Source organism: Streptomyces sp. NPDC051662 (genome assembly GCF_040681655.1).
Taxonomy (GTDB): domain Bacteria; phylum Actinomycetota; class Actinomycetes; order Streptomycetales; family Streptomycetaceae; genus Streptomyces.
In genome coordinates, this window is record NZ_JBFAZD010000005.1 from 1 (window position 1) to 57067 (window position 57067).

48 protein-coding genes and 3 pseudogenes (1 of these 51 cut by a window edge) are annotated in these 57067 nt (G+C 70.6%); 30 read left to right on the forward strand and 21 right to left on the reverse strand.

The window, feature by feature from the left end; translation table 11 throughout:
• Positions 1 to 93: pseudogene (locus tag AB0M67_RS09955) on the forward strand (1,4-alpha-glucan branching protein); the annotation flags it as partial.
• A gap of 85 nt (positions 94 to 178) precedes the next feature.
• On the opposite strand, the pseudogene AB0M67_RS09960 reads toward AB0M67_RS09955, so the two are convergent.
• A pseudogene (locus AB0M67_RS09960) lies at positions 179 to 379 on the reverse strand (hypothetical protein); the annotation flags it as partial.
• 101 nt (positions 380 to 480) lie between these two features.
• Entirely contained in the window at positions 481 to 1275 is a 795-nt protein-coding gene (locus tag AB0M67_RS09965) for a hypothetical protein (RefSeq protein ID WP_365744509.1), read from the reverse strand.
• A gap of 482 nt (positions 1276 to 1757) precedes the next feature.
• Here AB0M67_RS09965 and AB0M67_RS09970 point away from each other — a divergent pair, with 482 nt between their 5' ends.
• The 3 genes from AB0M67_RS09970 to AB0M67_RS09980 all read left to right on the forward strand — a co-directional run bounded on the left by AB0M67_RS09970 (position 1758) and on the right by AB0M67_RS09980 (position 4517).
• Positions 1758 to 2909, forward strand: a complete 1152-nt coding sequence (locus tag AB0M67_RS09970; RefSeq protein ID WP_365744511.1) for a hypothetical protein — start codon at positions 1758 to 1760, stop codon at positions 2907 to 2909.
• 97 nt (positions 2910 to 3006) lie between these two features.
• A complete protein-coding gene (locus tag AB0M67_RS09975) occupies positions 3007 to 3966 on the forward strand; it encodes a YafY family protein (RefSeq protein ID WP_365744513.1) in 960 nt (319 codons plus the stop codon).
• Positions 3967 to 4301: 335 nt separating this feature from the next.
• The gene (locus AB0M67_RS09980) at positions 4302 to 4517 is read left to right on the forward strand and encodes an I78 family peptidase inhibitor (RefSeq protein WP_365744515.1); all 216 of its coding nucleotides are present in this window, start codon (positions 4302 to 4304) and stop codon (positions 4515 to 4517) included.
• A gap of 159 nt (positions 4518 to 4676) precedes the next feature.
• Here AB0M67_RS09980 and AB0M67_RS09985 read toward each other — a convergent pair whose 3' ends face one another.
• Positions 4677 to 5678 (reverse strand): phosphatase PAP2 family protein, encoded by a 1002-nt coding sequence (locus tag AB0M67_RS09985; protein WP_365744516.1) that lies wholly within the window; start codon positions 5676 to 5678, stop codon positions 4677 to 4679.
• Between the two features lie 424 nt (positions 5679 to 6102).
• Between AB0M67_RS09985 and AB0M67_RS09990 the strand changes: the two genes are divergently transcribed.
• Together AB0M67_RS09990 and AB0M67_RS09995 are read left to right on the forward strand one after the other, a co-directional pair.
• Complete coding sequence (locus tag AB0M67_RS09990) at positions 6103 to 7839, forward strand: MFS transporter (RefSeq protein ID WP_365744518.1); 1737 nt, start codon at positions 6103 to 6105, stop codon at positions 7837 to 7839.
• Between the two features lie 163 nt (positions 7840 to 8002).
• A complete protein-coding gene (locus AB0M67_RS09995) occupies positions 8003 to 9217 on the forward strand; it encodes an acyl-CoA dehydrogenase family protein (RefSeq protein WP_365744520.1) in 1215 nt (404 codons plus the stop codon).
• Positions 9218 to 9255: 38 nt separating this feature from the next.
• Here the strand turns inward: AB0M67_RS09995 and sepF are convergent, their stop codons facing one another.
• Complete coding sequence (sepF, locus tag AB0M67_RS10000) at positions 9256 to 9690, reverse strand: cell division protein SepF (RefSeq protein ID WP_365744521.1); 435 nt, start codon at positions 9688 to 9690, stop codon at positions 9256 to 9258.
• A gap of 238 nt (positions 9691 to 9928) precedes the next feature.
• Here sepF and AB0M67_RS10005 point away from each other — a divergent pair, with 238 nt between their 5' ends.
• The 9 genes from AB0M67_RS10005 (at position 9929) to AB0M67_RS10045 (ending at position 24277) form a co-directional block, all read left to right on the forward strand.
• On the forward strand, positions 9929 to 11119 hold the full coding sequence (locus tag AB0M67_RS10005; RefSeq protein WP_365744523.1) for a DUF5685 family protein: 1191 nt from the start codon (positions 9929 to 9931) through the stop codon (positions 11117 to 11119).
• Between the two features lie 396 nt (positions 11120 to 11515).
• Positions 11516 to 13549, forward strand: coding sequence for an FAD/NAD(P)-binding protein (locus AB0M67_RS10010; protein WP_365744525.1), 2034 nt, complete (start codon positions 11516 to 11518; stop codon positions 13547 to 13549).
• Between the two features lie 15 nt (positions 13550 to 13564).
• Entirely contained in the window at positions 13565 to 14698 is a 1134-nt protein-coding gene (locus AB0M67_RS10015) for an LLM class flavin-dependent oxidoreductase (protein ID WP_365744527.1), read from the forward strand.
• Positions 14695 to 16038 carry an NtaA/DmoA family FMN-dependent monooxygenase gene (locus AB0M67_RS10020; RefSeq protein WP_365744529.1) on the forward strand — a complete coding sequence of 448 codons (1344 nt, stop codon included), beginning with the start codon at positions 14695 to 14697 and terminating at the stop codon, positions 16036 to 16038. The genes AB0M67_RS10015 and AB0M67_RS10020 overlap by 4 nt, the downstream gene beginning before the upstream one ends.
• Positions 16035 to 16850 carry a DUF1684 domain-containing protein gene (locus AB0M67_RS10025; RefSeq protein WP_365744531.1) on the forward strand — a complete coding sequence of 272 codons (816 nt, stop codon included), beginning with the start codon at positions 16035 to 16037 and terminating at the stop codon, positions 16848 to 16850. The genes AB0M67_RS10020 and AB0M67_RS10025 overlap by 4 nt, the downstream gene beginning before the upstream one ends.
• 351 nt (positions 16851 to 17201) lie before the next feature.
• Complete coding sequence (locus tag AB0M67_RS10030; RefSeq protein WP_365744533.1) at positions 17202 to 18284, forward strand: S1 family peptidase; 1083 nt, start codon at positions 17202 to 17204, stop codon at positions 18282 to 18284.
• 348 nt (positions 18285 to 18632) lie between these two features.
• Positions 18633 to 22175: a DNA polymerase III subunit alpha gene (dnaE, locus tag AB0M67_RS10035; RefSeq protein ID WP_365744535.1), complete on the forward strand. Its 3543-nt coding sequence runs from the start codon at positions 18633 to 18635 to the stop codon at positions 22173 to 22175.
• Positions 22172 to 23152: an ImpB/MucB/SamB family protein gene (locus AB0M67_RS10040; RefSeq protein ID WP_365744537.1), complete on the forward strand. Its 981-nt coding sequence runs from the start codon at positions 22172 to 22174 to the stop codon at positions 23150 to 23152. The genes dnaE and AB0M67_RS10040 overlap by 4 nt, the downstream gene beginning before the upstream one ends.
• Before the next feature lie 189 nt (positions 23153 to 23341).
• Positions 23342 to 24277, forward strand: a complete 936-nt coding sequence (locus tag AB0M67_RS10045; RefSeq protein ID WP_365744539.1) for an alpha/beta fold hydrolase — start codon at positions 23342 to 23344, stop codon at positions 24275 to 24277.
• 162 nt (positions 24278 to 24439) lie between these two features.
• Here AB0M67_RS10045 and AB0M67_RS10050 read toward each other — a convergent pair whose 3' ends face one another.
• Positions 24440 to 25504 (reverse strand): lytic polysaccharide monooxygenase, encoded by a 1065-nt coding sequence (locus AB0M67_RS10050; RefSeq protein WP_365744541.1) that lies wholly within the window; start codon positions 25502 to 25504, stop codon positions 24440 to 24442.
• Between the two features lie 400 nt (positions 25505 to 25904).
• Here AB0M67_RS10050 and AB0M67_RS10055 point away from each other — a divergent pair, with 400 nt between their 5' ends.
• Entirely contained in the window at positions 25905 to 26765 is an 861-nt protein-coding gene (locus AB0M67_RS10055) for a putative protein N(5)-glutamine methyltransferase (protein WP_365744543.1), read from the forward strand.
• A 16-nt stretch (positions 26766 to 26781) separates the two neighbouring features.
• Here AB0M67_RS10055 and AB0M67_RS10060 read toward each other — a convergent pair whose 3' ends face one another.
• The 10 genes and pseudogenes from AB0M67_RS10060 to AB0M67_RS10105 all read right to left on the reverse strand — a co-directional run bounded on the left by AB0M67_RS10060 (position 26782) and on the right by AB0M67_RS10105 (position 38105).
• On the reverse strand, positions 26782 to 28110 hold the full coding sequence (locus AB0M67_RS10060; protein WP_365744544.1) for a pectate lyase: 1329 nt from the start codon (positions 28108 to 28110) through the stop codon (positions 26782 to 26784).
• A gap of 18 nt (positions 28111 to 28128) precedes the next feature.
• Entirely contained in the window at positions 28129 to 29466 is a 1338-nt protein-coding gene (locus AB0M67_RS10065; protein WP_365744546.1) for a sugar ABC transporter substrate-binding protein, read from the reverse strand.
• A gap of 37 nt (positions 29467 to 29503) precedes the next feature.
• A pseudogene (locus AB0M67_RS10070) lies at positions 29504 to 30424 on the reverse strand (pectinesterase family protein); the annotation flags it as partial.
• A 269-nt stretch (positions 30425 to 30693) separates the two neighbouring features.
• A complete protein-coding gene (locus tag AB0M67_RS10075) occupies positions 30694 to 31533 on the reverse strand; it encodes a PmoA family protein (protein WP_365745145.1) in 840 nt (279 codons plus the stop codon).
• A gap of 29 nt (positions 31534 to 31562) precedes the next feature.
• Positions 31563 to 32801, reverse strand: a complete 1239-nt coding sequence (locus AB0M67_RS10080) for a Gfo/Idh/MocA family oxidoreductase (RefSeq protein ID WP_365744548.1) — start codon at positions 32799 to 32801, stop codon at positions 31563 to 31565.
• Positions 32798 to 33700, reverse strand: a complete 903-nt coding sequence (locus AB0M67_RS10085; RefSeq protein ID WP_365745147.1) for a carbohydrate ABC transporter permease — start codon at positions 33698 to 33700, stop codon at positions 32798 to 32800. Before AB0M67_RS10085 ends, AB0M67_RS10080 begins: the two co-directional genes overlap by 4 nt.
• A gap of 8 nt (positions 33701 to 33708) precedes the next feature.
• On the reverse strand, positions 33709 to 34662 hold the full coding sequence (locus AB0M67_RS10090; RefSeq protein WP_365744550.1) for a sugar ABC transporter permease: 954 nt from the start codon (positions 34660 to 34662) through the stop codon (positions 33709 to 33711).
• Positions 34663 to 34798: 136 nt separating this feature from the next.
• Positions 34799 to 36553: an L-arabinonate dehydratase gene (araD, locus tag AB0M67_RS10095; protein ID WP_365744552.1), complete on the reverse strand. Its 1755-nt coding sequence runs from the start codon at positions 36551 to 36553 to the stop codon at positions 34799 to 34801.
• Positions 36550 to 37464 (reverse strand): dihydrodipicolinate synthase family protein, encoded by a 915-nt coding sequence (locus AB0M67_RS10100; protein WP_365744554.1) that lies wholly within the window; start codon positions 37462 to 37464, stop codon positions 36550 to 36552. Before AB0M67_RS10100 ends, araD begins: the two co-directional genes overlap by 4 nt.
• Positions 37461 to 38105 carry a GntR family transcriptional regulator gene (locus AB0M67_RS10105; RefSeq protein ID WP_365744556.1) on the reverse strand — a complete coding sequence of 215 codons (645 nt, stop codon included), beginning with the start codon at positions 38103 to 38105 and terminating at the stop codon, positions 37461 to 37463. The genes AB0M67_RS10100 and AB0M67_RS10105 overlap by 4 nt, the downstream gene beginning before the upstream one ends.
• Positions 38106 to 38299: 194 nt before the next feature.
• On the opposite strand from AB0M67_RS10105, the gene AB0M67_RS10110 reads away from it, so the two are divergent.
• Together AB0M67_RS10110 and cutA are read left to right on the forward strand one after the other, a co-directional pair.
• Positions 38300 to 38938 (forward strand): LysE family translocator, encoded by a 639-nt coding sequence (locus AB0M67_RS10110; protein ID WP_365744558.1) that lies wholly within the window; start codon positions 38300 to 38302, stop codon positions 38936 to 38938.
• Between the two features lie 37 nt (positions 38939 to 38975).
• Entirely contained in the window at positions 38976 to 39308 is a 333-nt protein-coding gene (cutA, locus tag AB0M67_RS10115) for a divalent-cation tolerance protein CutA (RefSeq protein WP_365744560.1), read from the forward strand.
• Between the two features lie 4 nt (positions 39309 to 39312).
• Here cutA and AB0M67_RS10120 read toward each other — a convergent pair whose 3' ends face one another.
• Positions 39313 to 39558, reverse strand: a complete 246-nt coding sequence (locus AB0M67_RS10120; RefSeq protein ID WP_365744562.1) for a hypothetical protein — start codon at positions 39556 to 39558, stop codon at positions 39313 to 39315.
• A 26-nt stretch (positions 39559 to 39584) separates the two neighbouring features.
• Between AB0M67_RS10120 and AB0M67_RS10125 the strand changes: the two genes are divergently transcribed.
• On the forward strand, positions 39585 to 40103 hold the full coding sequence (locus AB0M67_RS10125; RefSeq protein WP_365744563.1) for a hypothetical protein: 519 nt from the start codon (positions 39585 to 39587) through the stop codon (positions 40101 to 40103).
• On the opposite strand, the gene AB0M67_RS10130 is transcribed toward AB0M67_RS10125, so the two are convergent.
• On the reverse strand, positions 40085 to 40768 hold the full coding sequence (locus tag AB0M67_RS10130; RefSeq protein WP_365745149.1) for a response regulator: 684 nt from the start codon (positions 40766 to 40768) through the stop codon (positions 40085 to 40087). The genes AB0M67_RS10125 and AB0M67_RS10130 overlap by 19 nt on opposite strands.
• Before the next feature lie 151 nt (positions 40769 to 40919).
• Here AB0M67_RS10130 and AB0M67_RS10135 point away from each other — a divergent pair, with 151 nt between their 5' ends.
• The 5 genes from AB0M67_RS10135 (at position 40920) to AB0M67_RS10155 (ending at position 45751) form a co-directional block, all read left to right on the forward strand.
• On the forward strand, positions 40920 to 41903 hold the full coding sequence (locus AB0M67_RS10135) for a tripartite tricarboxylate transporter substrate binding protein (RefSeq protein WP_365744565.1): 984 nt from the start codon (positions 40920 to 40922) through the stop codon (positions 41901 to 41903).
• Positions 41903 to 42514, forward strand: a complete 612-nt coding sequence (locus tag AB0M67_RS10140; RefSeq protein WP_365744567.1) for a tripartite tricarboxylate transporter TctB family protein — start codon at positions 41903 to 41905, stop codon at positions 42512 to 42514. The genes AB0M67_RS10135 and AB0M67_RS10140 overlap by 1 nt, the downstream gene beginning before the upstream one ends.
• 3 nt (positions 42515 to 42517) lie before the next feature.
• Positions 42518 to 44041 (forward strand): tripartite tricarboxylate transporter permease, encoded by a 1524-nt coding sequence (locus tag AB0M67_RS10145; RefSeq protein WP_365744568.1) that lies wholly within the window; start codon positions 42518 to 42520, stop codon positions 44039 to 44041.
• A gap of 123 nt (positions 44042 to 44164) precedes the next feature.
• Positions 44165 to 45289: a methyltransferase domain-containing protein gene (locus AB0M67_RS10150; RefSeq protein ID WP_365744570.1), complete on the forward strand. Its 1125-nt coding sequence runs from the start codon at positions 44165 to 44167 to the stop codon at positions 45287 to 45289.
• 87 nt (positions 45290 to 45376) lie between these two features.
• On the forward strand, positions 45377 to 45751 hold the full coding sequence (locus tag AB0M67_RS10155) for a GntR family transcriptional regulator (protein WP_365744572.1): 375 nt from the start codon (positions 45377 to 45379) through the stop codon (positions 45749 to 45751).
• Between the two features lie 103 nt (positions 45752 to 45854).
• Here the strand turns inward: AB0M67_RS10155 and AB0M67_RS10160 are convergent, their stop codons facing one another.
• Positions 45855 to 46964: a DUF5925 domain-containing protein gene (locus tag AB0M67_RS10160; RefSeq protein ID WP_365744574.1), complete on the reverse strand. Its 1110-nt coding sequence runs from the start codon at positions 46962 to 46964 to the stop codon at positions 45855 to 45857.
• 385 nt (positions 46965 to 47349) lie between these two features.
• Between AB0M67_RS10160 and AB0M67_RS10165 the strand changes: the two genes are divergently transcribed.
• On the forward strand, positions 47350 to 48159 hold the full coding sequence (locus AB0M67_RS10165) for an SGNH/GDSL hydrolase family protein (protein ID WP_365744576.1): 810 nt from the start codon (positions 47350 to 47352) through the stop codon (positions 48157 to 48159).
• Positions 48160 to 48467: 308 nt separating this feature from the next.
• Entirely contained in the window at positions 48468 to 48731 is a 264-nt protein-coding gene (locus AB0M67_RS10170; RefSeq protein ID WP_365744578.1) for a hypothetical protein, read from the forward strand.
• 469 nt (positions 48732 to 49200) lie between these two features.
• Here AB0M67_RS10170 and AB0M67_RS10175 read toward each other — a convergent pair whose 3' ends face one another.
• The 3 genes from AB0M67_RS10175 to hmgA all read right to left on the reverse strand — a co-directional run bounded on the left by AB0M67_RS10175 (position 49201) and on the right by hmgA (position 52670).
• Positions 49201 to 50412, reverse strand: coding sequence for a type ISP restriction/modification enzyme (locus tag AB0M67_RS10175; RefSeq protein ID WP_365744580.1), 1212 nt, complete (start codon positions 50410 to 50412; stop codon positions 49201 to 49203).
• Positions 50413 to 50510: 98 nt separating this feature from the next.
• Positions 50511 to 51269 carry a GntR family transcriptional regulator gene (locus AB0M67_RS10180; RefSeq protein WP_365744582.1) on the reverse strand — a complete coding sequence of 253 codons (759 nt, stop codon included), beginning with the start codon at positions 51267 to 51269 and terminating at the stop codon, positions 50511 to 50513.
• A 69-nt stretch (positions 51270 to 51338) separates the two neighbouring features.
• On the reverse strand, positions 51339 to 52670 hold the full coding sequence (gene hmgA / locus AB0M67_RS10185) for a homogentisate 1,2-dioxygenase (protein WP_365744584.1): 1332 nt from the start codon (positions 52668 to 52670) through the stop codon (positions 51339 to 51341).
• A 198-nt stretch (positions 52671 to 52868) separates the two neighbouring features.
• On the opposite strand from hmgA, the gene AB0M67_RS10190 reads away from it, so the two are divergent.
• The 4 genes from AB0M67_RS10190 to AB0M67_RS10205 all read left to right on the forward strand — a co-directional run.
• Positions 52869 to 53537 carry a TetR/AcrR family transcriptional regulator gene (locus AB0M67_RS10190; protein WP_365745151.1) on the forward strand — a complete coding sequence of 223 codons (669 nt, stop codon included), beginning with the start codon at positions 52869 to 52871 and terminating at the stop codon, positions 53535 to 53537.
• A 163-nt stretch (positions 53538 to 53700) separates the two neighbouring features.
• Positions 53701 to 55194 carry a citrate:proton symporter gene (locus tag AB0M67_RS10195; protein ID WP_365744586.1) on the forward strand — a complete coding sequence of 498 codons (1494 nt, stop codon included), beginning with the start codon at positions 53701 to 53703 and terminating at the stop codon, positions 55192 to 55194.
• The gene (locus AB0M67_RS10200; RefSeq protein ID WP_365744588.1) at positions 55194 to 56528 is read left to right on the forward strand and encodes an MFS transporter; all 1335 of its coding nucleotides are present in this window, start codon (positions 55194 to 55196) and stop codon (positions 56526 to 56528) included. The genes AB0M67_RS10195 and AB0M67_RS10200 overlap by 1 nt, the downstream gene beginning before the upstream one ends.
• Positions 56529 to 56644: 116 nt before the next feature.
• Positions 56645 to 57067: the 5' end (the start) of an ABC transporter ATP-binding protein gene (locus AB0M67_RS10205; RefSeq protein ID WP_365744590.1), read on the forward strand. The gene runs 924 nt beyond the window's last position; the window shows 423 of its 1347 coding nt (coding positions 1-423); the start codon lies at positions 56645 to 56647; its stop codon lies beyond the right edge, outside the window.

The window sequence follows — 57067 nt, forward strand, 5'->3', positions numbered from 1 at the left end:
AGCTACCGCGGAGCACCGCTCCCCGGCGCCGATCACGCGCTCATCGGCACGTCGGAACACGGGGTGCTGGGCCGGCGGTGGATCTACGACGGAACTGCCGGGGATCGCGCTGCCAGGACCCGGGGTACGGCGTATGCCCGAGCCCGGAGTGGCCGCCGTACCCACCGCGCGCGGCGTGCAGCCCGGTGCCGAAGGCGGTGAAGCCGAGGTTCTCCTCATTGCTGCGGTCACCGGGCAGCGCCCTGAAGGACCGGCGGAATTCGGAGTACAGCGCGTCGTAGATCGGGGTCGTGGAGAACCCGTCGGCGACATCCTGCGCGGGGCGCATGGACGGGATATGGCTCTGGTACTGCTGGCGGGTGGGGTCGTATGAGTGCACGTACGTGCCAACGACCTCGTCGCCCCTCGGATGCGGGCTGTCCTGGGATTTCGCCGCCACCGGGTTACGGAGCGGCTGGTGGGCGGGGCGCGTGGCCCCGGTCATGTGCCGGCCAGCGGCATCGCCGCGGCGACCAGCTCGCCGTTGGCCGCGGCCTTCTCCAGGGCGTCGCGCAGCAGGTCCTCACGGGGCTGCTGGCCGATGGAGCCGACCGGCGCCGCGAAGACCAGGACGGTGTGTGACTTGTTGGCCGCGGTCCGCCACCCCTCGGTGACCTGGAGCGGCTGATGGGCCTGCCACCAGGCGATCGGGGTGCCGCCGCCGGTGCCGGGCTGGAGTACGGCGTGCAGCTGTCCCATGGCGAGCAGCACCGACCAGCCGGGCAGCGGGGCGGGCACCTGGTTCAGATCCCCGAGCGGCTGGAAGCCCTGCTCGATGAGGAGCGGCAGGAACTCGTCGGTGGTGGCGTCCGAGCCCGGCCGGACGATCGGAGCGGTCGGCTCGACGACCAGGGCGGGGTGCAGATCGCCCTCGATCAGCACCAGACCGCTGGTGACGCCCAGCACCGCCTGATTGGAGCCCGCGGCGGGCACGCCCGGCGCCCCCGGGGGCTGGGGCTCGCCGCCCGTGATCGACCGGACCGCCCCCTGGAGCTGGTCCTCGGCGACCTGGACGACCTGGGAGGGGATGCAGGTGGCGTGGGCGAAGGCGAGAACGGCGGTCTCCTCACCGACGAACAGCACGGTGCTGGTCCGCTCCTGTTCGCAGTCGCCGGGGGTCCGGCAGGACGTGCAGTCGTAGCTGCCCGGGGAGTTCTCGCCGGAGAGCAGCCGATCGGCTTCTTCGTCGCCGATCTCGGCGCGTACGTCCTCGCTGACGTCGAGCATGCGCGGCACGGGTGGCTCCTCGAACTCGGTGCGTGAGCCGGGCTGTTCCCGGCTCGTACAGAAGACAACGGGCGAGCCGTCGCCCGGGTCACGCGCGAAGGGGCACGGAATCGAACCATCCCGGGCCGGGCGCGGGTCATCGGCCGGAACGGGCCGGTATGGCCCAACGTATGCCGGGCGAGGGGAAGTTGACCCGGTACCGCCAGGGCGCGGATCGGTACATGGACAGATGGACAGGTCGACAAAACGGGAGAACACGGGAGAACGGCAAATCGATGGGATGGCCGAAACTCATTGCTCCCTTCGGCGGTCCCGGCGCGGCGGTCCGTGTGGCGTCCGGGGGGTGTCCGCGCGGCTCGCGGGCGCGCGGACGGCGCGTGAACGTATGAATCCGCTTCGAGTCGGCACCATGTGGGTCATTTCCGCATCTACCCAGTCGGCCCGAACAGGAACCGGCGGAAACCGGAAGGACCAGGGAGACCCGGCACGGCATGCACCTCTCTTTTCTGCTCCACAACACGGGAGAGGCGGCGCGCATGGCGTCGGCCCGCTTCGACCCGGCGCGGATCGCGGATCGCCACGCGGCGCTCCGCGCCGAGCCGGCCCGGTTCTCCCGCGCGGTGTCCCGGGGCCTGAAGCCCCGCGACGCGCTCTGCCGCGGCGGCGCCTTACTCGGCGGCGCGTCGACCGGACAGGACCTAGGCAGATGTGATCCGAAAGGGCAGAACCGTATGACCAGAGCCATCGGGCGGCGGGCGTCGCCCGCCGTGTGCACCGCCGACTGCATCGCCGACTCGGCGGGCGGAATCACCTTCGACATCACGGACGCCGCCCGCCCCGACGCGACGCTGGTACTGCGCCGCCGCGCCGGCCACGCCGACGGGACGCGGAGCGCCGGTGAGGACGAGGTACGGCTGCCGCTGACCGGGCCCGCCACCGCCATCGGCGCGGGGCGGACGCGGCTGCGGGCCGTGCTGCCCAGCACCGTCGAACTGGCCGAGGGCCACTGGGACATCTACGCGGGCGCCTCCGGCGACCAGCCCGTACGGCCCGGGATCAGGGACGTACGGGCGCTGATCGACCGGGTGCCGGGGGCGGGCCCGGTCGCGGCCCGTGTCCCGTACCCCACCGCGGACGGCCGGCTCGCCCTCAGGACCTGGCTCCGCGCACCGCACGCCGAGGCCGGGACGGTCCGCTGCGAGCCGGCCGGGATGTCGGTCGAGGGCGTGCTGTACGGCGCCGAGCTGGGGGAGCACGCGCGGGCCGAGGCCCGGCTGCGCGGCGGCGACCGTACGCACCGGGTGGCCGTGACCGGCCGGGGCGGGGTGTTCGCGTTCACCCTGCCGTACGGACCGCTGGCCGCGGGACCGGGCGGGCCGGGCACCCCGGGCGAGCAGCGCAGGCGCTGGGATCTGTGGCTGCTGCCCGCGCCGGACGCCGCCGGCATGCGGATCTCCCGCATCCTCGACGACATCTGGGACAAGCGGGCGATCCATGTCTATCCGGCGCACAGCGTCTCCCCGGCGCCCGGCACGTACGGCTGGCTGGCCGCCCCCGGCTACACCCATGACAACGACTTCTGTGTACGGCTGGACCCCGCGCCCGAGCCCGCGCCCGTCCCGACGCCGGCGCCGACGCGCTGACCCGAGCGGGGCCGCGAACAGCGTCGAACAGCGTGGGACCGGGAGCGGGAGTACTTGCGGACAGAAGCTGTCCGCGAGGACTGCCAGACTCACGCCCATGTTGGAGACCTCGGCACGACTGCTGCGTCTGCTCTCACTGCTCCAGGCCCACCGCGAGTGGTCGGGACCTGACCTCGCGGACCGGCTCGGCGTGACCCCGCGCACCGTACGGCGCGATGTCGACCGGCTGCGCGCACTCGGCTATCCGGTCAACGCCAGCCCCGGCACGGGCGGCGGCTACCAGCTCGGCGCCGGGGCCGAGCTGCCCCCGCTGCTGCTGGACGACGAGGAGGCCGTCGCGGTCGCCGTCGGGCTGCGCACCGCCGCCGGAAACGGCATCGAGGGCATGGGCGAGATCTCCGTACGCGCCCTGGCGAAGCTGGAGCAGGTGCTTCCCGGCCGGCTGCGGCGCCGGGTCAGCGCCCTCAACTCCTTCACCGTGCCGATGCTGAGCGGGCCGCGGGGGTCCACGGTCGACCCCGGCGTCCTCACGGAGCTGGCCAACGCCTGCCGGGACAGCGAGCGGCTGCGCTTCACCTACCGCGACCACGAGGACACCGTCACCCGCCGCACGGTCGAGCCGTATCGCCTGGTGTGCACCGAACACCGCTGGTATCTGGTCGCCTGGGACCCGGACCGCGCCGGCTGGCGTACGTTCCGCGTGGACCGGATCACCCCCACACCGCCGCACGGACCGCGCTTCACCCCGCGTACCCCGCCCGCCGAGGACCTCGCCGCGTATGTCTCCCGGGGCGTCTCCACCCGGGCCTACGCCATGGCGGCCGTGATCCGGCTGCACGCGTCCGCCGAGGAGGCGGCCGAGAACGTCTCGCCGTCCTCGGGCGTTCTGGAGCCGGTCGACGAGCACAGTTGTCTGCTGCGGACCGGGGCGGCGACCCTGGATGTGATGGTGATCCATCTGGCGCTGCTCGGCTTCGACTTCGAGGTGATCGAGCCACCGGAGCTGACCGAGCGCGTCAGGGACGTACGGGACCGGCTGTCCCGCGCCCTCGGCTGACGGGCTCGCGCCGGCGGGAAGACCCGGGTACGTGTCGGCCGGCGGCGGATTGTGCGGGGGACTCGTGAATTCCTCGACGGCCCGTCAATTGATTTCCGAGGTCGTCCTGAAAACCACTGTCGTGGGCGGTCGAATTCTGGTGGGCTATTTATGTGATCTTCGAAGTTGTGGAATTTCTAAGAAGTCGGATGTGAAGGGGCCGTAAGAGTGACGCCGTTCGCATCCGGAGCGTGTCGGAACCTGTGACACAAGTGTGACGCGGAGGGCCGAGAAGCATACGGGCGAGGTATCCGTTCGGCTTCCTTCGGCTGTCCCCGGCGCCTACGGTGAGTGGTATGGGACCGATACCGACGCCACCCCGACAGCCCGACGACGCCCCCGACTCCTATGTCGGACTCGACTCCGAGAGCGCCGAACGGATCGCCCGCGAGCGCGGCTGGACCACGGTCAGAGCGCTGCCCCCGGGCTCGATCATCACCATGGAGTTCGTCGTGGGCAGGCTCAACTTCGAGGTGGAGGCGGGCCGGGTCATCCGCTGCTGGCACGGCTGACCGGCCGACCCGGTGGCCCGGCTGACCGACGGCCCGCCACAGGGCTTCTCACGGGCTCCTCGCGGGCTCCTGGCGCATACGAAGGCCCCGGCTGGAGCCGGGGCCTTCGTATGCGCGGGGTGGGGCTGTGCGTACCGTCCCCGCGGTCCCTGGGGGCGGTCAGCCGCCCGTCATGGGCCGCGAGTGCGGCGGTCGGCGGCTCCCGGCCGGAGTGCCCGGCGTACGTTCCGAGCGCACCGCGTGCGGCCTCGACTGGGTCAGCCGGCCCGTACCCGCGACGGTGCCGGTGTTCAGGCCCGTGCCGGTGTGGCCGCCATGACCTGCCCCGATGGGCTCGCACGACGGGTCGCCGCCCAGCGCCGAGGTCTCCGCGGGCACCGGCGCCGACCGTGGGCCCCCGGAGGCGACCGGCGTCGAAGGGGTGGTCCTGTTGCGCGCGCGCCACCGCTCGCGGACCGCGAAGATGACCAGCTCGGCCCGGCCGATCAGCGGCTCGAACAGGGGCAGCCCCAGCAGGATCAGCAGCCCGGCGGCCCAGCCGAGCAGCACATCGCTCAGCCAGTGCGTACCGAGGTAGACGGTCGTCGCGCCGACCCCCAGGGCGACCACGGCCGACATGACCGACAGATAGCGCCTGGCCCGGGGCGTGGTGGCCAGATAGGCCAGGATTCCCCAGGTCACCACGGCGTTGGCGGTGTGTCCCGAAGGAAATATATCGCCGCCGGCGAAGAGCTCGGTCGAGCCGATCTGCGTCGCGTAGTGGGGGCCGAGCCGGCCCAGACCGAGCTTCACCGCCCCGACGGTCACGTTGAGCAGCAGCAGCGCCGTGCCGAGTACCAGCAGCGGCCGGAGCGTGTGCTGCCGCCAGGAGCGCCAGCCCAGCCAGGCCGCGATCATGACGGCCGTGGGGCCGCGCTGCCCCAGCACCACGAAGTAGTCGAGAAAAGGATGCAGTTCCGGCCATTGCTGATAGGGCCGGAAGAGCATGACCTTCCAGTCGAGGATCACCAGCGAGGACGAGACGAGCACGGCAACGACGATGGCGAGATAGAACGCCAGCGTCCCGCCGAAGAGAGCCTTGCGGGTGCGGCTCATCCGCGGGATCTCTATCTTCGGCGGTTCCGGCTCCCGGTCCAGACGGGCAAAGATGTCGGTACGCACCCAATCGACGTTACAGCGAGTGAGCGAGTGAACCGGTCGATCCGGTCTCTTTGTGATGACGATGTGATGTGGAGTACGTCTCGGAGCGGGGTTTATCAGGGGCCGTTCCGGAAATCGAAGGGACCTTCGGCCCTATTAATCGGCATGCCGTTCCCGGAACTGTCTTTGTGCGGAACAGAATTAGTTCACCGTGGCGTCGCACGGAATTTCCCTGCCGCTTGTGCGCGCTCTGGGCCCCGGTCCTGGCGCGGGGGAGTGGTGTACGCCACACTCGTCGGTCGGAACGGTGAGAGATGCACCACGCGCCGCGTACGGTCACTCGCGTACGCTGGCGGCTCACTCGCCCGTCGATGCCGAGCCACTCCGAGGGACCAGTGTCCCCGTTGGCCCGCCGAGCGCGAGGGACGCATTGGGAGGTACTCAGATGTCCGGGAGCACCACGGCCGGCGCACGGCTGCGCGCGGCCGGGGCCCGCGGCGGTGCCAACCGCTGGATCGTCCTGGTCGTCCTCTGTGTGAGCCTGCTGCTGGTCGCGCTCGACGCGACCGTGCTGCATGTCGCCGTTCCGGCCGTCACCGCCGACCTCAGGCCCAGCGGTGTCGAGCTGCTCTGGATCGTGGACGCGTATCCGCTGGTCTGCGCCGCGCTGCTGATCCTCTTCGGCACGCTGGGTGACCGCATCGGAAGACGCCGGGTCCTGCTCATGGGCTATGCGCTCTTCGGAGTGGCCTCCGCCGTCGCGGCCCTCGCCGATACACCGCTCGTACTGATCGGGGCGCGCGCCCTGCTCGGTGTCGGCGGCGCGATGATCATGCCCGCGACGCTCTCGATCCTGCGTGATGTCTTTCCCGACCGGCGCGAGCGCGCCATGGCCATCGGTGTCTGGACGGCGGTCGCCGCGGTCGGTGCCGCCCTCGGCCCGGTGCTCGGCGGCTTCCTCGTCGAGCACTTCTGGTGGGGCTCGGTCTTCCTGATCAATATCCCGCTGCTGGCGCTCCTGCTGCCGCTCGGCCGGCTGGTGCTGCCCGAGTCGAAGGGCCTCGGTGACGGGCCCTGGGACGTGCTGGGCGCGCTGATGGCCGCGGCCGGGGTGCTCGGGGTGGTCTTCGGGGTGAAGCGGCTCGGCGCCGGGGAAGGGCCGCTCGGCCCCGAGACCCTCGGGCCGCTCTGTGTCGGCGCGGCTCTCCTCGTCCTCTTCGTCCGCAGACAGCGGCGCAGGGCGCATCCGCTGATCGATATGAGGATGTTCGCCAGGCCCACGTTCTCCACCTCCGTCGGCTGCATCGTCCTCGCCATGCTGGCCCTGGTCGGCCTTCAGCTGATCGCCGTCCAGTACCTCCAGCTCGTGCTGGAACTCAGCCCGCTGGAGACCGGGCTGCGGCTGCTGCCCCTCACCTTCGCCGCCATGGCGGCGGGGGTCACCGGCTCGGCGACACTGCGCCGGGTGGGGCCGCGCCGGATGGTGGCCTGGGGCTTCGTGCTGACCGCGGGCGCCGTGCTGGTGCTGACGCTGATGGGCCAGCACGACCGGCCGGGGCTGCTGGCCGCGGCGTTCGTACTGCTCGGTTTCGGGCTCCAGACCACGCTCTTCGGCGCGTACGAATCGATGCTCAGCGAGGCTCCGGCGGACCAGGCGGGCGGGGCCGCGGCCATCGGCGAGACCTCGTACCAGTTGGGCGCGGGCATGGGGATCGCCCTGCTCGGCAGCGTGATGAACGCCGTGTACGCGCCCGGGCTGTCGTCGCTGAGGGGCGTGCCCGCGGCGGCGGGTTCCGCGGCGTCCGACTCGCTCGGTGAGGCCTATCAGGTGGCGGCCAGGCTCGGCGGACCCGCGGGGGAGACGCTGCGTACCGCCGCGCGCCACTCGTTCGTGCACGGCCTGCATGTCACGCTGCTCGTCAGCGCGGGGCTGCTGCTGCTCGGCGCGCTGGCCGCGCTGCGGCTGCCGAGGGTCATGGAGTGCCCGCCGCGCGCCGCCGAGGAGCCGGGCGCCGAAGCGCGCGAGACGCGCGAGGAGACGCCGGAGACGGCCGAGACGCCCGGGTCCGGGGAGGCACGGCCGCTCCGCCCGCAGGAACGGCGCCCGCCCCGGCCGCGCAGAGCGCCATCGGCGCCACGTGAGTCCGAGGCGGCGATCCCGGCGGGCCGTCTCTCCCGTTAGAGCGTAGTGAGGCGCCGGGCCCGCGAGCCGGGCCGACAAGGGCGGGGTGCGTCTGGACGCGCGGCAGACTGAGTCGTACCGTCGTCACCGAGCCGTAACTAGCGCTGCTAGTTACGGCTTGTCCGAGTTGTCCGATGCCGTGCGAGCCGCCGGAGGCCGTCCCATGCCCGTACCTTCCGCTCCTTCCGCGTCCTCTTCGGTCAAGCCCCCGCCCTTCGACCCCGGTGACCCCCTCGGCCTCGACGATCTGCTCGAACCCGAGGACCTGGCGATCCGGGACACCGTACGGAGCTGGGCCGCCGACCGGGTCCTGCCGCATATCGCCGAGTGGTACGAGCGCGGCGAACTGCCCGTGATCCGTGAACTGGCCCGCGAACTCGGCGGACTCGGCGCGCTCGGGATGTCCCTGACCGGGTACGGCTGCGCGGGCGCCACCGCCGTCCAGTACGGACTCGCGTGTCTGGAGCTGGAAGCCGCCGACTCCGGGATCCGCTCGCTCGTCTCCGTACAGGGCTCGCTCGCCATGTACGCGATCCACCGTTTCGGCTCCGAGGAGCAGAAGCGGCGGTGGCTGCCCGGCATGGCCGCCGGCGAGATCATCGGCTGCTTCGGACTCACCGAGCCCGACCACGGCTCCGACCCGGCCGGAATGCGTACCCATGCCAAGCGGGACGGCTCCGACTGGGTGCTCAGCGGTCGCAAGATGTGGATCACCAATGGTTCGGTGGCCGGGGTCGCCGTCGTCTGGGCGCGGACCGACGAGGGCATCCGTGGATTCCTGGTCCCGGCCGGCACCCCTGGATTCTCGGCCCCGGAGATCACCCACAAGTGGTCGCTGCGGGCCTCGGTCACCAGCGAACTGGTGCTTGATGACGTACGGCTGCCCGCCGACGCCGTCCTCCCGGAGGTCACCGGACTGCGCGGCCCGCTCAGCTGTCTGAGCCACGCGCGGTACGGCATCGTCTGGGGCTCGATGGGCGCGGCGCGCGCCAGTTTCGAAGCGGCGCTTCAGTACGCCGGGACCCGGGAGCAGTTCGGTCGGCCGATCGGCGGCTTCCAGCTCACCCAGGCCAAGCTGGCGGACATGGCGCTCGAACTGCACAAGGGCATCCTGCTCGCCCACCATCTGGGGCGGCGCATGGACGCGGGCCGGCTCCGCGCCGAGCAGATCAGCTTCGGCAAGCTCAACAATGTGCGGGAGGCGATCGAGATCTGCCGGACCTCACGGACCATCCTCGGCGCCAACGGGATCTCGCTGGAGTATCCCGTGATGCGCCATGCGACGAACCTGGAGTCGGTGCTCACGTACGAGGGCACCGTCGAGATGCATCAGCTCGTCCTGGGCAAGGCGCTCACCGGCCTCGACGCCTTCCGGTGACCCCGTGCGGGACCGGGCGGAACCGGTGAGCGCCCTGCTCAGCTCTGATTGAAGAAGCCGTCCTTGCCGCGGCCCGCGGCCTCGCCGGTGACGATCTCGGTGTCGGCGGGGCTCAGCAGGAAGACCCGGGTGGCGACGCGGTCGATCGAGCCGCGCAGCCCGAAGATCAGTCCGGCGGCGAAGTCCACCACGCGCTTGGCGTCGGCGGGCTCCATGGCCGTGAGGTTCATGATGACCGGGGTGCCGGCCCGGAAGAGCTCGCCGATGGTCCGGGCGTCCCGGAAGCTGTCCGGGGAGACGGTGGCGATTCTGCGGTCCTGCTCGGGGGCGGCCTCGGCGACGACCCGTACGCGCGGGTCGGTCCGCCAGTTGTCGCTGTTCTCCGCACCCTCGGCGTACTCGTCGTCGTAGTAACGCTCGTCGTTGTCCTCAACGAGGCCCAGCCAGGCACTCGCCTTGCGCACCGATCCCATGGACGCCTCCTTTCACCGCGGTCACATGACGTTCCCTTATCCCTATGGTCGACCATCATGCGGATCGCGCGCCAAGGGGATAGTCGGCGCGCAGATGATTCGTGACGGTACTGGTGCAGAAGATGTGGCGGTTCGTCAAGGTTCTTCCAGCGTACAGGCCCGGAGTCGGTACAAAATATTACGTTCCGGCCAGATGGGTGACGCTGGGGACGTACGGGTGAATCGATCGCTCGGTACGATGCGTCACGCACTTGTGAACGACTCTCGGGGGACTGTCGTGTTCGGAATCGTCAGACCGTGTACGCACCGGCTCGCCGATGGGCTCAAGGCCGAGTGGATGGCCCATCTCTGCGGGCTCTGTCTGGCACTTCGCGCGGACCACGGGCAGTTCTCCCGGATCGTCACCAACTACGACGGGCTGATCGTCTCGGTTCTGACGGATGCTCAGCTCGAACGCACCGCGCTGCGGCGGCGCACGGCGGGCCCCTGTCCGCTGCGCGGTATGCGTACGGCGCCGATAGCCAGGGGCGAGGGCGCGCGGCTCGCCGCCTCCGTGTCACTGGTGCTCGCCTCGGCGAAGATCCGGGACCACGTCGCCGACGGGGACGGGCTGTTGGGGCGCCGGCCGCTGGCCGCCGCCGCGCGCCGGGTCGCCCACGGATGGGACAGAGCGGGCGCGCGCACCGGCGCGGAGCTGGGGTTCGACACGGCCGTACTGGTCGACGCCGTCGAGCGGCAGCAGGGGATCGAGGCGCTGGCCCACTCCGGCACTCCTCTGCTCACCGTCACCGAGCCGACCGAGACGGCGACCGCCGCGGCCTTCGCGTACACCGCCGTCCTGGCGGGACGGCCGGGCAACAGCGCTCCGTTGGCCGAGGCGGGACGGCTCTTCGGGCGGCTCGCGCATCTGCTGGACGCCGTGGAGGACCAGTCGGCTGACGCCGCGTCGGGTGCCTGGAACCCGCTCACCGCGACCGGTACGTCCCGTGCGGAGGCGCGGCGGCTCGCCGACGACGCGGTGCGCGGAATCCGGCCGGCGCTGCGGGACACGGAGTTCACCGACGGCAGGCTGGCGCATGTGCTGCTGGCGCACGAACTACGGGCGTCGGTCGACCGCGCTTTCGGTACGACGGCCTGCGCGCACCAAGGGCACGGCAGCCACGGCGGTCAGTTCAGCCAGGGCAGTGGCGGACTGCCGCCCGGCTTCGGGCTGCAGCCGCCGCCGAGGCCGGGCAAGCGCGGCTTCCTGGCCGGCTGCGCGGCCTTCGTCGGGCTGTGCTGCACCTGCAGATTCTGTTGTGCGGACGAGTACGAGGGCCCGTGGTCACGCAAGAAGCGTGAGGGCTGCTGCGACTGGTCCGACGGCATTGACTGTTGCTGTGACAGCTGCGACTGCTGTGACTCGTGTTCCTGCGACTGCGGAGCATGACGGACGTCCCTACGAGACGGGCGTCCATGCGAGGGGAGGGAGAAACGTGGTGCTCTGCGTGTGAAGGCACGCGGGGAAACGGCGCGCGAGCGCCGGAGGTACCGGGGGGCCGTGCAGGGCGTCAGCTCAACAGGAAGAGGACCACACGCGACCGAAGTCGATGTGGGAGCGCGTGACCAGCCACTGCTGCGAATGCATGAGCCAAGTGGAACAGGCATCCGTTTCCGCGTCAACCGAGCCGGGACGGACGGCTCACAGTACGGACAAGCTTGACAACAGGCCGTACACACCACTTAGCCTCGTACGGACAAGCGGATCGTGCTGAGGGGCTCGGTCCGCCCGCGTTTTCTGTGAAGGCACTCCCGTGTTCGATCGCTGTATCCACGGAGCCTTCGCATGCCCCTGTCCTCGGTCACCGTCCGCACCCCACCCCTGACCCCGTCCGTAGTCGTGGTCGGGGCGGGGCCGCGCGGCACGGGCTTTCTGGAGCGGATCGCCGCCAACGCGCGCTCCCTGTACGACGGTCTGCCGCTGGACATCCATCTCGTGGACCCGCATCCGCCGGGTGCCGGACGGGTCTGGCGCCGTGATCAGTCGCCGCTGCTCTGGATGAACTCCATGGCCGAGGACGTGACCATGTTCACCGATGACACGGTGGCCCTGGCCGGTCCCGTACGGCACGGACCCGCGCTGCACGAATGGGCACGGGACATCAGGGAGGGCAGGGCGCGGCTCTCCGCCGAGTCGGAGGCGGCCGAGTCGGCGCTCCCTCCGTCGAGTTCCGGGCTGCGCGCCGAGATCGCCGCCCTCACCGGCCAGACCTTCCCCAGCCGCCGGGTGCAGAGCGCCTATCTGAGCTGGGTGTACGAACAGACCGTCGCCGCGCTGCCGCCCGGTGTCACCGTCCATCGGCACCGCACGGACGCCGTGCGCGTCAGCGGTCCGCGGGGCGGACGCCAGCGGGTCTGGCTGGCGGACCGTACCGAACCGCTCCTCGCCGACCTCGTCGTGCTGACCCTCGGACATCTCGACGCCGAACCGGACGCGGAACAGGTGGAGTTGGGCCGGTTCGCGGAAGAACACGGACTGATCCATCTGCCGCCCGACTTCACCGCGGACAGCGATCTGTCCGTCCTGCCCGCCGGTGAACCCGTCCTCGTCCGGGGCCTCGGACTCGCCTTCGTCGATCTGATGGTGCTCGTCACCGAAGGGCGCGGCGGACGGTACTCGGGGAGCGCCGACCGCGACGACGGGGAGCTGGTCTACCACCCTTCGGGACGCGAACCGGTCCTGTACGTCGGATCGCGGCGCGGTGTCCCGTACCACTCCAAGATCGGCTACGGGCTGGACGGTGAACGGCCCCCGCTGCCCCGCTTCCTCGGGCCCGGGCAGATCGACGAACTGCTGAGCCGGCCGGCGCCGCCCGACTTCCGGCGCGATGTCCGGCCGCTGATCGACAAGGAACTCGGCTTCGCGCACTACCACCGCCTCTTCACCGCGCACCCCGAGCGCACCCGTGTCGACTGGACCGACTTCGAGGAGAAGTACGCCGCCGCCGACCCCGGCGGCCCCGAGCTGGACGCCCTGGTCGGCGCGGCCGTCCCCGACCCCGCCGACCGGCTCGATCTCGCCGCCCTCGACCGGCCGCTCGACGGGCTGCGCTTCCCCTCGTACGACGCGCTCCAGGACGGGCTGCGCGACTACATCCGCGCGGATCTGGCCCGCAGGCACGATCCGGCACACAGCGCGGACCTCGCCGTCTTCCTCGGGCTGCTCTCCGTCTACGGCCAGCTGATCCGCCTCGGCGATCTCGGTGATTCCGGCGGCGGCTGGCACGGCTTCTTCAGCTATCTCGCGTCCGGCCCACCGGGACCCCGGCTGCGCCGGCTGCTCGCGCTCTCGAAGGCAGGCGTCGTCCGCTTTCTGGGCGCCGGCATGTCGGTCGAGGCCGACGGGCGGCGGGGGATCTTCCGGGCGGGCAGCGCCGTCGTACCGGGGGAGTACGTCGAGGCGCGCGCGCTGGTCGAGGCGCGGCTGCCCGATCCCTCGCCCGAACGCACCCGCAGCCCGCTGCTGCGGGCGCTGTACGAGGAGGGTGCCGCCGCGATCTCGGCGGGTCTGGTCCGGGTCGACCCCGACGACGGGCGGCTGCTGGAGCGCGACGGCACCCCGCATCCCCGCCGCTTCGCGCTCGGTCCTTACACCACCGCCCGGTCCAGCGGCGCCTTCACCCGGCCGCGTACGGGCGGCCCCGCGTTCCGGCAGAACGACGCCACCGCGAGGGCCGCGCTCACCCTGCTCGCCGGCCTCGCGGGGCCCTCGGCCACACCGCCTCCGGCCACACCGCCTCCGGCCGTACCGCCCGCGGGCGCACCGTCCACGGCCGCTTCGGCTCCTCAACCGCCGGACGGGCTGCCCGTCCGAAGCTGAAAGGTAAGGCCCGCCATGTCCGCCACTCAACCTCCGTACCGGCCCCAGGACACCCCGCCGCGGAAACCACCGCACAACCCGCCGCACCGGCCGCTGTATCTCGCCGCCGAGATCGGTGGTCAGCGGTCCTACGACGCGGCGTGGTACGTCGAACTCGCCCGGCTCGCCGAGCGCGGCGCCCTCGACTTCGTCACGCTCCAGGACACCTTCGCGCGCCCCGGCCTCGACGCGCTCGCCGTGCTCTCCCGGGTCGCGCCCGCGACCGAGCGCATCGGGCTCGTGCCCACCGTCACCACCACCCACACCGAGCCGTTCCATGTCTCGGCGGCCGTGGCCACCCTGGACTGGGTGAGCCGTGGCCGGGCCGGCTGGCTGGTCGATGTGTCGACCACCCCGGCGGAGGCCCGGCTGTTCGGCCGCCGCCCGGCCGGGGCCGTACCCGCCCTCTGGCAGGAGGCGGGCGATGTGGCCGACGTGGCCGCCCGGCTCTGGGACAGCTGGGAGGACGACGCCGAGATCCGCGATACATCGACAGGGCGCTTCATCGACCGCGACAAGCTGCACTATGTCGACTTCGAGGGGGCCACGTTCACGGTCCGCGGCCCGTCCATCGTGCCGCGTCCGCCGCAGGGCCATCCCGTCACCGTGGTCGACGCGACCGAGGGGCACAGCAGGGAGACCGCCGCGCGCCACGCGGATGTCGTCCTGATCAGGGCCGACCGGCCCGACGAGGCGGCGGCGATCCGGGAGAAGCTCCGGTCACGGGCCGCCGACCACGGCCGTGCCCCCGGCACACCGCGGGTGCTGGCCGCGCTCACCATCGATCTCGGCGACGGCGAACGCCCGCTGGAACCCGGTCTGGAGAGCGCGCCGCGCACCACGGCCGGCGCCGCGGGACCGCACTACCGCGGCGGCCCCGTCGATCTCGCCGATCTGATCACCACCTGGCACGGCACCGGTGCCGTGGACGGCTTCCACCTCACCCCCACCGAGCCGCGGCGCGATCTCGAACGGCTCGTCAACGGCACGGTGGCGCTGCTCCAGCACCGCAGTCTGTTCCGCGCCTTCCATCCGGGCGGCACACTCCGCGAGCATCTCAACCTCGCGCGCCCGGCCAACCAGTACGCGCCCGCCGGGGGAACCTCATGACCACCGACACATCCCGTACCGCACCTCAGCGGATTCATCTCGCCGCGCACTTCCCCGGGGTCAACAGCACCACCGTATGGTCCGACCCCCGCTCCCGGTCCCAGATCGACTTCTCCTCCTTCGAGGCGCTGGCCCGTACGGCGGAGCGCGGGAAGTTCGACTTCTTCTTCCTGGCCGAGGGGCTGCGGCTGCGTGAACACAACGGCCTCATCCACGATCTGGACGTGGTCGGCCGCCCCGAATCCCTCACCGTGCTGAGCGCGCTGGCCGCCGTCACCGACCGGCTCGGTCTCGCCGCCACCGTGAACGCCACCTTCAACGAGCCCTACGAACTGGCCCGCAGGCTCGCCACGCTCGACCATCTCAGCGCGGGCCGTGCCGCCTGGAACGTGGTGACCTCCTCCGACGCCTTCACCGGGGAGAACTTCCGGCGCGGCGGCTATCTCGACCGCGCCGACCGCTACACCAGGGCCGCCGAGTTCGTCGCGACCGCGCGGGAGCTGTGGGACTCCTGGACCCCGCCCGCGCCCGGCGCCCCGTACGGCACACCGCGCCCGTTCGCCCACTCCGGGCGGCAGTTCGAGATCGAGGGGGAGTTCACCGTCCCGCGCTCGCCGCAGGGCCATCCCGTGGTGATCCAGGCGGGCGACTCGGAGGAGGGCCGGGAGTTCGCCGCCTCCGCCGCCGATGTCATCTTCACCCGGCACGGCACCCTGGAGGCGGGCCGCGAGTTCTACGCCGACACCAAGTCCCGGCTGGCGAAGTACGGCAGGGATCCGGACGATCTCAAGATCATGCCGGGGGTCACCTTCGTCCTCGGCGACAGCGACTCCGAGGCCCAGGAACGGGCCGCAGAGATCCGCAGGCAGCAGGTCTCCCCGCAGAACGCGATCCTCGCCCTGGAGCAGGTCTGGGGACGGGACCTGTCGGCGTACGACCCGGACGGGCCGCTGCCCGGCATCGATCCGGACCCGGACTCCGAACTGGTCCAGGGCCGGGTGCGGCACGGTGACGCGCTCGCGGTCGCGGCCAAGTGGCGGGCGCTGTCCGAGGCCAAGGGGCTCTCCATCCGGCAGACCGTCATCGAGACCACCGCGCGGCAGTCGTTCATCGGCACCCCGGAGAGCGTCGCCGAGAGTCTCGACACCTTCGTACGGACCAGGGCGGCGGACGGATTCATCCTCGTACCGCATCTGACCCCCGGCGGTCTGGACGACTTCGTGGACCGGGTCGTACCGCTCCTCCAGGAGCGCGGGGCCTTCCGTACGGAATACGAGGGCGCCACCCTGCGCTCACATCTCGGGCTTCCCGCACCCGAATGGAAGGGTTCAGCAGCATGAGCACGGATGTATCCGACGTTTCCCCCATAGCTGTTCAGGAATGGGAGAGTTGGCGCGAGCGCCGTACGGCCACGGTCTCGGCGCCGTACGGACCGCTCTCGCTCACCGGCACGCACTGGCTCGCCGACCATCCGGAAGGCCGGCTCCCGGATGTTCCCGGGGTCTGGCGCGCGGACGAGGACGGTGACGAGGTGGTGCTGACGGCGGTGGACGGAGACGGTCTGACCGCCGACGGCCGACGGCTCGGCGGTGAGATCCGGCTGACCGCCGACCGCGGCCCGTCCGAGGAGTCCCGGATCGCGGCCGGCGGGCGCAGGCTCGTCGTGCTGCGCCGCGAAGGGCTCTGGGCGGTCCGTTCCTTCGACCCGGAGTCCGCCGCGCGGCGCGCGTTCCGGGGCATCGGGACCACGCCGTACGACCCGGACTGGACGCTGCCCGGCCGCTTCCGGCCGTACGACACGAGCCGGACCGTCCGGGTCGAGAACGCCGACGGGCGGGAACGGGGCCTCGGGCTCGGCGGTGAGATCGCCTTCACCGTCGACGGTACGGAGCACACCCTCCAGGTCGCGGTCGAGCCCGACGGCTCGCTCTGGGCGGTCTTCGCCGACACCACCAGCGGGAAGGAGAGTTACCGCTTCCGCTTCCTGCGGCCCGCCGCTCCGGCGGCGGACGGGACGGTGACGGTCGACTTCAACCGTTCCCTGCTGCCGCCGTGCGCCTTCGCGGACCACTTCATCTGCCCGTTCCCGCCGCCCGGCAATACTCTCCCGATCGCTGTGCTGGCGGGTGAGCGCGACCTGATGCCGGGCTGAGACGCCGGGGGACGTCTGCGGCCCGGCGGGGGCGGAGGGAGCGGCCGGGCGCGGGGGAGACAGGGCGGATCGCGGCGGGTCGCTATGGATCGCGCCAGAGGGATGGGCGAATTCAAGACAGGACTAGTCCTCACCCGCTGATGACGCGGCGATCGCTCCGGGTGTTCGCATATGGAACCGCCCCTGTCCGGAAGCGGTCGTTCGACTGTGCGGCGTACAGAGGCTGTTGGGTACATCAGTCCTGAAGTCGACCTTGTGTGTTACTGGTCAGTTTCGGAATAGTGGGCGCCTCATCCTCCGTGTCAGGACACCCCACATGGCCTGACGCGGTCCCCCCACAGGAGGCTGACGTTGAATCATCGACGCATATCGAAGAAGCGAGTGACGCTGGCGGGAGGTGCCGTGGCCGCTCTGGTGGTCGCCGGATTCACCTTCCAGACTGCGAACGCCAGTGAGGGCACGCCCCAGTTCACGGTGAAGTCGCTGACCGCCACGGCGGCCGGAACTCTCGCGTCCACCCTGGACGACAGCCTGGGCACCGACGCGGCCGGCACGTACTACGACGCCAAGTCGAAGGCGCTCGTGGTGAATGTCGTCAACGAGCGGGCGGCCGAGACCGTGCGCCAGGCCGGTGCCAAGGCCAGACTGGTTCAGAACTCCCTGGCCGAGCTGAAGAGCGCCCGGCAGACCCTCGCGGACCGGGCGACCATCCCGGGCACGTCGTGGGCCGTCAACCCGGTGACCAACAAGGTGGTCGTCACGGCCGACCGTACGGTCACGGGCGAGTCCTGGAACAAGCTCAGCGGCGTGGTGAAGGCGCTCGGCGACAAGGCCGAACTGAAGAAGACGGCCGGGGAGTTCAAGCCCTTCGTCTCCGGCGGTGACGCCATCACGGGCGGCGGCGGGCGCTGCTCGCTCGGCTTCAACGTGGTCAAGGACGGCGCGCCGTACTTCCTGACCGCCGGGCACTGCACGGAGTCCATCCAGACCTGGTCCGACGCGCAGGGCACCGAGATCGGGACGAACGAGGGCTCCAGCTTCCCGGACAACGACTACGGCCTGGTCAAGTACACCGCCGAGGTGGAGCACCCGAGCGAGGTGAACCTCTACAACGGCAGCACGCAGGCGATCGCGCGGGCCGGTGACGCGACCGTCGGCCAGCAGGTGACCCGCAGTGGCTCCACCACCCAGGTGCACGACGGTGAGGTCACCGGGCTCGACGCCACTGTGAACTACGGCGGCGGCGACATCGTCAACGGGCTCATCCAGACCTCGGTCTGCGCCGAGCCGGGCGACAGCGGCGGCTCGCTCTTCGCGGGTGACACCGCGCTCGGGCTGACCTCGGGCGGCAGCGGTGACTGCTCCTCGGGCGGTGAGACGTTCTTCCAGCCGGTGCCGGAGGCGCTCGCCGCGTACGGTGCCGAGATCGGCTGACCGGACCCGCTGAGCCGGCCGGACCGGCTTGACAAAGGGGCCCGGTCCACCACGACCTGTGGTGGGCCGGGCCTCTCTGTGCGCTCCATCCATTACGGAGAGTGTCTTTTGCGTCGCGAACCGTCGCTCACCCATGCGCCTCGACCGGGGGGCTCCCTCAACTGCGCTGCCTGGTCGGGGAGGTGACGGGATGACGTCTGTCCGGGGCGCCGTCCCTCCCCTCGAAAATCGTTTGTGCGTTCGAATCTGGTCGCTGACCTGGGTTGATGGGGTTAGAGTAATCGAACGAGCGTACGATGAACATATCGGGCGTATGGCCAAAAAGGGGTGGAGTGATGGAGGTGCGACATGGCGGGCTTCGCCCATCTGCACGTCGCGTCCGGTTACTCCATCCGCTATGGAGCCGCCCACCCCGAACAGCTCGTCCGACGGGCGGCCGAGCGGGGTGTGACGGCGCTCGCGCTCGCGGACCGGGACACGGTCACCGGTCTTGTCCGGTTCGCACGGGCGTGCGCCGGGGCCGGTGTCCGGCCCGTCTTCGGGGTCGATCTGGCGGTGGAGGCCCTTGCGCCCCCGCCGCCGGTCCAGCGGCGCCGCACCCCGGCGCGCGGTGGTGCGCATGTCGTCGAGCCGCCGCTGCGGGTCGTTCTGCTGGCGCGGAACCGGGCGGGATGGGCGCGGCTGTGCCGTATCACGTCGGCCGCCCATGCCGGTGCCGTATCCGGTACGGCACCGGTGGTGCCGTGGGAAGCGCTGCGTGAGTACGGCGGCCCCGGCCTGACCGTGCTGCTCGGACCGCTCTCGGAGCCGGTGCGGGCCCTGGCGGCCGGGCGCGAGGACGTCGCGGTGAAACTGCTGGCGCCGTGGCAGGAGATCTTCGGTGAGGGACTCAGGCTGGAAGCTGTTGTGCATAAACGTTTCGGCACTGGGCCGGGATCGCTTCGGTCGGCTGCCAGGACCCTGGCACTGGCCGACCGCACCCACACCACCGCGGTGCTCTCCAATGCCGTCCGCTACGCCGACCCGGACCAGCACCGGCTCGCTGATGTCCTGGACGCCGCGAGGCTGCTGCGGCCGATCGACCCGCGCCGGCTGGACAGCGGGCAGCGCTGGCTGAAGGACGAAAGGGCGATGACGGTCATCGCGCGGATGATCGCCGAATGCGCCGGAGCGGATGCCGGGCGGGCCCGCCGGCTGATGGCGGACACCGCCGCCACGGCGGCCATGTGCGCGGTCGACCCCGCGGCGGACCTCGGGCTGGGCACACCGCACTTCCCGGAACCGTCGCTCTTCGGTGCCGGATCCGTAGCGGCCGGATCCGGAGCGGGCGGAGCCGTAGCGGCCGGACCCGTTGCCGCCGGACCCGTTGCCGCCGGACCCGGAGCGGCCGGACCCGGGGCGGGCGGAGCCGCACAGCTGTTGCGCCGGTGGTGCGAGACCGGCATGGCCCGACGCGGGTTGGACCGCGACCGCGCCGCGCTCGATCGGCTGGAGGAAGAGCTCGATGTGATCTCCAAGCTGGGCTACGACTCGTACTTCCTCGCCGTCGGCCAGGTCGTGGCCGATATCCGGGAGAAAGGCATCCGGGTCGCGGCCCGCGGCTCGGGCGCGGGATCGCTGGTCTGTCATGTGCTGGGCATCGCCACGGCCAACCCGCTCGACCACCGCCTGCTGTTCGAACGCTTTCTGAGCGTGCGCAGGGGATCGCTGCCCGATATCGACATCGATGTGGAGTCCGCCAGACGGCTGGAGTGCTACGACGCGATCTTCGACCGGTTCGGCAAGGAGCGGGTGGCGGTCACCGCGATGCCCGAGACCTACCGGGCCCGCCGGGCCCTGCGGGACACCGGCCTCGCCCTCGGGATCGCGCCCGCGGACATCGACCGGATCGCCAAGAGCTTCCCGCATCTGAGAGCCTCCGACATCACCGGCGCGCTCGCCGAACTTCCCGAACTGCGACAGCTGGCGGCCGAGGCGGACCGGTTCGGGCCGCTGTGGGAGCTCGCCGAGGGCCTTGACTCCCTGGTCCACGGCATGGCCATGCACCCGTGCGGGGTGGTCATCAGCGACGCCACGCTCCTGGACAGGCTGCCGGTGCAGCCCACACCCCAGGGTGACTACCCCATGGCGATGGCGGCGAAGGAGGAGATCGAGGACCTGGGCAATATCAAGCTGGACGTTCTGGGCGTACGGATGCAGTCCGCGATGGCCCACGCCGTCACCGAGATCGAACGGACCACCGGCGACCACATCGACCTGGACGATCCCCAGCAGGTGCCGCTCGACGACGTCTTCGCGTTCAAGCTCATCCAGGAGAGCCAGACCCTGGGCCTGTTCCAGCTTGAGTCGCCCGGCCAGCAGGATCTGCTGTCCCGGCTGCAGCCCCGCGACCCACAGGACGTCATCGCCGACATCAGCCTCTTCCGTCCGGGACCGGTCGCCGGTGGTATGCCCGAGCGGTATGTCGCCGCGCGCCACGGCGGCTCACCGTCCTATCCCCACCCGGATCTGGAGCCGGTACTCGCCGACACCTACGGCGTGACCATCTGGCACGAGCAGATCATCGAGACGTTGTCGGTGATGACCGGCTGCGACCGCGCGCTGGCCGAGATCGCCCGGCGGGCACTCGGCGACAAGAACCGACTGCCCAGGATCAAGGACTGGTTCGACCGGGAGGCACGCGCGCGCGGTTACGGCGCGACCGTCCGGGACGAGGTCTGGAAGACCGTCGAGGCCTTCGGCGCCTATGGCTTCTGCCGGGCCCACGCGGTCGCCTTCGCCGTACCGGCCCTGCAGAGCGCCTGGCTCAAGGCGCACTATCCGGCGTTCCTGCTGGCCGGTCTCCTCGAACACGACCCCGGTATGTGGCCCAAGCGCGTCCTCGTCTCCGACGCCCGTCGGCGCGGTGTGCCGGTGCTGTCCGTCGACATCAACCGCTCCAGGGTGAAGCACACCGTGGAGAAGGCCGACGGGGAGCGGTGGGGCGTGCGGCTCGCACTGTCCGCGGTGCACGGCATCAGCGCGGAGGAGTGTGCTCGGATCGAGGAGGGCCAGCCGTACGGATCGCTGTCGGACTTCTGGCAACGGGCCCACCCCAGCAGACCGGTAGCCGAGCGCCTCGCTGAGATCGGCGCCCTGAACGGCCTTCACGACGGCCACCTCACGCGCCGCGATCTGCTGTTGCAGATCGCCGAACTCCACCGGCAGTCCCGTACCAGGTCCGCGGGCAAAGGCCAGCTGCCCATCGACGCGAACGCCGTCGGCGGAGCGGAGCCGAGCGGTCTGCCGGAGATGACCGGACGCGAAGCCCTGAGCGCCGAGCTGAGCACCCTCGGTATCGATGTCTCCAAGCACCTGATGGAGCACCATCACCGGCTGCTGCGCGAGATCGGCGCGACCGACGCGGCGCATCTGGCCGGCCTGCGCCCCGGTCAGCAGGTCCTCGTCGCCGGCGTACGGGCTTCCACCCAGACCCCGCCGATCGCCAGCGGCAAACGCGTCATCTTCGTCACCCTGGAGGACGGCTCCGGCCTGGTCGACCTGGCGTTCTTCGAGGACTCCCACCCGGCCTGCGCGTACACCGTCTTCCACAGCGGTCTGCTGCTGGTGCGCGGCACGGTCCAGGTACGCGGCACCCGCCGCACCGTCGTCGGCACCATGGCCTGGGACCTGGACGAGATCGCCGCCGCCCGCCGTGACAACGGTCCCGAGGCCGCGCTCGCCCTCCTCGGAGCCGACCGCCCGCACCCGACCCCCGCCCAGCCGCGGCGCACCCTCGCCAACGGCACCACCGGCGCCCGCCTGCATCCGTACGCCGACCTCCAGCCTCCCGGCAGCCGCTCGGCCGATCTGAAGAAGTTCGGCCATCGCAGTCCGGGGAGCGCGGGATGACCACACGGCAGCGGCATATCGCCCACCTCTATCTGCACGCCGCGCTGACCGAGGATCAGTACGGCGATCTCCTCGAACTGATGTCCGGTATCACACCCCATGTCCAGGCCGCCCCGCCCGACGCCGTCCAGCTCGATCTGACATCGGCACTCCGGTACTTCGATCTGCCTCCCTACGACGTGGTCCAGTTGGCGAAGCTCAGACTGAAGGGCTTCTACGGCATCGACAGCAGCGCAGGACTCGCGGGCAACCGCATGCTCGCCGTCATGGCGGCCGACACTTCCGCGCCGGGGGAGACCACCTGGGTCCCCGCCGAACGGGCCGCCGACTGGCTGTACCCGCGCTCCGTCACCGCACTGCCCGGGATCGGCCGCGCCACAGCGGCGACACTCGGCAGATACGGTCTGCACACCATCGGTCAGATCGCCGACACGCCTCCGGCGACCCTCCAGCGTCTCCTCGGTGTCGACCAGGCGCGGCTGTTGACCGAACGCGCCCGCGGCCACGACCCCCGCCCGGTCACCCCCAGGGAACCGGCGGCGCACCTGACCGCCGAGCGCGTGCTCGACCGGGACTGCCTCGATCCGGCACAGCGCCATCGAGCCGTCCTGGGGCTGGCCGATCAGATCGGTCAACGCCTGCGCGGTGAAAGCCGGGTCGCCGGCCGCATCGTCCTCACGGTGCGCTACGCCGACCGCAGCTCCACCACACGCACGCGTGCGCTCCCGGAACCCACCAGCCACTCACCCGCCCTCGCCGTCGCGGCCCTGGGTCTGCTGGCGGCGCTTGGGCTGCAGCGAGCACGGGTCCGGGCCTTCGCGATCCGCGCCGACGACCTGTGGCCGGCCAACAGCGCCTACCGTCAACTCTCCCTGGATCCTCGTGACGCCCGTGCCCGCGCCGCCGAAGCCGCCGCGGACCGTGCGCGTCGCCGCTTCGGGCCGGAGGCCGTACGGCCGGCGGCTCTGGCCAACTGACCGCTTGTGCGCGGTCGCGGATGAGCGCCGACAGCACAAACCGGTGCCGCGCGTCGCACTTTTTGCCGACGCGTAACTTCCCTTCTTCACCTTACTCATGCGTAACTTCATAGCGGAAGCATCTTTGTGGTCCGGGCCACAGGGCTGACAGTCATCGCCATTTCCCTTGAGCCGCAAGGAGATCACACGATGCTGCCCTGGAAGCGCGCGCTCGGACCACTGACCGCGCTGCTGCTGGCCGTTGTATGCCTGGCCACCCCCGCCGTTGCCGCGCCCCCCACCTCCCCCACCTCCGTGTCCGGCGCCCCCACCGCCGCCGTCTCCGCCGTCTCCGCTGTTTCCGATGTCTCCGCTGCCGCCGCGTCGAGCAGCGGCTGGAACGACTACTCCTGCAAGCCCTCGGCCGCCCATCCCCGTCCCGTCGTCCTGGTCCACGGCACCCTCGGGAACGCCGTCGACAACTGGCTCGGCCTCGCCCCGTATCTGGTGAACCGCGGATACTGCGTCTTCTCGCTCGACTACGGGCAGCTCCCCGGCGTCCCGTTCTTCCACGGCCTCGGCCCCATCGACGCCTCAGCCGGGCAACTCGCCACCTATGTCGACAAGGTGCTCGCGGCCACCGGCGCCGCGAAGGTCGATATCGTCGGCCACTCCCAGGGCGGCATGATGCCGCGCTACTACCTGAAGTTCCTCGGCGGGGCGGCGAAGGTGAACGCCCTGGTCGGCCTCGCCCCCTCCAACCGCGGCAGCACACTGCTCGGGCTGACACGGCTGCTGCCGTACTTCCCCGGAGCGGGCGATCTGCTGGACGAGAAGACCCCCGGGCTCGCCGACCAGGTGGCCGGATCCCCCTTCCTCACCAAGCTCAACGCGGGCGGCGACACCGTTCCCGGGGTGCGCTACACCGTGATAGCCACCCTGTACGACGAGGTGGTCACCCCGTACCGGTCACAGTTCCTGACCGGCCCCGACGTACGCAATGTGCTGCTCCAGGATCTGTGCCCGGTCGATCTCTCCGAGCATGTGGCGATCGGGACGATCGACAGGATCGCCTTCCACGAGGTGACCAACGCGCTCGATCCCGCCCGGGCCACTCCGACCACCTGCTCGTCGGTGATCGGCTGATCCGTACACCCGTACACCCGTACACCCGTACACCCGTACACCCGTACACCCGTACACCCGTACACCCGTACACCCGTACATCCGCGATACACACACGACTGCCTTCCGCCGCCGGGGAGTTCCCGGTGGCGGAAGGCAGTGTGCGGTGCCGTACGGCGGGGGTCAGCGGCTATGACGCCCGGCCGATACGGCCTTGCGGCGAGCGGTTCCGAAGGTCACCGCGGCACCGATGGCGAGCGCCGCCGCGCCACCGATCGCGAGATATGACGTGGTGCTGTCGCCACCGGTCGCGGCGAGGGTGTCCTGACCGTCGGCGCTCTTCGCCTCGGGGGCGTTGGCCTCGGTGCCGGCCTCGGCGTCGGCGCGGGTGTCGGAGTAGACGTCGGTGCTGGTGTCCGGCTGCTTCTCCGCGGTGGCCGGGGTGTCCGGAGTGTCCGCGGTGGCCGGGGTGTCCTTCGCCGAGACCTTCGTCGCGTCGGTACCGAGGTCACCATGGCCGTTGTGCTCGACGGTGGACTTCTCCGTACCGTCCGCGATCTTCTCGTCGGTGGGCGCGGAAGCGGCCGGCGCGCCGCCGCCCGCTCCGCCGTTGTCCTGCCCGAAGACCACGTCGGAGCAGGTGTAGAAGGCCTCGGGGCTGTCCGAGCGCTGCCAGATGGAGTAGATCAGATGACGGCCCGACTTGTTCGGGACGACGCCGTCGAAGACATAGGCGCCGCTTTCCAGCTTCGGGTCGGTGACCTTGAGGAAGGGCTTCTCCTCCAGATCCGACCACGTCAGCGGCTTGCCCGGGTCATAGCTGTCCTTGGTGACATACAGCTCGAAGGAGCCGCGGTGCGGCGCGGTCGCCTTGTAGCGGAAGGTGCGGTTGCCCGGTGCCAGCTCGGACGACGGCCAGTCGCCGCGCGCCTGATCGAGTCCCTTGTACTTGTCCTTGCCCGCGCTGCACAGCTTGCCGTCCGGGATCAACTGCCGGTGGTTCCCGGCGGCGTTGGCGATATTGACCTCGTTCCAGTCGTAGAGCGCCTGCGTCCCGCCGGCCGCGACCGCCGCCTTGCACGCCGCCGACCGCGGACTCTCCGGCCCCTCGGCGAAACACGCGGCGACCCGGCTGACCGGATCGGTCATCGAACCATGGGCGGCGGCGGGCACCGCGGCGAGCCCGGCCAGCGCGAGCGGAGCGAGGCCGAGGACGACGATCCCGGTGGCCGTACGTCGAACGGTCATGAACTGGTTCTCCTTCGGAGCGGCGGCAGCGGGGAGGGGGACAGCCGGAGCGGCAGGAGACCTCCCCGTCGCCGTACCGCCCCAGCGATCAGCAAACTAGCCGCCCCGAACCGCGAAATCGGCTGCTGGGAGCCGGTGACGGCGATCCTTATGCTCGGCTTAAGGAGCGGCTAAGAGACCGCTCAGGAAGGCCGGGGGAAGCCCCCGGGAAGTCGCCCGGAAGCCCTCGGGACGGGTAGGGTGACCAGCGCAGTACGAGCTGTGGACGTATCTACCGAAGGAGGCGAGACCCATTACCGCTGTATCAGGTCGGGTGCTCCCTTCTCACGGCCACGCGGTTCCGCAGGCATAGCTGACCGCCGGGAGTGCCCATCGGCATCCCGAAAGGCTCCCCCCTCCCATGTCAGCTCCTTCTCCTTCCCCCTCTCCTTCTCCTTCTTCTTCTCCTTCCTCGTCTTCTCCTCCGCCCTCGTCCGCGGCCGAGTCCGGCATCGTCACCAGGCTCCGCGCCGCCGGCTGTGTCTTCGCCGAGGACGAGGCGCGGCTGCTCATCTCCACGGCGGCGACGCCGGACGGTCTCGCCGCCATGGTGGACCGGCGCGTCGGGGGTCTGCCGCTGGAACACGTCCTCGGCTGGGCGGAGTTCTGCGGACTGAGGATCGCCGTGGACCCCGGGGTCTTCGTACCCCGCCGCCGTACCGAATTCCTTGTGCGGCAGGCCGCTGTCGCCGCCACCGCCCTCGCCGGGCCGGGAGCCGTCGTGGTCGACCTGTGCTGCGGCTCGGGTGCGCTGGGCGCGGCGCTGGCCGGGATCCTGGGCGGGGCCGAGCTGTACGCCGCCGATATCGACCCGGCCGCGGTGCGCTGCGCCCGGCGGAATGTCGCGGCCGTCGGCGGCCGGGTGTACGAGGGCGATCTGTACGGTCCGCTGCCCGCCACTCTGCGGGGGCGGGTGGACATCCTGCTCGCCAATGTGCCGTACGTACCCACCGAGGAGGTCGGACTGCTGCCCCCTGAGGCCCGTATCCATGAGGCACGGGTGGCGCTCGACGGCGGTGCGGACGGACTCGACGTCCTGCGGCGCGTGACCGCGCGGGCGCCGGGCTGGCTGGCCCCGGGCGGGAGCCTGTTGGTCGAGACGAGCGAGCGCCAGGCGGCGCGCGCCGTCGAGACCGTCGCCGGGAGCGGGCTGATCCCACGTGTGGCGCGCTCCGACGAGCTTTACGCCACTGTCGTCGTGGGAACCATGCCCGCCCCCTAGGCCAGGTCCTGTCCGGTCAGCGGAGCTTTCCGGCGCCCGCCGCACCGTCAACCAGACGCGGGACCGCGCGCGGGTCGTCGACCCCGGTGCGGAGCGTCGGTGTCCAGCCCGCGTCCGGGCGCAGTGTCTCCTCGGGGACCTCCGCGTTGTGGACGGCGAGCAGATCGATGTGTTTTCCGTTGATGTAGTTGTCCGCGGTGGTGACCGGTGAGTCCTTCCACTTCTTCAGGATCCGCCCGGCGCTCACGCCCGTCGGCATCGTGAACGCGTTCTTCTCCGCGACCAGTTGGGATTCGAGACCGATACCGAAGGAGTATCCGTAGCCGGACCGCTGGACGATGTAGTGGTTGTTGTAGGTGTCGACCCGGCCGAAGCGCACCCGGGGCGCCCGCTCGACGAGGTTCTTGAACTGGTTGTGGTGCAGGGTGACCCGCAGCTTGCCGCGGTCGGTGGTGGCCGCGCTGTCGCTGTTGCCGATCAGCATGGTCTTGTCATGGTCGGCGAGGACGTTCCAGGAGACGGTGACCAGATCGGAGCCCCGGACGATATCCAGCTCCCCGTCGTGCTGCTGGTACAACCGGCCGTAGTGGTAGGGCTGTTCACTGTCCGGGCGGCGGCCGTCGGTGAAGGTGTTGTGATCCACCCACACATGCGTGGCGTTGTACAGCACCAGGTTGTCGTACTCGGAGTTCCAGTTGCCCAGCTCGGTGTCCGTCGGGTCCCACTGCGGGAAACAGTCGAAGGTGTCCTCGAAGGTGAGGTTGCGGATGATGACGTTGTCGACATCCTTCACCTGGAGGCTGCCGCCGAGGATACGGGCGTCCCGCCCCACGCCGACGATGGTCGTGTCGGCCGGGACGTACGCCTTGATCTGCGCGTCCTGGTTCCTGGCGGAGGCGGCGCGCAGCTCCTCCTGTTCGCCGCTGACCGGGTTCTCGCGGCCCCAGACCGCCGGATCGTACGCGGCGAGGTACCTGGCGAGGGAGTAGCCGTCCGCCGCGTAGTCGTCGCAGGTGAGAGGGGTTCCTTGGGCGTCGCTGAGCGCGTCCAGGGTCCCCTTGACCCGGATGACCGACGGGCTGCCCGCCGCGTCGGCCAGCGCCTTCCTGAACTCGGCCCAGGTGGTGACGGTGTAGACGTGTGCGGGGTCGGCGGCCCGGCCGCCGGTGGTGCCGCCCTCCGCGGCGGCCCAGCCGTCGTCCGGGGCGAGGACGGCCCGTTCGGGGGACGGCCGCGCGAGCGCCGGTGCTGCTGGTGCCGGTGCCGCCTGGGCGGCCGGGGGCAGCGCCAGCGCGCACGCCAGCCCCGTCGCCGCGATGAGTGCGTGATGTCTCCGTCTGCGCATGACTCCTCCTCCGTCGGATCAGCTCTTGGTCTGTTCGTTCCACTCCGCCTGGGCCTCGTTGAGCTCCTTGGCGACCTTGTCCGCGAACTCCTTCGCGGTCATGTCACCGAGCAGCACCTTCTGGAAGTTCGGTTCGTTGCCGCTCTTGCTGATCGTGTTCCAGTCGGGCAGGTAGTACGGCAGGTTGACGATCGTGGTCGAGCCGTCGCTGAGCGCCTTCATCGCGGCGGCGGTCGGCTCCGCCTGCTGGATCCAGGCGTCGTCGGCGGCGTCGGTGTTCGCCGGAATGGACCCCGCCGACTCGTTCCACGCGCTGTTCGACGCGTGGGAGGCGGCGAATTCGATGAGCTTCCAGGCGGCGGCCTTGTTCTCGCTGTTCTTGAACAGGCCCAGACCGTCCACCGGGTTGGAGACCTGGACGCGCGTGCCGTCCTCCTGGGCCGGGTAGGGGAGGCCCTTGAACTTCTCGTTCCCCAACGCCTTCACATGGTCCTGGTACGAGGCGAGATTGTGGGTCAGCATGCCGATGGTGCCGTTGTCCCACTGGGCGACCATCTTGATGAAGTCATTGTTGACGTCTGCGGACGGTGTCACCTTCTTGTAGAGGGCGACATACTTCTCCAGCGCCGCCACATTCCTCGGATCATTGACGGTCGTCCTGTCACCGTCCCAGAACGACGTGATGCCGGACTGTCCGTACATCGCGTCCATCGCCGGGGCGATGGAACCCGCGCCGCCCCGGATGGTGTAACCGAACTGGTCCGTCCCCGCCTTGGTGAGCTTGTCCGCCGCCGCGTAGAACGACGACCAGGTGGTGGGCGGTTCGAGCCCGGCCCGCGCGAACAGGTCCGTGCGGTACCAGAGCGTGCCGTTGTTGGTGGAGGTCGGCACCGAGTACATGGCGTCCCCCCGGCCGCCCGCCGCCTTGACGCTGTCCACCAGCGCCGGCACGAGCCTGCCCTTGAGCCCACCCGCGTCGATACGGTCGTCGAGCGGCTCCAGGACGTCCCGTATCACCAGGTTGGAGAGGTACGCGGTACCGACACCGCCGACGTCCGGCAGCCCGCCGCCCTCGATCGCCGTGTCGTACTTCGCCTGGACCTGGTCGATCGGGAGGCCGACGTACTTGACCTTGATGTCCGGGTTCTGCTTCTCGAAGTCTTTGATGATCCGAGCCCAGATCTCCCGGCGCTCACCCGTGTTGTTGTCCCAGAGGGTGATCTCCCCCTTGCCGGAGCCTTCGCCACCGCTCCCGCCGCTTCCGTCGTCACCGCACGCGGTCGCCGTCAGGGCGAGTACCGCCGTCAGGGAGACGGCCGCGACCGCCCGCCCTCTGTACGTCCTGGAGATCCTCATGGCCGGCTCTTCTCTCTCGGTGGGTTCTCTGCTGAGTTCATCGGTGGGGCGCCCAGCCATCGGCGCCCGCGAGGTAGTTCGACACCTGGTGAACGGCGGCCTCGGTGTCCGTCAGCCGCGGACGGTCGGGCGTCACGGCCGCCCCGGGGCCGTACGTCCGGTACTCGGCGAACCGCGCCTCACGCCACGGGAAGCCGCTCATGTCGGTCCACGGCGAGGACTTGATGGCCGCGGGCAGTTCGGTGTCCCGGAACAACACCTGGGCGACGGCGTCGGGCTCACCGCCCGGGTGCCAGGGCCGGCCGAGATGGAAGGTCCCCGCGGGCGCGTCGCTGAGCACCCGGCTGCCGGTGATCAGAAAGCCGTACGGGTTGCCCTTCCAGGTCGAAGCCGCCGTGATGTAGCCGTTGTTGGTCCCGGAGCCGCGGCTGAGCGCCCTGATGACGGAGCGGTCGATGACGGTGGTGGCCCGCCCGTAGATGAAGTCGACATCGCCCTCGATGTACGTGTCACGGAGATAGACCCGGCTGACCGCGGTCAGTTGGGGACTGTCCGTCATCAGGGTGTCCTGGTTGCCCTTGAAGGCGGTGTTGTCGAAGACGACGCGGTCGCCTGTCGTCTTCATCGCCAGGGCCTGCTCGTTGTTGAGCTCGTGCGCCGCCTCGTCGAAGTCGTTGACGAAGGTCAGATTGCGCGCGGTGACATCGTTCGCGGCGATCAGGACGGTGGCGCTGCCGCTCGAACCGCCGTACTCGTTCGGGGTGTTGAAGACGATCACCGTTCCGGAGCGGTCGCGTCCGGTGCCCTGGAGGACCAGATGCGGCTTCGTCGCCGGGATCCGTACCTGCTCCCGGTACGTACCGGGAGCGATCGCGATGGTGACCTCGGCGGTGTTGCCCGCGGGGACGGCGTCCACGGCGGCCTGGACGGTGGGGTGATCGGCCGGGACATGGAGGACGGCGGCCCGGTGCGGGGACGGGTGCGGGGACGGGTGGTGCGCGTACGGGTGGTCCGCGGCATGGGCAGGGGGCGCGACCAGGGCCGCGAAGAGCGCGAAAAGCGCGGTGAGTGCGGTGAGTGCGGTCAGTGCGGTCAGTGTGGCCGGACAGGCAGTGGCAACGGTCCGGAAGCGCTCGCTGCGTAGGTGCGGCGTCATTGCGGCTCTCCTCACAGGCGTATGTCCGAAGGCGGTGTGCTACGTGGTGGTGCGGGCGCGGCGCGGCCTGCTCATACCGCCACCGCCTTGCGCGCGAGCGCGGCGGCGGCCCGCCGGTCGAGCCGGCCGTCCGCGACGACCGTCACCACGCGCCGGGAGACGCTGCCGCCCGCGGGCAGCGGCAGCCGCCGCCGCCAGGCCAGCGCGGAGCCGACCCCCGGATACTCGGTGGTACGGACGAACCAGGGGTCCTCGCGGGTCTCCCGGTTCGCCCCGGCGAAGATCAGCGTCCAGTCCCGGCCCGCCAGCGCCAGCCAGGGCGCGGTGCTCCCGTGCACCGCGTGCTCGCCGGCCGCGCCCTCGGTGAAGACGTCGGGCGCCGGGCCGGCCGCGTCCTCCTTGGGCGCACGCCAGAAGAATCCCCCGTACCCCGCCCCCGTACGGCCGTTGGTGGCCGGGCTGCCGAGCGACAGTTCCCCGTCCGACACATTGGTCAGCGACGAGGTGAAGTCGAGGACCCACGCGTCGCCGGAGAGGGCGAGAGCGCTGATCGTGCGGCGCTCCTTGAGCAGTTGACGGTCGCCGTGCGTCCAGCACAGCTCCTGGACACAACCGTCGGGATCGCGCAGCAGCCAGTCCGTGTGCCGCTGCGCGCCATGGTTGGCCAGCCATACGGGGCCCTGGTCGCGTACGTACGTCCGCCCGCCCCAGAAGTTGGCGCCCGCGACGTCCGGCACCGCCATGGAGACGCCCAGGTGGTGCGGGTGGTCGGCGGGGCCGAGCTCCGTGACCGTGACACCGCCGAGGGTCCGTACGGGATGCAGATACGGTCGCGGCGACAGCGTCCCGGCCAGCCGCGGCCGGTGTACGTAGTCGGCCACGGGCCCGACGTCACAGCGCAGTACCGTCACCTCTCGCGCCCGGGAGAGCCGTGCCCCGCTCACCGCGGATCCACCCGCTCCGGCGGCTCCTGCTCCGGCAGCGCACGGGTCGGCAGCGCACGGACCGGGGGCACCCGCGCCGACAGCACCGGCGCCGGGGGCACGGCCCAGCTCGCGCCCAGTTCGGAGAAGGTGGCCAGGGAGTTCGCGCTCTCCTCGATCAGCGCGTCGACGCCTTTGACGATCCGGCGCGGTGCCTGCTCGCCGGGCGCGCTGTACCAGGCGTCCGCGGGCAGCGGCTCGGGGAGCGGCCCGGTCCTGATGGCCTCGACGATCCGCATGAAGGCGCCCGTACGGCGGGGCGGTACGAGAAGAGCGCTGTCGCCGCGCAGATGCGCGACCAGATTCTCCAGCAGGCCGGTACGCGAGTGGACGGTCTCGACCGGGCCCACGCCCGCGCGCTCCACCAGCACCCGGTCCTGCTTGTACCAGAAGGTGATCCGGCCCTCCGTGCCGTGGACCAGGACGTACGGGTCCGCGTTCCGCTCCGCGCACAGGGTGACGGCGACCGTGATCCGGGTCCCCCTCGCTGTCCTCAGCCGCAGACAGCTGGTGTCGTCGGCCTCGATGTCATGCGCCCGGTACTGCTCGACCTCCGACTCGGAGATGTCCTCGGCCAGGTCGCTGCCGTCGATGCGCAGGGCGGTCGCCACCGCGTGCGCGAGGGGATTGGTGAGCACCCCGTCCACGACATCACGCCCGTTCAGGGTGCGGTGTCCGGCCCAGGGGACCCGCCGGAAGTACGCCTCGTCGCGCACCCACGCCCCGGCGGCGCCGATCCCGCGCAGCCGTCCGATCGCCCCTTCCGCGATCAACTCCTGTATCGCGCCCACCGCGTGGGAGCCGAGCGACTGGAACCCGACCTGGCAGGCCGTGCCCCGCTCATCGAGGCCGGCCAGCAGCCGTTCGTACTCCGCGAACGACGGTGTGGTCGGCTTCTCCAGCAGTGTGTGCACACCGTGGGCCGCGGCGGTGAGGGCCAGATCCGTGTGCGTGTGAATGGGGGTGCAGATGACCGCGATCCGCGCGCCCGTGCGTTCCAGCAGCTCGCCGAAGTCGGCGGACTGCGCGGGCCCGGGGGCGCCGTAACCGGCGTCGGCCAGCTCGCGCGGGCTCAGTGGCTCCAGCTCGCAGATGCCCACGAGCCGTACCTGTCCGGTGTGTTCGAGACGGCGGATGGTGCGCAGATGCGTACGGCCGTGACCGCGCGCCCCTGCCAGCAGGACGGGGAGGCTCATCCCTTCACCGCCCCCGCGCTGAAGCCGGTGATCAGCCACTTCTGGATGAACGCGAAGACGATGACCACCGGCACGGCGGAGATCACACCGCCCGCGGCGAGCGCCCCGAAGTCCACACTGTCCGCGCCGATGAGGGTGGACAGACCGACCGGGATCGTCTGCTTGTCCTGGTCCATCAGGAACATCAGCGCGAAGAGGAAGTGGTTCCAGCTGTGGACGAAGGCGAAGGAGCCGACGGCGATCAGACCGGGCCGCAGCATGGGCAGGACGACGATACGGAACGCCTGGAGCCGTGAGCAGCCGTCCACCCAGGCCGCCTCCTCCAGGGAGTACGGCACGTTCTTGATGAAGCCGCTGATCAGAATGATCGACAGCGGGAGCTGGAAGACCGTCTCCGCGATGACCACGCTCAGCGGGGAGTTGATCAGGGAGAGGTTCTTGAAGATCTGGAACAGCGGGACCAGCATCAGCGCGCCCGGGATGAACTGTGAGCACAGCAGCGCCAGCATGAAGCCCTGCTTGATACGGAAGTCGAAGCGCGCCAGGGCGTAGCCGCCGGCCAGCGCGACCCCCGTCGTACAGATCAGGGTGAAGACCCCGATCAGCGCGCTGTTCTGGAAGAAGACCGAGAAGCTGCGTTCGTTCCAGACCTTCTCGAAGTGGTCGAAGGTGACCGGCCAGGGCACCAGCGAGGTGGAGCCCGCGGGCCGCAGCGAGAAGAGCAGCATCCAGTAGAAGGGGACGAGGGTGAAGAGCAGATAGAGGCCGAGCGGCAGATAGATCTGCCACCGGGGGACCTCGTCGAAGGCCCGCTCGCGCCGCCCGCGCCGCCTCCGCCGCGGGGGCGGGGACTTCCGGCCGCCGTCCGCGGGCGTGGCGGGCCGGCCCCTCTCGGTGATGACAGCGGTCACTTGTGGTCGCCTCCGAACTTGCTCAGGCGGAGATAGAGGATCGAGCAGAAGAGGAGGATCGCGAAGGCGACGGTCGTCAGCGCGGTCGCGTAGCCGAAGTCGTGCGCCTCGAAACCGGTGACGGCCACATACAGCGGCAGTGTGGTGGTGACACCGGCAGGACCGCCCTCGGTGAGGGTCAGCAGCAGATCGACGTTGTTGAACTCCCACACGGCCCGGAGCAGTGTGGAGAGGATGATCGCGTCCCTGAGATGGGGGAGTGTGATGTGGAAGAACTGCCGGAACCGGTTCGCCCCGTCGACCGAGGCGGCCTCGTACAGATCGCCGGGGATGGACTGGAGGTCGGCGAGGATGAGGATCGCGAAGAACGGCACACCGCGCCAGAGTTTGGCCAGTACGGCGGCCCAGAAGACGGTGCCGGTGTCGGAGAGCACGGAGGAGCCGTACTCACCGATGCCCGCGTCCGCGAGATAGCGGCCGACGCCCGTGGACGGGTTGTAGAGCAGCAGCCAGATGGTGGTCGTCAGCACGCCGGAGACGGCCCAGGGCGAGAAGACCAGGGCGCGGGCCACCGCGCGGCCCACGAAGGTCTGGTTGACGAGCAGCGCCAGCACCAGCCCCAGGGCCAGTTGGAGCGTGACTTCCGTGACGACCCATTTGCCGCTGAAGACGAGGCTGTCCCAGAACAGCGGGTCGTCGGTGAAGATCCGCCGGAAGTTGTCGAGGCCGGCGAAGCCGTTCCGCCAGGGCTTGGTGACGTTGTGGTTCTGGAGGCTGTAGTAGAAGACGCTGAGCATCGGATAGGCGATGAAGCCGAGCATCAGCAGTCCGGCGGGGGCGATCAGCAGATACGGGAGACGGCGTGGAGTGGCTCCCGTACGGCGCCCCGGTCTTCCGGGCGTCCGGGGCGGTGGAGCCCCTGGTGGGTCCTGCGCCACAGCTGAGGCCATGACTGCTTCTCCGTTCCTTTGGTGAAGCGCTTCGCAGACGGTGTTCGATATGCCGAACCGAATCAATGGATGGGGGCGAACGAGTGGGATCGAACGAGCGGGGACGGACCGGGACGGGGGTCGTGCGACCGCCGGCTCAGCCCACGTACGGGTCGGGCACCTCGCCGGGCCTCGCCAGGAAGGTGAAGTCGCAGCCGGTGTCGGCCTGGGTGATCTGTTCGTCGTAGAGGGCGCCGTAACCACGCCGGTAGCGCTCGGGCGGCGGTGTCCACTCGTCCCGTCGCCGCGCCAGCTCCTCGTCCGACAGATGGAGATGGAGACTGCGGGCCCCGACATCGAGGGTGATGGTGTCGCCGGTGCGTACGAGCGCGAGCGGCCCGCCGACATAGGACTCGGGAGCGATGTGCAGGACGCACGCGCCATAACTCGTGCCGCTCATCCGCGCGTCGGAGATCCGGACCATGTCCCGCACCCCCTGCTTGAGCAGATAGTCCGGGATCGGCAGCATCCCGTACTCCGGCATACCGGGCCCGCCCTTGGGGCCCGCGTTGCGCAGTACGAGCACATGACCGGGTGTGATGCCGAGCTGCGGGTCGTTGATGGTCCGCTGCATCGTCCGGTAGTCGTCGAAGACCACGGCGGGACCGGTGTGTTCGAGCAGCCGCGGTTCGGCGGCGATGTGCTTGATGACCGCGCCGTCGGGGCAGAGATTGCCGCGCAGCACCGCCACCCCGCCCTCCGCCGCGAGAGGGTTCTCGCGCGGCCGGATCACCTCCGGGTTGTGGACGAGCACACCGTCGAGCTGCTCCCGCAGGCTGGGGTGTGCGACGGTCGGCCGGTCCAGATGCAGTACGTCCGTCAACTGCCCCAGAAACGCGGGAAGTCCGCCGGCGAAATGGAAGTCCTCCATCAGATACCGGCCGCCGGGACGGAGGTTCGCCAGGACAGGCACCGTACGCGCGGCCTTGTCGAAGTCGTCGAGGGTGAGCCGGATCCCCGAGCGTCCCGCCATCGCGATCAGATGGATCACCGCGTTCGTCGAGCCGCCCAGCGCGAGGACGGTGACCACCGCGTCCTCGTACGCCTCCCGGGTCAGGATCTTCGAGAGCCGCAGATCGTGACGGACCAGCTCCACCACGCGCCGGCCGGAGGCGGCGGCCATCCGGTCGTGTCCGGAGTCCACCGCCGGGATCGAGGAGGCCCCTGGCATGGTGACGCCCAGCGCCTCGGCGGCGGCGGTGAGCGTGGAGGCGGTGCCCATTGTCATGCAGTGACCGGGCGAGCGGGCCAGACCGTTCTCCAGCTCGGCCAGCTCGGCGTCGCCGATCAGCCCGGCCCGCTTGTCGTCCCAGTACTTCCACATGTCCGTGCCCGACCCGAGCACCTCATCGCGCCAGTGCCCCGGCAGCATGGGTCCGGCGGGTACGAAGACGGCCGGCAGATCGACGCTCGCCGCGCCCATCAGCAGCGCCGGTGTCGTCTTGTCGCAGCCGCCCATCAGCACCGCGCCGTCGACCGGATAGGAGCGGAGCAGCTCCTCCGTCTCCATCGCCAGCAGATTGCGGTAGAGCATGGGCGTGGGCTTCTGGAATGTCTCGGAGAGCGTGGAGACCGGGAACTCCAGCGGGAATCCACCGGCTTGCCACACCCCGCGCTTCACCGCCTGCGCGCGCTCCCGCAGATGGACATGGCAGGGGTTGATGTCGGACCAGGTGTTGAGGATCGCGATGACGGGCTTGCCCAGATGCTCCTCGGGCAGATAGCCGAGCTGACGGGTGCGGGCCCGGTGGCTGAAGGAGCGGAGACCGGTCGCGGCGTCGCCGCCCCCGTACCAGCGGTGACTGCGCAGGTCCTCGGGGCGTACGGTCGCCCCCTCGGGCGGTTCGGTCATATCGCCCACCCCGCCACCATCGCGGCGACATCGGCACGCAACTCCTCGGGCAGGGCGCGGCTCGGCGGGCGGATGTCGCGCCGGCACAGACCGAGGGCGGCCAGCGCCTCCTTCACCACCGTCACATTGTCGGCGGACTGCCGCGCGGACCGTAGCTCCTCGAACGGCCTGATCTGCTCCCACACCTTCATGGCGGCGGCGTAGTCCCCGGCCCGCAGCGCCTCCAGCATCCCCAGCGAGACGGCCGGGGCGACATTGACGAGGCCCGAGGTGAAGCCGGTGGCCCCGCCCGCGAAGTACGAGGGGGCGTACAGCTCGGCGAGCCCCGCCACCCAGACGAAGCGCTCCAGACCCGCGTCCCGCGCGAAGGCCGCGAAGCCGGCCGCGTCCGGCACGGCGTACTTCGCTCCGATGACATTGGGGCACAGCTCCCCGAGCGTCGCGAGGCTCGCGCCGCCCAGCCGCGGATTGCGGATGTACGGGACGACGCCCAGCTCGGGCACCGCGTCCGCGATGGTGCGGTGGTAGTCGATCCAGCCGGCCTGTGACACATAGGGGTGCACGGGCTGATGGACCATCACCATCCCGGCCCCGGCCTCCCGGGCATGCGCCGCCGAGGCCACGGCCGTCGGCAGATCGAGACCGATACCGACCAGCACCGAGGCCCGGCCCGCCGACTCCTCGATGGTCAGCTCGGTGACCGTGCGGCGCTCGTCGGGGCTGAGAGCGTAGTACTCACCCGTGTTGCCGTTCGGGGTGAGGGTGCGTACGCCGCCGTCGAGCAGCCGGCGCAGCAGAGCGCGATGGGCCGCGGTGTCGAGCGTGTCGTCGTCGCCGAACGGTGTGACGGGGATCGCCACGACATCGGCGAGCGCGTCCCGCGACGAGTCGAGATCAGGGCTGGTCGTCATGCGTGGTCTCCCTCGGGGAACGCCCGCTGTACGAATGAGGCGATGTGGTCGTGCAGGGCCCGGGCGGCGCCCTCGGCGTCACCCGCGAGCGCGAGCCGCAGGATCTCCCGGTGTTCTCCCGCCTCCTGCTCCCAGGACGGGACGGCGGCCCAGGCGACGGTCGAGACGAGGGCCGCCTGGTCCCGTACCTCGTCGAGCATCCTGGCCAGCAGCGGATTGCCGCAGGGGAGATACAGCGCCCGGTGGAACTCCCGGTTGGCGAGCGACCGTTCGGCCCGGTCCGCCGCCTCGTCGGCCTTGACCAGGGCTTCCCGCGCGGGCTCCAGCGAGGCGCGGCGGGTCAGGGAGCGGCGGAGCGCCTCCGGTTCGAGCAACAGCCGTACGTCATAGACCTCATGCGCCATGGCCGCGTCGACCGTACGGACGGTGACGCCCTTGAACTGGCTCATCACGACGAGGCCGGTGCCCGCCAGGGTCTTCAGCGCCTCCCGTACCGGAGTCTTCGACACCCCGAACCGCGCGGCCAGTTCGGTCTCGACCAGGGCCTGACCGGGGCTGAGGCCGCCGGTGAGGATGCCGTGTTTGATCGCTTCCAGAACGTACTGGGTGCGGGAGGGGATCGGACTCGGGGCGAAGGCCATGGGCGCTCTTTCACATGTCGTGTCTCATATATGACGTACGAAGTACGACGCCGATGAAGCTAGGGCTGGCCCCGATGTCTCGTCAATGCTTCGCGCAGAAGTTGGGTGAAGCGCTTTCTATGAAGTGCGGGGCGCGATCCGGCGTGCGGAAAAGGGCTGCGGGCGTGAGCCGTCCCCGTGCTTACATGTGCCTCATGGTGTCCACCGACCGACTGCTGGCGTTCGCGGCCATGTCGTTCCTGCTGATCGTGATCCCCGGCCCCAGCGTGCTGTTCGTGATCGGGCGGGCCCTGGCACAGGGGCGCCGGGCCGCGCTGACCACGGTCGTGGGGAACACGCTCGGAGCCTGCGTGCTCGTCGTGGCCGTGGCCCTCGGGGTCGGCGCCGTCGTGGAGCGCTCGGTGCTCGTCTTCACGACGCTGAAGCTCGTGGGCGCCGCGTACTTGGTGTACCTCGGCGTCAAGGCGGTGCGGCAACGCGGCTCGATGCGCGCCGCGTTCGCCGGTGAGGGTCCCGCGCACAGCGGCCTGCGCACAGTGTGGGAAGGGTTCGCGGTCGGCGTGGCGAACCCCAAGACCATGGTGTTCTTCGCGGCCGTACTGCCCCAGTTCGTCGACCGCGAGCGGGGCCACGCCACGGTTCAGATGCTCTTGCTGGGGCTGGTCTTCAATGTCATCGCACTGGCCTGCGACAGCGTATGGGGACTGGTCGCGGCCACCACACGGAGCTGGTTCGCCCGCTCACCCCGGCGGCTCTCCCTGGTCGGCGGGGCGGGTGGGCTCACGATGATCGGCCTCGGCGTCACGGTCGCCACGACAGGCCACAAGGAGTAGCGCTTCAGGGGTAGGTGTGCCGCGTTAGGCTCAGCGCATGGTTGATCTGCTTCAGGTGTCGACGGCGACGGAGAACCGGGAGGAGGCCGAGAGGCTGGCACGCTCGGTGGTGGAAGGGCGGCTCGCGGCCGGTGCCCAGATCGTCGGGCCCGTGATCTCCACCTTCTGGCATCAGGGCGAGTTCGGGACCGCGGAGGAGTGGCAGCTCTTGTTCAAGACCCGCGCCGATCGTTACGCCGATCTTGAGGCGCATCTGCTGCGGCACCATCCGTGGAAGAACCCGGAAGTCTCGGCTGTGCCGATCGTCGCGGGATCGGATGCCTATCTGCGGTGGGTGGAAAAGACCACGGACCTGGACGCCGCGGACTGACTTCTCAGGGTTTCGCTCTTTCCAGAACATCGGCCACAGCCGGGACGTCGTGGTGATCCCTGAGCTGTCGAAGGATCGGAGCCAGACGCGCGCGCGGGCGCACGGAGGCCACCCCGGCTGACAGTTCCAGCGCGCGGCAGGTGACAGCGGCAGCCTGTTCGACTTCTCCGGCGGCCAGGTAGGAGTCGGCGAGCCACGAGAGATACAGGCTCTTGTCGCGTGCGTGGGTGTTGTCGTATCGCGCCAGCACGTCTTCCAGGACAGGGACCGCGCGAAGTGGTCGGCGCGATCGCCCGGCTGGTCGTGGGCGGGGACGGCTCGGCCTCGGGCGCGTTCACACGTTCTTCCGCGTTCATGCGGCTCCGGCGGCAGAGGTACCGGGCCCCGTCCGTGGACGACTATCTGCCGGGTGAGTGGCCGGGTGACGCTCCGCGCGAGTCCACGTCGCTCGACCCGGAGACGTTCCGGGGCAGCTGGCTGACCTTCCTCCTCGGGCTGCTGGTGCCGGACCTCTACTACCGGCGGTCGCCGGAGGGCGGCGGCTGGACGTGGTGGTTCTTCGACACGGGTGTCACCTCGTGGACCACGGTGGACTCCGTACGGGGCGCCGAGTCGTTGGAGGTCCGTCAGTCGGGACCGCGTCGGCTCTGGGACGAGATCGAGGCGGCCCACCGCTGGTGGGTCGCGCGGGATCGGCCCGGACTGGAACGGTTCGGCCTCACCGTCACGGCCGATGACGAGCACCGGGTGTGGCTGGACAACCCCCGGCGACGTGTTCAGCCCCGCCAGCGGTAGCGGCGTTCCGGGCGGCCCGTGCCGCCGTAGCGCAGGGTGATCTCCGCCCTGCCCGTGGTCGCGAAGTACTCCAGGTAGCGGCGCGCGCTCACCCGCGACAGGGCGCCCGCCTCGGCGCATTCCGTGGCCGAGAGGCCGTCCTCGTGTTCGCGCAGGACGCGTTCCACCAGATCGGCCGTGTGCGGGGCGAGGCCCTTCGGGAGGCCGCGGCTGCCGGGCGGTCGGGTGCCGAAGATCTGGTCCACGTCTTCCTGGCGCGCCTCGCCCAGACCGGCCAGCCGCGAGCGCAGGGAGGCGACATGGCGCAGCTGCTCCTGGAGTGCCGCCTGGCTGAAGGGCTTGATCAGATAGTGCAGGGCGCCGGCCCGCAGCGCCGCCCTGATCACCCCCGCGTCCCGCGCCGCCGTGATGAACAGGGCGTCGACGCTGTTGGGTCTTCGGTCCCGTTCCTCCGCAGCCCGTAGCTCGCGCAGTACGGCGATCCCGTCCATATCGGGCAGATAGATGTCGAGCAGGACAAGGTCCGGCCACAGCCGCTCGGCGGCGCGCAGGGCTTCCGCACCGCTGTGAGCCACCCCGACGACCGTAAACCCGTCCATCGCGGACACATAGCGGCTGTGCAGCTTCGCGACCATGAAGTCGTCGTCCACCACCAGCACTTTCATCACGCCGACACGCTAGGCCGCGACCACAACGACCACAACGTCCGTTGATTCCGGAAGAGAGACAGCTTGTTAACGCGAAGGCAACATGTGGCCCACTTCACAGCTTTTCGCTCACTTCTCTTCACGCACAGCATTTCGAAAGGCGGCACACGTGCGATTGCGCACCCCCCTGGCCCTGCTGGGGTCGGCGCTGCTGGTGCTGGTGGGGCCACCGCTGCTCACCGCGGGCAGCGGCGACGACACCGGTACGCAGATCCCCGGCCTGCGCTTCATGGTCCCCAACACCCCCGGCGGCGGTTACGACATCACGGCCCGCACCATGGCCAAGAACGCCGAGGACGCCGGACTCACCCACAACATCGAGGTGTTCAACCTGCCCGGGGCCGGCGGCACCGTCGGTCTCGCCCGGCTCGTCGGTGAACACGGCAATGGCAAGCTCGCGATGTCCATGGGGCTCGGGGTGGTCGGCGCCGTCCACACCAACAAGTCGCCCAAGACCCTCGCCGACACGACCCCGATCGCCCGGATCACCGAGGAATCGGACATCGTCGTCGTCAGCAAGGACTCCCCGTTCAAGACCATCGACGACCTGCTGACGGCATGGAAGGCCAATCCGGCCAAGGTCCCCGTCGGCGGCGGCTCGGCCCCCGGGGGACCCGACCATCTCGCCCCCATGCTGATGGCGCAGGCCGCGGGGATCGCGCCGAAGACGGTCAACTACGTCCCGTTCGACGGCGGCGGCGAACTCCTCGCCTCGATCCTCGGCAACAAGGTCTCCTTCGGCGTCTCCGGCCTCGGCGAGTACCGCGACCAGATCGAGTCGGGCGAGCTGCGGCTGCTCGCGGTCACCGGCCCCGAGCGGATCCCCGGCCTGGACGCCCCCACCCTGCGCGAGTCCGGCCTCGACACCGACTTCACCAACTGGCGCGGCATCGTCGCCCCGCCGGGGATCTCCGACGCCGAGCGCACCAAGCTGCTCGCCTTCATCGAGAAGCTCCACGACACGTCCCAGTGGCGGGACTCCCTCAAGAAGAACGGCTGGGACGACGCGTTCCTGACCGGCGAGAAGTTCGGTGACTTCCTCGCCGAGGAAGACCGCCGCGTGGACTCGGTCCTCAAGGAGCTGGGACTGTGATGACACCCATCGGCACGCCGGAAACCCCGAACAAGCCCGAAGCGACCGGAGTATCCGGAACCTCAGGAGTCGCCGCGGCGTCCGGAGCCCCCGGAACACCGGGCACCGGCCCCGGCGCCCGCTCCTGGCTGCGTGAGCACTCCGAGATCGGCGTCGGGCTCCTCCTGCTCGTCCTCGGTGTCCTCGTCCTCACCGACGCGCTCACCATGAACGTCGACATCGCCCAGCGCGGCCCCGTCGGCCCCAAGACCGTCCCGATCGTCGTCGGCATCGCCCTGGTCGTCGTCGCCGTACTGCTCACCCTCGACGTCCTGCGCGGTGGCCGCGGCGAGGCGGAGGGCGGCGAGGACATCGACCTGGCGGAGCCCAGCGACTGGCGGACCGTACTGCTGCTCGCCGGTGTCTTCCTCGGCAACGCCGTCCTCATCGGCCCGCTCGGCTTCCCGATCTCCGGCGCCCTGCTCTTCTGGGGCTCGGCGTACGCGCTCGGCAGCCGCCACCACGACCGTGATCCGCTGATCGCCGCGGGCCTCGCGCTGATCACCTTCTTCGTCTTCAACAACCTGCTCGGTGTCCCCCTCCCCGGTGGCCCGCTGATGGGGGTGCTGTAACCGATGGACTCCCTGAATTCGCTCATCGACGGCTTCGGTACGGCGCTCACGCCGATGAATCTGCTCTGGGCCGCGATAGGCGTGCTGCTCGGCACGGCCATCGGGGTCCTGCCCGGCATCGGCCCCGCCATGGCGGTCGCGCTGCTGCTCCCGGTGACCTACGGGCTCGAACCGACCGGCGCGTTCATCATGTTCGCCGGTATCTACTACGGCGCGATGTTCGGCGGCTCGACCACCTCGATCCTGCTCAACACCCCAGGTGAGAGCGCCGCCGTCGTGGCCGCCATCGAGGGCAACCCGATGGCCAAGGCCGGACGGGGAGCGCAGGCGCTCGCCGCCGCGGCCGGCGGGCACTTCGCCGGCGGCATGATCGGCACGATCCTGCTGGTGGTCCTCGCACCCACCGTGGCCTCGCTCGCGGTGGACATCGGCGCCCCCGACTACTTCGCGATCATGGTGCTGGCGTTCATCGCCGTCACCTCCGTCCTCGGCTCCTCCCGGGTCCGCGGACTCGCCTCGCTGCTCATCGGACTCACACTCGGTCTGGTCGGCCTCGACCAGATGACCGGTCAGCAGCGGCTGACCTTCGGCACGCTCCAGCTCGCCGACGGTATCGACGTGGTGATCGTCGCGGTCGGGCTCTTCGCGATCGGCGAGGCCCTGTGGGTGGCCGCGCATCTGCGGCGCAACACGAACGAGGCGATTCCGGTCGGCCGCCCCTGGCTCGGCAAGAAGGACGTACGCCGCACCTGGCGGCCCTGGCTGCGCGGACCGCTCATCGGATTCCCGTTCGGCGCGATCCCGGCGGGCGGCGCGGAGATCCCCACGTTCCTCTCGTACGTCACGGAGAAGCGGCTCTCCAAGCACAAGGACGAGTTCGGCAAGGGCGCCATCGAGGGCGTGGCGGGACCCGAGTCCGCGGCCTCCGCCTCGGCGGCCGGGACGCTGGTCTCGATGCTGACCCTCGGGCTGCCCACGACGGCCGTCGCGGCCGTGATGCTGGCCGCCTTCCAGCAGTACGGCATCCAGCCGGGACCACTGCTCTTCGAACGCGAACCCGACCTGGTCTGGGGCCTGATCGCCTCGCTCTTCGTCGGTATGGTGCTGCTGCTCGCGCTCAATCTGCCGCTCGCGCCGGTCTGGGCCAAGCTGCTGCGCGTCCCGCGCCCGTATCTCTACGCAGGCATCCTCTTCTTCGCGGCCGTCGGCGCGTACGCGGTCGGCGGGGAGGCGCTGGACCTGATCATCCTGCTGATCATCGGTCTGATCGGCTTCGGTATGCGGCGGTACGGACTGCCGGTGCTGCCGGCCGTGATCGGCGTCATCCTGGGCCCGGCCGCCGAACAGCAGCTGCGGCGCGCGCTCCAGATCAGCGACGGAAGTGTGACCGGACTGGTCAACACGCCCTTCTCCGTGACGGTGTACGCGGTGATCGTGCTGCTGCTCGCCTGGCCGGGGGTGAAGAAGTTGATCGCGCTGCGCCGTGACCGTAGTGACCGCGGTGACCGTAGTGACGTGACGGTCTGACGGTGTGACGTACGCGCACCGGCCGCTCCGCCCCGCGACCGCCTCCCCGGTGGTCGCGGGGCGCGGGCGCGTATCCGGCACCAGGTCAGGGGCGTTGTCAGAGGCGGCTGGCACCATCGGCGCATGACCACGATCGACTGGGATTCCCTCGCCGACTCCTTCGACCAGGAGCCCGATCACGGGCTGCTCGACCCCGCCGTCCGCGCCGCCTGGGCCGCCCGGCTGGGCGGCTGGCTGCCCGGGGCGCCCTCCCGTGTGCTCGACCTCGGGTGCGGTACGGGCAGTCTGGCCCTGCTCGCCGCCGAGCAGGGCCATCAGGTGACGGCCGTCGATCTCTCACCCCGCATGGTCGGTCTGGCCAGATCCAAGCTGGCGGGTACGGACGCGGAGGTGCTGGTCGGTGACGCGGGGCGGCCGCCGGTGGGGGAGCGGACATTCGATGTGGTCCTGGCCCGCCATGTGCTGTGGGCGCTGCCCGATCCCGAAGAGACCCTGCGGCACTGGGCGTCGCTGCTGCGACCGGGCGGCCGGCTGGTACTGATCGAGGGGGTCTGGTCCGGTACGGGCCTGCCCGCCGCCCGGCTCACCGCCGCCCTGGCCCCGCTCACCGAACGGGTCCACCACGAGCGGCTCTCGGCGGATCCCGCCCTGTGGGGCCGCCCCGTCGACGACGAGCGATACGCGCTGATCGCCCGGTCGGCCCCGACCCGGCGCCATACCGAAGTGGTCGACGTCCATCTGATCCTGCGCAGGGGCGACGAGGTCCTGCTCGCCCGCCGCTCCGGCACGGGATACGGGGACGGCCTGCTCAACGGCCCCTCAGGACATGTCGAGCGGGGCGAGGACGTCCGTACGGCCATGATCCGTGAGGCGTACGAGGAGATCGGCGTCGAGCTGACCCCCGCCGATCTGCGTGTCGCGCTGGTCATGCAGCACCGGGGACCGGCAGGACAGCCCCGGATCGGCTGGTTCTTCGAAGCCGGGTACGGCGCGGGGGGCGAGCCGTACAACCGCGAGCCGGAGAAGTGTTCCGGCCTCTCCTGGCATCCGCTGTCGGCGCTCCCCGACGATCTGGTCGCCTACTGCCGCGCGGGCCTCGACGCCTACCGCGCCGGCGAACGCTTCGTCATCCACTGGCACGAGGACGGCGATCCGGTCGCCCACACCCCGGGCACCCCCGACCGGTCGGTCATCCTGCCCGCCACCCTCACCCCCACCGCCACCCCCACCCCCGCCGACGGGAGGTAGGAACCATCGATCACGCCTCCCGTCGCGTTCCGGCCACCCCTGTCGTGTACCGCCCGGTGGTGGTGCGTCGTGGGGGAGAATCGGTCCGTGACCTTGAAGATCGTGATCGACCCGGCCGCCACGACCGCACCGTATGAACAACTGCGTGCCCAAATCTCCGCGAAGGCACGGTCCGGCACGCTGCCGGTCGGGTACAGACTCCCGACCGTACGGGGGCTCGCGGAGGAACTGGGGCTGGCCGCCAACACCGTCGCCAAGGCATATCGCGCGCTGGAGACCGACGGGGTGATCGAGACCCGTGGCAGAAACGGTACGTTCGTCGCCGCCGCGGGGGAGGCCGCCGAGCGTGAGACCGCGGCGGCGGCACGGGCCTACGCGGAGCGCGCCCAGCGACTGGGGCTCGGCCGGGCCGCCGCGCTCGCCGCGGTGGAGGAAGCCGTACGGGCCGTCTACGCCAAGTGACCGGAGGCGGCACGGGCCGAGCGCCGGACAGCGGGCGCGGGACGCGGGCGTCGGAGGTATCGAGGCGTCGGAGGTATCGGAGCGTCAGCGGTATCCGGACGTATCAGAGATAGAGGCCCGCGTCCTCGCCCGCGTGCTGGGCCGGGACCGACGCGGGGCCGGTGCCCCGGCGCAGCGCGTACAGCTCCGCCAGCGTCGCCCCCTCGCGGCCGACCGCCGTCTCCCAGTCGCCGTCCTCCCCGCTCAGCCAGGACAGCGCCTCCGGACGGGTCAGCGAGCCGACCTCGATCCTGGCCAGACAGCGGCCCGGCCGGACCACGGCCGGATGCAGCCGCTCCAGATCCTCGTTCGTCGTCACGCCCACCAGGACGTTCCTCCCCTGGCCGAGCAGACCGTCGGTGAGGTTCAGCAGCCGCGACAGCGCCTGGCCCGCCGTGTGCTTGGCCTCACCGCGGATCAGTTCGTCGCAGTCCTCCAGGAGCAGCAGCCGCCAGCGGCCCTTGGCCGAGCCGTCGTCCTCGCCGATCGCGATGTCCATCAGATAGCCGACGTCGTTGAAGAGCCGCTCCGGGTCGAGCACACAGTCCACCTGGCACCAGTCGCGCCAGGAACGGGCCAGCGTGCGCAGCGCGGAGGTCTTGCCGGTGCCCGGCGGGCCGTGCAGCAGAAGCAGCCGGCCCGCGATGTCGTCCGGGGTCACCTTCATCAGCCGGTCCATCGCGTCGGCGACCGGCGCGGTGTAATTGGGCCTCACCTCGTCCCACGTACCCGCCGCGATCTGCCGGGTGGTGCGGTGCGGGCCGCGGCGCGGCGAGACGTACCAGAAGCCCATGGTCACGTTCTCGGGCTGCGGCTCAGGCTCGTCCTGCGCGCCGTCCGTCACCTGGTGGTGGATCTTCTCGGCCAGTTCGGAGCTGACCGCCGTCACCGTGACATCGGCGCCGCGGTTCCAGCGCGACACCAGCAGCGTCCAGCCGGCGCCCTCGGCGAGCGTCGCGCTGCGGTCGTCGTCGCGGGCGGAGCGCAGCACGGTCGCGTCCGGTGGCAGCAGGGTCACACCCGTTCTGACCCGGTCGATCGTGGAGCTGTGGGAGTACGGCTGCTCGCCCGTGGCGAAGCGGCCGAGGAACAGCGCGTCGACCACATCCGAGGGCGAGTCGCTGTCGTCGACGTTGAGCCGGATCGGCAGGGCGTCCTGAGGCTTGGCAGACATGTCGCCCATGATCCGGCACCGGGGCGGCCGATGCACGGTGTTTTGCCCTGTGGCGGCAGCTAGGGCGTGGCGCACCAGTCCCTCGGCGTAGGTGCGCGTACGGAAGCAGCCGAGGCGCGTGCGGACCGCCGGCACCTTGTGATGAATGACCGACCGGTCGTCATGTCGTCCGTACCACCGCCGTTGACGATCCGTGAGCCCTCCGGCGTACATCGCCAGTCACATTCGTAACCTCCCCGATCGGTTCTATTCGAACAAGGGCAAAGTGTGTGCTTTCGCCGCTCCGGATGGGAAGCCTCTGAGAATGTTCTTGGCATGAACACTTCCAGCGAACTGAACTGCCTGGTAACAAAGTTGAGGCAGCAATCCTGCTAGGAGAGGTCTTATGAAACTGTCCCGCATCACAGCCTTCTCGTCCTCGCTCCTTCTGGGCGCCGTGCTGGCTCTCACCGGAGCCGCCACGGCCCAGGCCGCGGACTCGGCAGCGGCCGTCGACTATGTGGCGCTCGGCGACTCGTACTCCTCGGGCGTCGGATCCGGCAGCTACGACAGCGCGAGCGGCAGCTGCAAACGCACCCCCAAGGCGTATCCCGCCCTCTGGGCGGCGGCGAACGCACCCGCCTCGTTCGCGTTCACCGCTTGTTCCGGCGCTCGTACGGGTGATGTGACCGCCGGTCAGCTCGGCCCGGTCAACTCCGGAACCGATCTCATCAGCATCAGCATCGGCGGAAACGACGCCGGCTTCGCCGATGTGATGACCACCTGTGTGCTCCAGTCGGAGGCGACCTGCCTCAGCCGGGTCGCGCAGGCGCGCGCCTTCGTCGACAGCACCCTGCCGGGAAACCTCAACTCGGTGTACACGGCGATCAGATCGAAGGCGCCGTCGGCCCGGGTGGTCGTCCTCGGCTATCCGCGCTTCTACCAGCTCAACGGCACCTGCGCCACGGGGCTGAGCGAGGCGGAGCGGGCCGCGATCAACGGCGCCTCCGACTATCTCAACGCGGCGACCGCCAAGCGGGCGGCCGATTACGGCTTCACCTTCGCCGATGTCGCCGGGGCCTTCACCGGGCATGAGATCTGCTCCGGCTCGGCGTGGCTGCACAGCGTGAACTGGCTCAACATCGGCGAGTCGTACCACCCCACCGCCGCCGGTCAGTCGGGCGGCTATCTGCCGGCCTTCCGCTCGGCGGCCTGACGGGCCCGACGAAGCTGACGGCCTGACGGGCACGACGGCCGTGGCGATCCGAGTCGTGGCGATCTGACGTCGTGACGATGGCGGGGCCGGTGACCGGGGTCCGGTGGGACCCGGAACCGGCCCCGCCGCACGCGCGGGCCGGGATGCGGCGAAGTGTCCAACTCGCCCTGAAATAAGATGGATCGGGCAGTGGTGGTCACTACCCGTACGGGTGTGGTCAATCGCAAAGGCGGTATACACGGGTGTCCGGGTGGGGCGATAGGGTTAACCTGCCCGGGCCGGGTGCCCTCGTACGGGTGGGGAGTGAAATGAAACAGATAACGGTGCACAGCAGGGCGCGAGTCCCTGCGATCACATGCGGGAGCAGCGCGTCCAGTTCGCGCCTCGACCGCCATCTCTCGGTGCTCGGCGGTCCCGCCGTGCCCCAGCGGGAGACGGCCGAGGCGACGCTGCTGATGCAGGAGCTGACCTCGCGTGACAGCTCGGAGACACACGGAAGCAAGAGCGCGCGCGTCTCGCTCTTCGCGCCGCTGCGGCGGCTGCGCCGCTCGCTGTTCGGCAGCCGCCGCTGATCCTCACGGCTCCACGGCGTTGGCGCGCCGCACCGTGAGCGCGTGACCGCCTCACGGAGTTTCCGCGTTCCCAACTGCCCGAGCCCGGCCGCGCGTTCCCGAACGTGCTCGGGTGATCACGCCGCCCGGCGCAGCGCCGCACTCCACTCGTCCGTCATCCCCAACGGCCCGCGGTGGTGTGCCGGAGCGTACGCCCGGTGCGTGACCTCTCCTCAAGCGGCGGCCCCGACCGGTGATCCACTCCCCGACACCGGTCCGGGCCGGCCGCCCGGACGCGCCGGGATGAATGTCACCGCGCCGAGCTGACCGGCCACTTCCTCATTTCGGATGAGCGGGCCGAGTTACGTGCCGACCCGGTCAGCCGCGCCGCGAACCGGAGCCGCGGAACCGGATTCGCGAACCGGAAGAGCGGTAGCAGTCCGAGGGCGCCGAGCGCGCCTGGAACCTCCCCGTCACGATGCCGCCCTCGTCAGATCAGCGCGAACTGGCCTTCCGGCCCCTCCTCGTGATGGTCCAGCACGGAGGCCGGCCGCCGGGCCGCCGCCGGGACCGGCAGAACGCCCGCGGCGCGCAGCTCCGCCGTACCGATCTCGGGGCCGTCCCGGCGCAATCGGGCCTGGAGCGGCCGGAGTTCCGCCAGGAGTGCCAGGACCGTGATCAGCTCAAGCAGCTCCGAGGTCCACTCCCGCGGCCACTCGGACGGGCGGATCGCCGCCAGCGTCCCCGGCTCGGGGCGGGCCGTACGGCGCTCGAACCACAGCTCCAGCGTCCGTACGCCGCCCACCGTGAACTCCCAGGCCCCGGCCGGTACGGGGGAGATTCGGCCCGAGCCGAGCCGGAGCACCTCGTCCCCCGGGTCGTACTCGATCGCCTCGGGCCCGGCCGGAACGGCGGCCCGCACATAGGGACGGCGGCCACCGGGCAGCCGGGGCCGCTCACCGCCGTGCGCCCCGCGCAGCTGGATCCGCGTCAGCCGGCGCCCCAGCTCGACCCCGGAGGCCCAGACGGCGGGATCGGCGGTCAGCGGCACGGCGCAGCCGGCCGGGGTGCCCACGGCGACCGCCAGGGCCCAGGCGAGCAGTTCCTCGGCGGTGACCTCATGGCCGTACCGCGCGGCCAGCAGGGCGGTCAGCCCGGGGGCCAGATTGGGCTCCACGCCGCCGGGGCGGCGGTAGAGCGGCCGGATCCTGCCCGGCCGCCCGGCCGGGGAACGGCCGTCCGGGAGCACCGCGCCGACCAGCAGCGCGGGCCCGGCGGCCTGGGGGACGAACCCCTGCTCCACGGCGAAGATCTGATGGTCGTCGGCGACCCGCCACAGCTCGGGGCGTGCCGCGTCGATCAGCCGGTGGTCGGGGATCAGCCACTGCTCGTCGAACGGTCCGTGGAGCACCCGTACCGGCTCGGGACAGCGCCCCGACTCCCGCGCGAACCGCCCGGTGCCGGTGGCCCGGCCGGGCAGCGCGGCGACCGCGCTGTACGGCGTACGCGCCCGGGTCGGGCCGAACAGCGCCTCGCGCTCGGCGCCCTCGGCCCGTACGAGCCGGTCCCAGCGGGCGGTGAGGGAGGGCCGGTCGGGGGCGAGGATCCACTCCCTGCCGAACCGCAGCGGGGGCGTCGACCATGGCATGAGATCGCTGAGCAGCGGGCTCTCGTCCGTCGCCCCGGACCGCGTCGCCGTCATGCGGACCGTCCCTCCCGTCGGTCTGTGCGCCCTCGACGGCATGCTATCGGCCACCATGTACCGGCCGCCGGGGCGGTTTGCCCCCCTGGAAAGAGCCACTAACCCATGAGGTCCGCCTCGACCGTGACCGAGAAGGAGAACCGGTCCCCCCGGTAGTGGATCCGCGCCACATCCGCGACCCGGCCGCTCTCGTCGTATGTCACCCCCGTGTAGTGCAGGATCGGGCTCAGCAGCGGCACCCGCAGCAGCTCGGCCGTGACCGGGTCCGCGAGCCGGGCCTCCACCGTGTCCGTGATCCGGCTGATACGGACCCCGACCAGGTCACGCAGCACCTTCGTCATCGGCCAGCGCTCCAGATCGGTCACCTCGATACCGGCCGCGATGTCCGGACGGACCGCGTTCTCCGCCCAGTTGACGGGCTCGCCGCTCTCGCCGTCGCAGCGCAGCCTGCGGTACGTGATCACCTCGTCCGCCCCGGGGAAGTACTCCGCGAGATCGCCGGGCACCGGGGCCGGGCCATGGCCGAGAAGTGTGGTCAGCTCACCGGACTGCTGGGCCACGATCGCGTCGATCGAGCCGAGCAGTCGGCGCGGGGCGCCGCGCCGGGCGCCCGGTTCTATGAAGGTGCCGCGCCGCCGGTGCCGGCTGATCAGGCCCTCCTTCTCCAGCTCCTTGAGGGCCTGACGCATCGTCAGCACACTGACGCCGTAGTGCGAGGCGAGCTGTTCCTCGGTCGGCAGCCGGAGCGGATCGTGCGGCCGGCGGCCCAGTATCGAGGCGCGCAGCGACTGCGAGACCTGATACCAGAGCGGAAGCTTGCGGTTCAGGATCAGAGAGTCCGGGGCGAAGGAGGTCACCGGCGACTCCCCGACTGTGGCGACTCCAAAACGGTGGCACCTCCACGACTGTGTGTCCGAAACTCCGGGTCATGGCCTGAAGTGGCGCTCCAGACCCTGCCATACGTTGTCGTAACCGCGCTGAAGATGGGTGGCGCCCGCCGCCTGCTCGGTCGCCGTCACCGGCCAGCGGGTCTCGAACATGAAGGCCAGGCCGTCGTCGATCTTCTGCGGCCTGAGCTCGGCGGCGCTCGCCCGGTCGAAGGTCTCCCGGTCGGGGCCGTGCGCCGACATCATGTTGTGCAGCGAGCCGCCGCCGGGGACGAAGCCCCCCTTGCCCGCCGTCTTGGCATCGTAGGCGCCCTCGATCAGGCCCATGTACTCGCTCATCACATTGCGGTGGAAGTACGGCGGCCGGAACGTGTCCTCGCCGACCAGCCAGCGCGGCGCGAAGACGACGAAGTCGACTCCGGCGAGGCCCGGGGTCTCGGACGGTGATGTCAGCACCGTGAAGATCGACGGGTCGGGGTGGTCGTAGCTGATGGTCCCGATGACATTGAAGCGGCGCAGATCGTAGACGTACGGCACATGATTGCCGTGCCAGGCCACCACATCGAGCGGGGAGTGGTCATAGGTGGCGGCCCAGAGATTGCCGCAGAACTTGTTGACCACCTGGGTCGGCCGCTCGATGTCCTCGTACGCGGCGACCGGCGCGCGGAAGTCACGCGCGTTGGCCAGGCCGTTGGCGCCGATCGGCCCGAGGTCGGGCAGGACGAACGGGCGGCCGTAGTTCTCGCACACATAGCCGCGTGCCGTCTCGTCCAGCGGCTCGACCCGGAAGCGCATCCCGCGCGGTACCAGCGCCACCTCGCCCGGCCGGGCCGCGAGCAGACCCAGCTCCGTACGGATCAGCAGGCCGCCCTGTTCGGGAACGATCAGCAGTTCGCCGTCCGCGTCGCTGAACACCCGGTCCGTCATGGGGGAGTTGGCGTAGTAGAGATGAATCGCCATCCCCGTGCGCTGCGCCGCGTCGCCATTGCCGCCCAGCGTCCACAGACCGGCGAGGAAGTCGGTGCCGGGGGCGGGCTCGGGCAGCGGGTCCCAGCGCAGCCGGTTGGGGTCGGGCACGGTCTCGGTGAACGGGGCGCCACGGACCGAGCCGTTGTCGATACGGGTGAACGGCGGATGCGCGGCCGACGGCCGGATCCGGTACAGCCAGGACCGCCGGTTGTGCGCGCGGGGCTCGGTGAACGCGCTGCCGCTCAGCTGCTCGGCGTAGAGACCGAGCGGCGCGCGCTGGGGCGCGTTGCGGCCGATCGGCAGCGCCCCCGGCACGGCCTCGGAGCTGTGTTCATTGCCGAAGCCGGAGGAGTGGTCCAGCGCCCCGGCCGTCTTCCGCGCCCGCTCGATGTCGTTCGTCATCCGCATGCACTCCTCGATCAAGGAATCCCGGAAGGTTAATCCTATGGACAACCGTAGGATTAGTGGTGCGCCACGTCAACGGGGCCGAGCGGCATCATGGATCCCGTGTCACGCGACCGTACGCATACGCAGCCCGACGCCGAGCCCCACGCCGGCGCCGAACCCGAGCCCGAGCCCGATCCCGTCCCCGACGCCGATGTGGGGGAGGACCCGGAGGCCGACGAAGAATCCGAGGTCGGAGGGCTCCGCAAAGTGCCTGTGCAGCAGCGCAGCACGGAGCGGCTGGCCCGGATTCTCGACGCCTGCGGGGCGCTCCTCGACGAGGGCGGATACGAGCAGTTGTCCACCCGGGCCGTCGCCGCCCGCGCGGGCGTTCCCATCGGCTCGGTCTATCGCTTCTTCGTCAACAAGCGGGCCATGGCGGACGCACTCGGAAGGCGCAATCTCGACAGCTATACCGAGGGCATCGCGGACCGGCTCTCGATGCTCGACCCGAACGACTGGCGGGGCGCCATCGACGCCGTACTGGACGAGTACCTCTCGATGAAGCGCACCGTGCCCGGCTTCTCGCTGGTGGACTTCGGGGCCCAACTCCCGCTCGGCACCCGGCCCCAGCCCCTCGACCGTATCCCCGTCGACCCGGCGACCGACCCCAACCACCGGGTCGCCAGACGCCTCGCGGGACTGCTCGCCGGCCATCTCGGCCGGGCGCCCGACCCGGCGCTGCACCGCACGGTCCTGGTCGCCACCGAGGCCGCCGACGCACTGCTCCAGCTGGCGTTCCGTACGGATCCGGCCGGTGATCCCTGGATCGTGGGGGAGACGAGGAAGCTGCTGCGCGCCTATCTCGCCAGGACCTTCGACTGACGTCGCCGCTTGCCCCCGCGCCCTACCACCCCGGCCGTGACCTGGGCTTTTGCTCGTATTGCTCGCGTGTCAACATCTTGTTAACGGCTGGAGACCAGTCCTAACGTCATCCGGACCGCCGCCCCCGGCGGGAGTTCAAGGGTGAACGTGAGGGGCCTCCTAAATGCTGACCATCCTCGGCTTCGTCATGATCGCCACCTTCCTGGTGCTGATCATGATGAAGAAGATGTCGCCGATCGCGGCGCTGGTGCTCATCCCAGCACTCTTCTGCGTCCTCGTAGGGCAGGGCGGACAGCTGGGTGACTATGTCATCAAGGGCGTCGGCGACCTCGCGCCCACCGCCGCCATGCTGATGTTCGCCATCGTCTACTTCGGCGTGATGATCGACGTCGGGCTCTTCGATCCGATCGTCCGGGGCATTCTGCGCTTCTGCAAGGCAGACCCGATGCGGATCGTCGTCGGTACGGCCGTGCTCGCCGCGATCGTCTCCCTGGACGGCGACGGCTCCACCACCTTCATGATCACCGTCTCCGCGATGTATCCGCTCTACAAGCGGCTCGGGATGAGCCGGATCGTGATGACCGGCGTCGCCGCCACCGCGAACGGCGTGATGAACACCCTGCCCTGGGGCGGTCCTACGGCCCGTGCGGCGACCGCGCTCAAGGTCGACGCCGGCGATGTGTTCGTCCCGATGATCCCGGCGCTCGGCGTCGGACTGCTCGCGGTGTTCTTCCTCGCCTATGTGCTGGGCCTCCGGGAGCGCAAGCGGCTGGGCGTCCTCACCCTCGACGAGGTGCTGGCGACCGGGACCACGAGCGAGACCGTACTGATCGAGGCCGGAAGCGGTACGACCACGACGGCCGCCGGCGCGGGCTCCGGCAAGGGCGGCGCCACCGGTACGGGCAAGGCCATCGGCGGCACCGGCACCGGCGACAGCACCGGCGACGGCACCGGCACCGGCGACGGCAGCCGTACGGACGCCACCGGCGACGACGGGACGTCCGACGACGACGGCTTCCAGGGGCTCGACCCCCACCGCGCGACCCTGCGCCCCCGCCTCTACTGGTTCAACGCCGGGCTGACGGTCGCCCTGCTCACCGCGATGATCATGGAATTGATGCCGATCCCGGTCCTCTTCCTCCTCGGCGCGGCCCTCGCCCTCACCGTCAACTACCCCAACATGGCCGACCAGAAGGCCCGGATCGGTGCCCACGCCGAAAACGTCCTGAACGTCTCCGGCATGGTCTTCGCCGCCGCCGTCTTCACCGGTGTCCTCACCGGCACCGGTATGGTCCAGCACATGGCCGACTGGCTCGTCGGCGCCATTCCGGACGGCATGGGCCCGCACATGGCCATCGTCACCGGGGTGCTGAGCGTGCCGCTCACCTACTTCATGTCCAACGACGGTTTCTACTTCGGAGTCCTGCCCGTGCTCGCAGAGGCCGGCGCCGCCCATGGCGTCTCCCCGCTGGAGATAGCCCGCGCCTCGCTCGTCGGCCAGCCGCTCCATATGTCGAGCCCGCTCGTGCCCGCCGTCTACGTCCTCGTGGGCATGGCCAAGGTCGAGTTCGGCGACCACACCAAGTTCACGGTCAAGTGGGCGGCGCTCACCTCGCTGGTGGTGCTCGCCGCCGGAGTCCTCTTCGGCATCATCTGATGGTCCCCGCCCCGGCCCCGGTCGGGGCGCCCGGTGGGAGAGGCTGGCTCCTGCGTCTGGTCATCGCCTTCGGCTTCGCGCAGGGCGCGGTGTCGATGGCGCGGCCGGCGGTCTCCTACCGGGCACTGTCCGTGGGCGCGGACGAGCGCGCGATCGGTGTGATCACGGCGGTCTACGCGCTGCTGCCGCTCTTCGTCGCCGTACCGCTCGGCCGCAGGACCGACCACGGACGGTGCGCCCCACTGCTGGTGGCCGGCGTGGTCCTCATCTCGGCCGGCTGCGCGCTCAGCGGCACCTCGGGCTCCTTGCCCGAACTGGCCGCCTGGAGCGGGGTGATGGGCCTCGGCCATCTCTGCTTCGTCATCGGCGCCCAGTCGATCGTCGCCCGCCGCAGCGCCCCGGACGAACAGGACCGGAACTTCGGCCACTTCACCATCGGCGCCTCCCTCGGTCAGCTGGCGGGACCGGTCGCCGCGGGCCTGCTGGTCTCCGGCCAGGGCGGCGAGATGGCCCGTACGAGCGCCCTCGCCCTGCTCGTCTCGGCCGCCGCCGCGGCGGTCTCCTTCACCTCGCTGTGGCGGATAGAGGCGCGTACGGCCCGCGCCGCCCCCGCCGGGCGCCGCGCCGCCAAGGTTCCGGTCCACCGCATCCTGCGGACCCGGGGTGTGCCGGCGGGCATCTTCGTCAGCCTGGCCGTGCTCTCCGCGACCGATGTCCTCACCGCCTATCTGCCGGTCATCGGTGAGGAGCGCGGGATCGCGCCCACCGTGATCGGGCTGCTGCTCAGCCTGCGCGCGGCGGCCACCATCGCCTGCCGGCTGGTGATGACCCCGATGATCCGGTGGCTCGGCCGTACGGTCCTGCTCACCGTCACCTGTCTGCTCGGCGGCCTGCTGTGCGCGGGCATCGCCCTGCCCGTACCGGTGTGGGGGCTCGCCCTGATGCTCGCGGCGCTCGGTTTCTGTCTGGGGGTCGGCCAGCCGCTGTCGATGACGACCGTCGTACGGGCCGCCCCCGACGAGGCCCGCTCCACCGCCCTCGCGCTGCGGCTCACCGGCAACCGGCTCGGACAGGTCGCGGCGCCGGCCACCGCCGGGCTGATCGCGGGAGTCGCGGGTACGGCCGCGCCGTTCGTGATGCTCGGCGCGCTGCTGGTGGCCGCGGCCGGACTCGGCCTGCGCGAGTCGGGCGGGACGCCCGCCGCCCCAGCGCCGGGCAGCGGCACCGGAACGGGTACGGACACCAGCACCGGAACGGGTACCGGCACCGGCACGGCCACGGGCACCGGCGAAGAGCCGGGCAGCCGCCCGGCCCCGGCACGCGACACCTCCTGAGTCAGGTCCCGCAAGGTCACCGAACCTTCGCGCGAGTCATTCCCTGACAGCGCGTAGTCGGCTAACTTCAGGCGTCCCACCCGCTCCACCTTTCTCCTTCCCGGGCGGAACCACTCATGACTCGCGCCATCTCTCTGCACAGCGTCAGCAAGGTGTACGGACGCTCCTCTCGCGCCGTCGACCGCTTCTCGATCGATATCGCACCAGGCGAGTTCGTGGTGCTCCTCGGCCCCTCGGGGTGCGGTAAGTCGACCGTGCTGCGCATGATCGCCGGGCTGGAGCACATCACCGACGGCGAACTGCTCCTGGACGGCGAACTCTCCAACGACGCCCCGCCGCGCGAACGTGACATGGCGATGGTGTTCCAGAACTTCGCGCTCTACCCGAACATGACCAACCGCGACAACATCGGCTTCCCCCTCCTGCTGGAGAATCCGCGCGAGGACCGCACCCAACGGGTCGAGGCCACCGCCCGGATGCTCGGTATCGAGAGCGTGCTCGACCGCTATCCGAGCCAGCTCTCCGGTGGCGAACGCCAG

Excerpts from the sequence above, each read along its gene's own strand:
- AB0M67_RS10165 (WP_365744576.1), top strand. The coding sequence starts at position 47,350 with ATGAAACTGTCCCGCATCACAGCCTTCTCGTCCTCGCTCCTTCTGGGC.
- AB0M67_RS10110 (WP_365744558.1), top strand. The coding sequence starts at position 38,300 with ATGGTGTCCACCGACCGACTGCTGGCGTTCGCGGCCATGTCGTTCCTG.
- AB0M67_RS10040 (WP_365744537.1), top strand. The coding sequence starts at position 22,172 with ATGACCACACGGCAGCGGCATATCGCCCACCTCTATCTGCACGCCGCG.
- AB0M67_RS10170 (WP_365744578.1), top strand. The coding sequence starts at position 48,468 with ATGAAACAGATAACGGTGCACAGCAGGGCGCGAGTCCCTGCGATCACA.
- dnaE (WP_365744535.1), top strand. The coding sequence starts at position 18,633 with ATGGCGGGCTTCGCCCATCTGCACGTCGCGTCCGGTTACTCCATCCGC.
- AB0M67_RS10175 (WP_365744580.1), bottom strand. The coding sequence starts at position 50,412 with ATGACGGCGACGCGGTCCGGGGCGACGGACGAGAGCCCGCTGCTCAGC.
- AB0M67_RS10015 (WP_365744527.1), top strand. The coding sequence starts at position 13,565 with ATGTCCGCCACTCAACCTCCGTACCGGCCCCAGGACACCCCGCCGCGG.
- AB0M67_RS10090 (WP_365744550.1), bottom strand. The coding sequence starts at position 34,662 with ATGGCCTCAGCTGTGGCGCAGGACCCACCAGGGGCTCCACCGCCCCGG.
- AB0M67_RS10060 (WP_365744544.1), bottom strand. The coding sequence starts at position 28,110 with ATGCGCAGACGGAGACATCACGCACTCATCGCGGCGACGGGGCTGGCG.
- AB0M67_RS09990 (WP_365744518.1), top strand. The coding sequence starts at position 6,103 with ATGTCCGGGAGCACCACGGCCGGCGCACGGCTGCGCGCGGCCGGGGCC.
- hmgA (WP_365744584.1), bottom strand. The coding sequence starts at position 52,670 with ATGACGAACGACATCGAGCGGGCGCGGAAGACGGCCGGGGCGCTGGAC.
- AB0M67_RS10065 (WP_365744546.1), bottom strand. The coding sequence starts at position 29,466 with ATGAGGATCTCCAGGACGTACAGAGGGCGGGCGGTCGCGGCCGTCTCC.
- AB0M67_RS10200 (WP_365744588.1), top strand. The coding sequence starts at position 55,194 with ATGGTCCCCGCCCCGGCCCCGGTCGGGGCGCCCGGTGGGAGAGGCTGG.
- sepF (WP_365744521.1), bottom strand. The coding sequence starts at position 9,690 with ATGGGATCGGTGCGCAAGGCGAGTGCCTGGCTGGGCCTCGTTGAGGAC.
- AB0M67_RS10160 (WP_365744574.1), bottom strand. The coding sequence starts at position 46,964 with ATGTCTGCCAAGCCTCAGGACGCCCTGCCGATCCGGCTCAACGTCGAC.
- AB0M67_RS09980 (WP_365744515.1), top strand. The coding sequence starts at position 4,302 with ATGGGACCGATACCGACGCCACCCCGACAGCCCGACGACGCCCCCGAC.
- AB0M67_RS10055 (WP_365744543.1), top strand. The coding sequence starts at position 25,905 with ATGTCAGCTCCTTCTCCTTCCCCCTCTCCTTCTCCTTCTTCTTCTCCT.
- AB0M67_RS10145 (WP_365744568.1), top strand. The coding sequence starts at position 42,518 with ATGGACTCCCTGAATTCGCTCATCGACGGCTTCGGTACGGCGCTCACG.
- AB0M67_RS10150 (WP_365744570.1), top strand. The coding sequence starts at position 44,165 with ATGACCACGATCGACTGGGATTCCCTCGCCGACTCCTTCGACCAGGAG.
- AB0M67_RS10010 (WP_365744525.1), top strand. The coding sequence starts at position 11,516 with ATGCCCCTGTCCTCGGTCACCGTCCGCACCCCACCCCTGACCCCGTCC.
- AB0M67_RS10025 (WP_365744531.1), top strand. The coding sequence starts at position 16,035 with ATGAGCACGGATGTATCCGACGTTTCCCCCATAGCTGTTCAGGAATGG.
- AB0M67_RS10130 (WP_365745149.1), bottom strand. The coding sequence starts at position 40,768 with ATGAAAGTGCTGGTGGTGGACGACGACTTCATGGTCGCGAAGCTGCAC.
- araD (WP_365744552.1), bottom strand. The coding sequence starts at position 36,553 with ATGACCGAACCGCCCGAGGGGGCGACCGTACGCCCCGAGGACCTGCGC.
- cutA (WP_365744560.1), top strand. The coding sequence starts at position 38,976 with ATGGTTGATCTGCTTCAGGTGTCGACGGCGACGGAGAACCGGGAGGAG.
- AB0M67_RS10140 (WP_365744567.1), top strand. The coding sequence starts at position 41,903 with ATGACACCCATCGGCACGCCGGAAACCCCGAACAAGCCCGAAGCGACC.
- AB0M67_RS10020 (WP_365744529.1), top strand. The coding sequence starts at position 14,695 with ATGACCACCGACACATCCCGTACCGCACCTCAGCGGATTCATCTCGCC.
- AB0M67_RS10045 (WP_365744539.1), top strand. The coding sequence starts at position 23,342 with ATGCTGCCCTGGAAGCGCGCGCTCGGACCACTGACCGCGCTGCTGCTG.
- AB0M67_RS10050 (WP_365744541.1), bottom strand. The coding sequence starts at position 25,504 with ATGACCGTTCGACGTACGGCCACCGGGATCGTCGTCCTCGGCCTCGCT.
- AB0M67_RS10100 (WP_365744554.1), bottom strand. The coding sequence starts at position 37,464 with ATGACGACCAGCCCTGATCTCGACTCGTCGCGGGACGCGCTCGCCGAT.
- AB0M67_RS09995 (WP_365744520.1), top strand. The coding sequence starts at position 8,003 with ATGCCCGTACCTTCCGCTCCTTCCGCGTCCTCTTCGGTCAAGCCCCCG.
- AB0M67_RS09975 (WP_365744513.1), top strand. The coding sequence starts at position 3,007 with ATGTTGGAGACCTCGGCACGACTGCTGCGTCTGCTCTCACTGCTCCAG.
- AB0M67_RS10080 (WP_365744548.1), bottom strand. The coding sequence starts at position 32,801 with ATGAGCCTCCCCGTCCTGCTGGCAGGGGCGCGCGGTCACGGCCGTACG.
- AB0M67_RS10195 (WP_365744586.1), top strand. The coding sequence starts at position 53,701 with ATGCTGACCATCCTCGGCTTCGTCATGATCGCCACCTTCCTGGTGCTG.
- AB0M67_RS10005 (WP_365744523.1), top strand. The coding sequence starts at position 9,929 with ATGCGTCACGCACTTGTGAACGACTCTCGGGGGACTGTCGTGTTCGGA.
- AB0M67_RS10105 (WP_365744556.1), bottom strand. The coding sequence starts at position 38,105 with ATGGCCTTCGCCCCGAGTCCGATCCCCTCCCGCACCCAGTACGTTCTG.
- AB0M67_RS09970 (WP_365744511.1), top strand. The coding sequence starts at position 1,758 with ATGCACCTCTCTTTTCTGCTCCACAACACGGGAGAGGCGGCGCGCATG.